The organism is Sulfurimonas hongkongensis (assembly GCF_000445475.1).
GTDB lineage: Bacteria > Campylobacterota > Campylobacteria > Campylobacterales > Sulfurimonadaceae > Sulfurimonas > Sulfurimonas hongkongensis.
On sequence record NZ_AUPZ01000003.1, the window covers coordinates 1 to 57,671 of the forward strand.

Here is a 57,671-nt window from a genome sequence, read left to right on the forward strand (position 1 = left end):
GCTTCATTTTTGCACTGCGTTTTGGTACATTTTTGGATTGCGCTTGACAGTAGGCTATAGATAAATTCATGAGCCACCACAAACATTGCAAACCATATCAAAAGTATAGAGAAGTTGATAACAGAACACCAGAGCAAGAATGATTGTAAAAGCAGTAAGTCCATTTTTTTTCCTCTTTTTAATCTTTGTATACTATAAATAAATTGAACCATCTGATTAATTTATAAACTAGATTCCGTGTCAAGCACGGAATGACGGGACACGCGTCATCCTGAATAAACAAACCGTCATCCTGAACAAACAAAACCGTCATCTTGAACAAACAAACCGTCATCCTGAACTTGATTCAGGATCTATCTTAATAATTGTTCAGAGCACTCAATTATATAAACACTAAATTACGTCGATAGTAATACTTTAATATGCTTAGTTAATTACATTAGTCAATATAACAGTATACTCAAATCATCTATTTTTGACAAAAAACTTCAAAGGGGGTTCCAATAATGGTAATAAATATTATGAATGAAACTGGCGGTTTTAAGTTTATTGGTTCAAGAGGTGCTGGAGAAATAATTACAAAATTACCCTTTGTCTCTTTTAAAATTTCAAACATTGCATATAAGTCATAACCAGCATTTTTTCAGATCCGTACATCTTTTCTGGGGTAGCCGTAACTCCTTTTTCAAGAGCTTTAAATATAGCTTCTTCTTCGGTATAAATATCATTGTATTTTAGTTGAAGATTACTTAAAAATCATACCCCTCTATCTGCTGGTTGCAAATATGTAAAGTTTTGTAGCATTATGGTTGCTAGATGGTCAGAAATCTTTTCTAAACCCCTGCGAGTCTTGATAATCTCTATAGGGCTATATGTTTTATTGTCTCTATACTATAAATTTATCATATTTAGAAGATAGCCATTATCAGTAGAAAGTTTAAATACTTTTCCATATTGGACATATTAAGTTGTTTCATATCAAGCCCTTCACTTATAATAGTATTAGGATTGTATCATAGAAGTAGCGTTGCGGTGGTGGACAGTGTGAGATTCGAACTCACGGTAGGTTACCCTACACTACCTTTCCAAGGTAGCGGATTCGGCCACTCTCCCAACTGTCCATATTTTTAAAGAGTATGATTTTACCTTTATGTTACTAAATCTACTCTAAAGACTCATAAACTCATAACTATCTCTTAATAAAAATAAGCTATAGTATGGTAATTGTAATGTAAAATAACAAAAAGTATATTTTTGGAGTACAGATGCTAGACAATTTCTCAATTCTTGCTGTAGATGATGAACCTTTTAATCTTGACCTGATAGAAGCTGCATTTATGGAGTATACAAATGTCGAAATTATAAATGCTATAAATGCAAAAGAAGCGTTAGAGCACTTAGAGCAAAAAAAGTTTGATGTGGTTCTTTTAGATATCAGTATGCCTATGATGGACGGCATAGAAGCCTTAAAAATTATCAAGCAAAATCCAAAACTAAAACTACTTCCCATCTTAATGGTAACTGCAAACACAGAGAGAGAAAGCGAGGCACTAAAACTAGGTGCTAGTGACTTCATAACTAAGCCCTACGACATAGAAGTACTTTGTGCTAGAACTCTAAATTATGCAAAACTAAACCGCTACCATGAGCAGATAATCAACCAAACTGAGATACTAGAGAGCCAAGTACAACTTAGAACCAAGGAGCTTCAAGAGGCACTAAAGCTCTCAAAAGAGGCTGAGTATGAGATCTCCATCAGACTCGGTCGTGCTAGTGAGTTTAGAGACTTAGAGACAGGCGGACATATAAAGCGGATGAGTCTTTACTCCGAGCTTTTAGCAAGACTTTACGGTTTAGATAAACAAGAGTGCGAACTTGTTCTCTATGCTGCGCCACTTCATGATATTGGTAAGGTTGGGATTCCTGATAAGATCTTGCTAAAGCCCGGTAGATTTGAGCCTCATGAGTTTGAGATTATGAAGCAACACTCTGTTATTGGAGCTAAGATATTAGATGGTACACAGAGATTTCCTGTTTTAAATGCAGGTCGCATCATAGCCTTGCAGCACCATGAAAAATGGGATGGAACAGGTTACCCAAGTGGACTATCTGGCAAAAATATCCACTTATATGCTAGGATAATTACTGTTGCTGATGTCTTTGATGCACTAAGTTCAAAGAGATGTTATAAAGAGGCAATGGAGCTTGATAAAGTTTTAAGCATTATGAAAAAGGATTCAGGCACTCACTTTGATCCACTACTTATAACACTTTTTTTAAACAATCTAGATGAGTTTTTAAAGATAAAAGAGAAATATAAAGATGAAGAGTTTACTGATTGTGATATAAAATCCCTAGAGGAGAGACAGTGAAGATACTTTTTGTAGATGACAATGAGCTAAATAGAGTGGTTTTAAATGATATGATAGAGATGCTCTTTGAAGATGTAAGCATAGAGACCTATGAGAGCGCAAATGATATTTTGGAGCTTGACATCTCTAGTTATGACTTGATTTTAAGTGATATTGATATGCCAGAGATAAATGGTTGTGAGCTTCACGATATCTTAAGAGAAAAGCACAACTTCACAAAACCCATCATTGCTATAACCGCGCTTGCAATCTCTGGAGATAAAGAGAAGATGCTAATGCACGGCTTTGATGACTATATATCTAAGCCTATAGATATGAATGAACTTGAGAGAACTTTGCAAAAATATATTTAAGGCATACCAAATGACACAGACACAAATAGATGAGCTGTTGGCTAATTTTCTAATCTCTAAAGAAGATCTTGAATCAAGAGTTGTTTTTTCTGAGTTTGCTCACTCCATCTCTACTATAGTTGTTGATGATTTTGTTAAAAACTATCTACTAAACAACTCTAAACTCTCCATCTACTTAGCTCATGCGGATACAAATAGACTTGTAAAAAACATAAAAGAGTTTGTTGCTTTTGTGCTAACTGCTCCTATCGATGAGGCTTACATAGATAGAATCCACTTTATAGGCTCCATCCATTTTTCTATAAAACTTGACCCTCCAAAAGTTACTCATGGATTTTTAGCCATAAATGAGGTTTTAAAAAAACTAGCCAAGGTAAACGAGTTCGTAGATCAGCATAAATGTCTCATCAAAAAAATACTTAGACTCGTAGAGCATGTAATGAATGATGGATACTATATACAAAAAACCAAACTCTACACCGACTCCATCCAAAACCTAAAGGGTTTTAATGCGCAAAATGAACTCTATGTAGGCTTTGAGTATCACAAACAAAACATGAAAAAAATAGATGATGCACAAGATGCCATAAGTGCCATAAAAAACACAAACAATATCCAAGAAGACCCAAATAAATGCGCCTTTGGAAAGATTTTAAATGTTCTAAAGAGTGATGAAAAATATGAATATATCTTAGGTGATGAACTACAAAGTGTTGCATCTTTGCATGACAAATGGCATCAAGAATTTGTAGCTTTTAAGCGAGTGGCAAAAGAGGAAAATAGAGAGATGATGCAAAGCTACAAAAAAAATATCTCTAACATCACAAAAGAGTTAAAAACAGTGCTAAACAGATCACTGCATGAGTCCATAGAGGATGGTCATGTGGCTTTAAATGCTGGTATAAAATCTATGAAAAATATTACTGAGCTTTTTCATAAAAAAGAGTATTTTGATGATTTTGATGAGATGTTTAAAAGTATTTTAAAAAAGACTTTCAATGAGTTTCAATGGGCCATAGATGATATCTACGTAGACCATCACACACAAGCGGATGATAGTTACAATATACAAAAGATGCTAAGACACTCTGCTAAAAACATCTACTTGGGGATAAGACTAAAGCTTGACTTCACAAATGACTATGTTTATGAGATGCTAAGCATCCTTATAGAGGTTTTAGACCTTAATATCTTAGCAAAGGAGAGGGAATCTTCACTTATAACTTTTGCCGATAAAGCTGAAAATGCCAACAAATCAAAAGATATATTTTTAGCAAATATGTCGCACGAGCTTAGGACTCCGCTAAATGCCATAACAGGTTTTTCTCAAATCATTATGATGAAAAAAGATACGCCTGAGACCATCAGGAACTATGTAGGCAAGATAAATATAGCTGGTAAAAATTTGCTAGACCTTGTAAACACTATCTTAGACTTTGCAAAACTAGAAGCTGGAAAAATGCAGTTTAATCCTAAACTTAGCAATATCCCAAACATCATAAGCGAAGTATCGATTCTTGTACAGCCCCTAGCACAAGAGAAAAATATCACTCTTAAGATGCCAAGCATCGTTTCGCTAAACCTATATATAGATGCAAAGCTTTTCAAGCAAGTCCTTATAAACTTACTAACAAATGCTATAAAATTTACTAACAATAACGGAAATGTTAGTCTTAATATTACCTACGATGCAACTAAACAGATGTATGAGTTTGAAGTAAAAGACAACGGTATTGGCTTATCTAAAGAGTCCATATCTAAACTTTTTCAAGCTTTTTCTCAGATAGATAACGACTACCAAAAGCTCCAGCAAGGAACAGGACTTGGGCTTATGATAAGTAAAAAAATAATTGAAGAGTTACACAAGGGCACTCTAAGAGTCCAAAGCAAGCTAGGAGAGGGAAGCAGTTTCTTTATAAATATGCCAACATCGATGGTAGAGTCACACACATTTAGTATAAATGAAGCTCCAAAAGATGCAAGAAATGTACTTATAGTGGAGAACTCAGCAAGTTACCAAAAGATACTAGCAGAGCATCTTAGAAAAAATGTAAATCTCACCTTTACAGATAGCATAAACAAAGCAAAAAACCTCCTTTTAAAGAACAAATATGACTATTTGATTTTAGACTTTTTTCTTACAGATGGCATTAGTGCAGAGATCTTAGAGTTTATGGAAGAAGAGAGCATCAAGATACCAACCATAGTTATCTCAGCCGAAGAGGAGATAGCTATCTCATCATCTCTAACAGGCTCTACAAACCTAGAGGGCATCGTAAACAAACACAATATAGATCATATCTGTGCATCTATAAAAGGCGAGGTCTTTAGTGAATAGTTTTTTAAAAAAAATATTTAAAAATATCATAATAATTCCCATAAGTATTATAACTATCGTAATGATTTTAGAGCTTTTATATCTAGCTTCAGATATATCAAAAGAACAAAGCAGTCCAGATATTTCTACTTTAAATATCATCTTATTTATCTTGCTAAACTTTATACTCTTAACCATCTACTACTTTTTAGTTAGCTTCTTTAAAAACAAAAAACTCCAAAACACACACACAAGCTTACAAGAGAAGTACACCTACAAAAACAAGCTACTCTCAGAGTATAAAAGAGCTGTTGATTTGGGTGCTATTGTTAGCAAGGCAGATAAAAAAGGAATGATTACTTATGTTAATGATGCCTTTATCAAGATATCTGGCTATAGTGAGGGTGAGTTGCTTGGAAAGTCACACTCTATTGTAAAACATGAAGATACTCCAAAAGAGACTTTTAAAGACTTGTGGAAAACTATCCTTAGCAAAAAAGTTTGGCAAGGAGATATAAAAAATAGAGCAAAGGATGGAAGTGTTTACTATGTTTTTGCGACTATTGTACCTATACTAAATGACAAAGAAGAGATAGAGGAGTTTTTGTCTATACGCTATGACACTACAAACCTACACAAAGCACTAGATGAAGCCAACAAAGCAGAAAGATCAAAGAGTCGCTTTTTAGCAAACATGTCGCATGAACTTAGAACCCCACTAAATGCCATCATAGGTTTTTCTCAAATACTTCTAAGACGAGATAAGTTAGATGCCAAAGATAAAGAGTATATAAAAAAGATAAATCTATCTGGAGATAACCTTTTACGCCTTGTAAATTCCATACTAGATTTTTCAAAGATGGATGAGAATGAGATGCTAGCTCATCCTAATGATATAGCGATAAAAGAGCTCTTTGATGAAGCTATTGTGATGTGTGAAGCGCAGATGCTAGAGAAGTCTATAACTCTAAATATGTTTGAAATAGATGAAGATATAACTATCTATGCAGACAAACAACTACTAAAACAGGCACTCATAAATATCATCTCAAACGCTGTAAAGTTTTCTAAAGAGAGTAGTGCTATAGATATATCTCACAAGAGGCAAGGGACTAAACATATTTTTGGTATTTGCGATTATGGAGATGGCATGGACACAGAAGATGTAGATGCACTATTTACACCCTTTAAACAGGGCAAAAATGCTCATACAAATGTTATAAAAGGAACAGGATTAGGACTTGCCATCACGCACAAAATCATAACAGAACTGCACAGAGGTGAGATTTGGGTTGAGAGCGAACTTGGAGTTGGAACCTGCTTTTATATTTCACTTTAACTTTAATATTTTTGAACCAAACTTCGTCATCTTTCGTGCGTAACAACCCCACAAAGTAAGAGTAGGGATCTAACTAAAAAGGTCACTATAGTCATATTTTGAAGTGTCTAGGTAGTGTTTTTTGCCAATCTTTTGGAATCTCTCATCATCTTCTTTAGCTGCTTTTTTAAACTTTTCTTTTAATTTTTTGAGTTTTTTAGCACTATATGAGCTCTGTTTAAAGTACTTTTTTAAAGAGATAAGAGTTGATTTTTCTTCATCAACTTCTATCTCTGCTTCTACAAGATCTTGGCTATCTATGATTAGTTCCTCTTTTAGAGTGTGTTGTAAAAACTTAGATGATATTGCGTTTAACATATTTTTTAACTGCTCATCTTTGTCTTTGTAGATCTTCTCTATCCTGATCCTCTCTTCTATGAGCATCTGTTCTTTTTGCTCTCTTAGAGATTTAGTCTCACCTTCGAGTCTATCTACTTTTTGTCTAAGTCTTTCATTTTGATCCTCTAAAAGTTTGTAGTATTTATCATCATTTTGTTGCGTTGCTCTTTTGTTAGTTTGTTTTATAGTTTGTTTGTTAGTCACATCAGAGTCTAGCAGGACAAGTTTTACGCCATCTTCTACTACACTCTCTAGCGAGCCTCTTCTTATGCGGTTATGTATCGCCTCTTTTGAGACCCCTAGTTTAGTGGCGGCATCTGCTATGCTCATCTTTGACATAAACTCTTCCTTATCTCATATTTTCAAACACTAGCGGAGCTTCCCACTCCTGTGATCGAATCTCGCTTATAACCTTTTGCAAATCATCAAGACTTTTACCTTTAACCCTGATGGCATCGCCCTCTATCTGAGCATTTACTTTGAGTTTTAATTTTTTTATCTCAGCAGTTATTTTTTTTGCTTCTTTAGACTCTATATAGTCAACTACTTTAAAGGTTACTTTCTTGTTCCCACCTGAAGAGTCTTCGACCCTTAACTCTTCTAAAACCTTAGAAGAGAGATCTTGTCTTAAAAGTTTAGCTATAACTATGTCTTTTAGAGCGTCGAGTTTGTTATCACTAGATGCTATTAAAACAAGTAGTTTATCTCCCTCTTTGTAGTTAACTTCGTAAGCTGTACCTTTGAAGTCATAACGGTTAGCGACCTCTTTTTCTGCCATATTTATAGCATTTTTAAAGTTTTGCATATCTATCTTTGCACTAATATCAAATGAGTGTTCTTTTGCCATCTTTTGCCCTTTTAAAATAATAACATTTATTATAACATAACAAAACTATGTTATAAAGATTTTTCTTTGCTTATAAGAAAAAACTATGTCTATGTGGTATAATTAAGACATGTATTTAAACTACTCAAACAAGCTAAAAAATAGATATCTGTTAGTTGTTGGGTTTATCTTTTTTTTAGCACTCATCTTTAGAGGTTATTATGATGTGAAGCATCAACGTTCAATGATTGAGCTGCAGATGCAAGAACTTCACAAAAATGCTGTCTTACAATACCGCAATCTTATTTCAAACCTAGAAGAAAAGTATACCTCTATAGGCTTTGTATTTACAAATATGCAAGATATTTATGAACCTATAAAGCATAGATATAGAGAACTCATCTATTACAAACTTGAAAAAAACTACTTAAGATTACAAGAGTTCAATCCTGATCTTTATGTCATGCATCTACATGACACTTCAAACACTACCATACTTAGAATGCACAAACCTACAAGTTATGATGATGACTTAACAGATATTCGCCCCATAATTAAACAAACAAATATAGACAAAAAAGTTCATTTTGGATTTGAGACTGGTAAAAATGGTATAAACTATCGCATCTCTATCCCTTTTATAACTAGAGATGATGAGCATTTAGGAGTTTTAGAGTTTGGTATAAAACCTCAGTATTTTGCATCTCATATGAGCTCTTTACTTGGTGCCCAGTCGCAAGTTTTAGTAAAAACCTCTAGCCTAAAGCATCTTCAAAAACAGATAGATTCTGAGGACTTGGGAGAATTCTCCATACTCTTTAAAAACTACTTTTTTAACAAGATAAAAGAAAAGGTTGATTTTGATAAAAAAACACAAATAGTGGAGATAGGAGAGAGAACTTATCTCCTCTTTAATGACCTGTCACTTGATGATTATGAAGGCAATATGGTAGCCAAAATCTTAATTGCAAAAGACATTACAAAAAAAGTACTGGAAAATAAAAACTCCATCATTCTAACAAATTTTTTAAACTTTCTTATACTTTTAGTCTGTTTTATTTTAATATATATCATCTTTACAAAATACTCAAACAGTCTCGAAAATGCCTACAAAAACATTGGTAAACTAGAAGTAGAAGTAGAGACAGATACACTAACAGGCATAAACAACAGAGCCTCACTAAATAATTTCTTGCAAAAAAAAGTCAAAGTTCCAAATGAATATGCCATCATCTTTTTTGATATAGATCACTTCAAAGAGATAAATGACACTCACGGTCACGACGCTGGAGATGTTATACTAAAAGAGTTAACAAGTATTGTAAAGCAAAGCATAAGAGTTGATGACTTTTTTGCAAGATGGGGAGGAGAAGAGTTTGCTATAGTCTTAAGAGCAAACTCCCTTGAAGATGTAGTCTCACTAACACAAAAGATAAAAGAGAACACTTGTTCACATCTCTTTTATAACGACATTGTGCTAACATGTAGTTTTGGTGTAACTATGATAGATAGGCCTCACAGAATGGACGAAGTCTTTAAACGAGCAGATGAGCTTCTTTATGAGGCTAAAAATGCAGGAAGAAACTGCATAAAGTACCGCTAAAAACTAGGGCTTCCATCAAACGAAGCTCCTTGAAAAGATGTTGCAAAACTAGGATCGCTATGTCCTGATGCCATACTTCTCATGCGGAGTTTTTCTATATCTGCTTTACTTGATATCCCTTGTGGACAAACAAGCGTACACTCATTACAAAGTGTACAGTCCCAAACACCGTTAGTTTGAATAGTATCAATCTTACTTTGTGGCTCATTCTCTCTTTTATCACTAACATATCTCCAAACACGAGTTAGTGCAAAAGGTCCTAAAAACTCATCATTTACAGCATAAACTGGACAAACACTATAGCAGGAACCACATAGGATGCAGTCACTTTGAAGCTCGTTTATTGTCTGGTTTTCTTCGCTTAAATTTAGTCCTTTTTTTATAGAATTTTGCCACGCTTTTGCTTTTGCGTTAAACTCATAAGCTCTGTCCATATCTACAACTAAGTCACGAATAACAGCAGAATTTTTCATAGGCTCAATGAAGTCGCCATCTTGTACTTTGTACGCACAAGCCAAAACTTCTCTATCATTTACTCTCATAGAGCAACTCCCGCAGATGCTACTTCTACAGCCACTTGAGTATGAAAGCGTTGCATCTTGCTTTGTTTTTATCTCATTTAAAACCTCTAAGAGCGTAACATCACTCAAATCCACTTCATACTCCAAGGCAGTTTCTTTTGTTTTGCTCATATATCTTGCTATTTTAATCTTCATCTCTTACTCCACAAAGTTTACACAAAGCACACCATCTTCTCTATATGTGATGGTGTGAGCCTTGTAGGCAATGTCATTTTGTTTTGGTATATCACTTCTGTAGTGTGCACCCCTACTTTCACATCTACTGATGGCACAGACTAAAACATTTTCGCAAAGTTCAAGCATATTTACAAACTCTATAAACTCCACTAAGTTAGTGTTATATGTTTTAGACCTGTCTTTTACTCCCATAAATGGTAGCTCTTTTTGGATTTTGTAAATTGCATCAAGAGCCTCTTTTAAACCCATCTCATCTCTTGAAATCCCAACATTATTATAAAAAATATTTCCAATTAATGTCCGTTTTTCGTAAAAGTCTATCTGGTTTGTAGACTCTTTTACTTCCGCTACAAAGTTTTTATCTCTTTGTGTTTGCTCACTTGCATCTATGACTTTGTCAAATGTTTTTGCGTACTTTGCAGCATTTATACCAACCTGCCCTCCAAAGACAACAAGCTCTAAAAGAGAGTTTCCGCCTAGTCTGTTTGCACCGTGTATTTTGTGATTTGCACACTCTCCAACGGCAAATAGTCCTTTTATCTTAGTACTTGAGTTTTCATCTACCTCTATACCGCCCATAGTGTAGTGTGCCACTGGTTTTATAGGAACAAGTTCATAAACTGGGTCTACATTTTCATAAAGTTTTGCTAGTTTTCTCTCTTGTGGGAGCTCTCTATCTATAAACTCCTCGCCTAGGTGGCGAATATCTAAAAAAACGTCCTCACCCTTTTGAATCTCTTCATTTATCGCACGAGCCACTTCATCACGAGGTGCTAGCTCGTTAGTAAATCTCTCGCCCTTAGAGTTTAAAAGATAGCCTCCAGCTCCCCTTGCACTCTCTGAGATAAGGATAGATGAGTTTTTTAGTGCAGTTGGATGAAACTGGATAAACTCCATATCACTTAGTCTCGCTCCAGCTCTTATGGCTGTGGCTAAACCATCTCCTGTTGAACTTGTAGAGTTTGTAGAGTGGCTATCATAGACACGAGAATATCCACCTGTTGCGACTATCACAGATGCGGCTTCGTAAGTCTCCACTTCCCCACTTCTTATGTTTAAAAAAGTAGCACCTCCGATATATACATCTGAGCTTATCGATTTTTGAGTCACAAGATTTAGAAGATATCTCTCGCTTAGTATCTCGATGCCAAGGGCGTTACATCTATCATAAAGAGTATGCAAAATCTTTAAGCCTGTATAGTCTTTGGCATAACAAGCTCTTGGTGCTGATGCACCGCCTAGAGTTCTTTGAGCTATCTTCGCATCTTTAGTTCTTGAAAAACAGACTCCTATGCTATCTAGCCACTCAACTGCCTCGGGTGCTCTCTGGCACAAAAGCCTAACTGCTTCTTCATTTGCAATGCCGTGAGCTGACTTTAAAGTATTTTGAATATGTGCCTCCACGCTATCTTCGCTTGCATTGCCCAGAGCCGCATTTATGCCGCCTTGAGCCATACAAGTTTGACTCCTTGTTGGATACTCTTTTGTTATAACTCTTACTTTAGCACCCTGACTGTGGGCATTTATAGCAGCTACTAAACCTGCTCCACCTGCTCCTATTATCAACACATCACTTCGCATCGTTATCCTCTATTTCTAACTTTATTGTAAATATAGCGCCATCTCTGCCATTTTTCACGCTAATACTACCATCATGATACTCTTCTATGATTTGCTTTGACATATAAAGCCCCAAGCCTGTACCATTTTTTTCTAACTTTGTAGAGAAATATGGATCAAAAACATTGTCTATAATGCTCTTATCAATTCCCAAAGCATTATCGCTAATCTCTAAAATAACATCTCCCTTCTCATCATAGCTTTTTATCTTAATCTGCGCATCTTTAATAGCTTTTTCTATTAGTTGATCTTTTGCATTGTTTAAGAGATTTAGTATAACTTGCATAAACTCATTTTCATGAAGCTTTACTACTGAATCTGAGTGCAGACTCATACTTATACTTATATTGCTTGCGTCCATGTTGTCTTCTATAAGACTACAGGCTTTCATAACCACTTTATCAAGTTTTCGTATCTCTGCTTTTTTGTTTGGTTTGTAAAAATCGCTAAAGTTTGAGATAGTTTGACTTAGATTTTGAGTGTTTGCTGCTATTTTGTCTAGCTTCTGATGTACAAATTCTAAAAATTCTTCTCTTTGTTTTTCATCACTAAGATCAAATCTCTCAAGCTCTATAGCCATCCGAATAGCTATCTGCATCGAAGAGATGGAGCTAAGAGGTTGTTTCCACTGATGGGCTATCATGCTTAGCATCTCTCCCATCTGAGCCAAACGAGACTGATGGAGAAGATAGGCATCTTTTTTGAGCACATCATTAACCGCATCAGCTACTTTTGTCTCTAATGATTTGTTGAGCCTAACAAGTTGATTTTGAAGTATTTGGAGTTGTTTGTTTTTCTTCTTGAGTATATAGTGCCTATATCCAAATATCAAAGTTAAACCAAAAACAATAAGCAAGACATTTTTGAGATAACCATAGTCTGAACTTGTTGTGTAGTTTATGGATACCCACTCATTTAAAACCCTTTGTATATCTTTTGGTTCTAGTTCATTTGCTATCTTTTGAAATATACTAAGGAGTATCTCATCATCCTTTTTGACTCCAAAACTAATCTTTATATCATCTTCAAGTTGTCCAGATATTTTAAGGTTTAACTTTGAGTTATTTTGCATGTAGTAAGCTGCTGCCATCATAGCATCTATATGACCATAATATTTCCCTTTTTGCACACCCATAAAACCCTCTTTTCTTGTAGAAACTATGTGAAGTTTTAACTCTGGATATTTTTCTCTTATGGTCTCTACAAAAGAGTAGCCCTCCGTTACACTAAACTCTTTATCGGAGACACTTCTAATATCTAAGATATAATTTTTTTTATCATTTGTTACAATTGCTATGGAGTCTTTAAAGTAGGAAGTTGTAAAATCAAGATACTCTCTTCTTGACTTTGTATCTTCTGCTATTGGCAAAAAGTCACACTTGCCCTCTCTTGCCAAAGAGAGTGTCTCTTGCCATGAGTTAGTCTTTATAAGTCTAAAGTTTATCGGCACACTTTGAGAGATAATGTCAAGAATCCCAGCTCCAATGCCCTCTATTTCACCATCTTTTATAGTGCTGTATGGCAAAAAAGAGGGTATCATGCAGAGTCTTATCTCTTTTTTATCTCTTAAATATGCATACTCTTTTGCACTTAAGACATTTGAGCTCTTACTAAAAATAAACTCATCCATATCTATCTTATCTTTAGCAAATCCTAGGATTTTATATATATCAAGTATCCTATGAACTCTCTCCTCTTTTATCTCGCCAAACTTCGTATTATCCTCAAAGGCTAGTTTTTTCAGCTCCTTTGCTTCATATCTTAGAGCTTCTAAGCTTTTGTTTGCAGGGTTATACTTCTCATGAATTAACTCTATGCTCTCTTCTATGTTTTCAAATGCATATCTCCATCCTCGTAGAGAAGCATCTCTAAATCTTTCCACTCTTTGTGGATGTTTCTCTAACTCTTTTTGAGATGTAAATAGTATGTCACTATAAAAATCAAAACCCTCATCTTTTGGAGAAAAAACTCTATAAGGGATGTTTTTTTCTTGCAAAATAAATGTCTCATTTGTTGTATATCCAGCGTACAAATCGACCTTACCATCTAAAAGATCGTCAAAATTAAAACTATGGCTTAGTATCTCTAGCTCCGACTCTTTAACTCCGCTTGACATTATCATAGCTCTAATAGATGCAGCATCAGATGCATCTTTAGTTAGCATAATTTTTTTACCTCTAAAGTCTTTGATGCTTTTTATCTTTGTTATATCTTTAGTTATTAAAACAAAAGGAGAAGATTGAAAAATAGCTGAGAGCAAAACTACCTTCTCTCCCTCAGAACGAGTCCTTATCAAACTTGAGCGGCCGACACCATAAGTCGCCCTAGAGCTCATCACTTCCTCTACAGTGTTTGTCTCTTTTGCAAACTTTTTTATCTCAACTTCAAGTCCAGCTTCCTCATAAAAACCCTTCTCTTTTGCCATATAATAACCCGCAAACTGAAACTGATCAACCCACATAAGTTGAAGTGATACTTTCTCTTTTGCAGAGGCAAATAAAAAGGTGCTAAAAAATACTAGAAGAATTAGTGGAATTTTCATAGTTTTCATTATACCACAAGAGTTAAGAGGTAGTATCTTAAAACCCTCAAACCTCCAGCGACTATAACAAACCAAACAAATCTAAGCCTTAAAACACCAGCTACAAGTGTTAGCGGATCACCGATGATGGGAAGCCATGAAAAGAGGAGTATAAAGTAACCATATTTATGTCCATACTCTAGACTTTTAGTTCCTGTTTTTGAGGAGTTTAGCTTTGTTTTTGTTTTATCATATAACCAGTAACCAAACCAGTAGTTCAAAGTGATAGCTAGTACATTTCCACAAGACGCAAAAAAAATTGCACTTAGTGGATTCATCTCAGATGTAAGGGCTGCAACAAATGTAACTTCTGATGAAAAGGGAAGAATGGTAGCTGCTAGAAAGGCAGATAAAAAGAGCGCTAACTCATTCATAAAAAATCACTAACACCTCTGCACTAAAGAGTAGAGTCTGTTATATTTTTAACTACTAACTCTATAAGCTTTTCTCTTGCCTCACTAGACGCCCAAGCGATATGCGGAGTTATATAGAGTCTATCCCTGTTTTTCACACTTAAAAATGGATGATTTTGCTTCATCGGTTCTTGCTCTAAAACATCAAGTCCAAAGTATAGTTCTCTCTCATCAACTACTCTAGCGACAGCATCTTCATCTATAATACCACCTCTTCCAAGGTTTAAAATTACTGCCTTGTCTTTACATAGACTAAGCTCATTATATGAAAGTAAGTTTTTAGTCTGCTCATTTAACGGTGCATGTATAGATATAACATCGCAAGTCTCAAGAAGTGTTTTTAGCTCTACATGCAAGTAGTCTCTTGTGATATTCTTGCCACTTGTTGAGTGATAACACATCTTCGCACCAAAGGCAGATGCAATATTTGCAACGCCGCGACCAATTGTTCCAAGGCCTATAATGCCCCACTTCTTACCCTTTAACTCAAAAAATGGTTTAGGTAGATGCGTAAAGATAGCAGATTTTGTGTATGAGCCATCTTTTACATACTCATCATAATATCTTGAGTGTCCTAAGAGATAAAAAAGCATAGAAAAGGTGTGTTGCACCACTGAGTCAGTTGAGTATCCAGCCACATTTTTAACCTCTATGTTTCTTGAAGCCGCAGCTTCTAGGTCTATGTTGTTCATCCCAGTAGCTGCGATGCAGATAAGTTTTAAGTCTGTTGCTTTGCTCATAAGCTCATCATCTATAACAACTTTGTTAGTAACTATAACAGTAGCGTTTGTTATGCGTGAGTTAGTTTGCTCACGATTTGTTGTTTCATAAACTTCAACTTCGCCTAAGCTCTTAAATTTGCTCAAATCGGAATCACCAAAAGTCAGTGCATCTAAGATAACTATCTTCATCTAAACATCCTTTATTAGCTCTATAAGCTCTCTTGATTTTTTAAGAGCTACTTCTGCCTTGTCGTAAACTAGGGCGACTGCAAGTCTTCGACCTTTATGTGTATCTGGTTTTGAAAATATTCTTATAAATGAGTTATCGCTAAAGAGCCTATCATCTATCTCTAAGGTTGGCTTGAAGTTTTCTGCTTTTGATTTATAAGCTGCTGATGCACCCTCCCCATAAAAAGTAAACCCAAGAGGAAGTCCAAGAACAGCTCTTAGATGCAAAGCAAACTCACTTTGGCTCTGTGTGATGAGCGTGACCATTCCAGTATCGTGTGGGCGAGGGCTAACTTCACTAAAGTAAACTTCATCACCTTTTATAAAAAGCTCAACACCAAAAAGTCCACGACCACCAAGCCCATCTGTTATAGCCTTAGCCATCTCTTGTGACCTCTTTTTTGCAATTTCACTCATCTGCATCGGCTGCCATGAAAAGACATAGTCTCCATCTCTTTGCTCATGACCTATTGGCTCACAAAAAAGAGTCTCTTTGCCATTTCTTGCAGTTAACATCGTAATCTCATAGTCAAAATCAACAAAAGCCTCAACTATAAGTTCGCTTGCATCTCCACGTGCCTCTTTTGCAATCTCCCACGATTTTGAAACATCTTCTTTGCACTTAAGTACGCTTTGACCATGCCCTGAGGAGCTCATAACAGGCTTTACTACACAAGGGTAACCCATACGTTCAGAGGCATCTCTTAGTCCTGCTTCTGTTGTTACAAACTCATAAGCTCCAGTGTTTAAACCTAAAGTCTCTGCTGCGAATGTACGAATATTTTTACGGTTCATAGTCTTTTGTACAGCTGATGCGTTTGGGATAACATTGTAGCCCTTCGCCTCTGCCCCAATAAGTGCATCTATAGAGAGAGCTTCTATTTCAGGCAGTATGAAGTCTGGTTTTTCACGCTCTATAATCTCTAAAAGAGCATCTCTATTTTGCATATTTACAACATATGAGCGGTGTGCTACTTGATGGGCTGGTGCGTTTGGATATCTATCTACTGCGATAACTTCAAGACCTAGCCTCTGAGCTTCAATAGCCACTTCACGACCAAGTTCGCCAGAACCTAACAACATTACTTTTTTTGAGTTTGATTTTAGAGGAGATGAGAATTGCATCTGACATAGTTCCTTGTTTTTTTAGTTCAGTCACTTTAGTTCCCACACTCTCGGAGTGTGTGAGTCAGAGAGAACTGAACTTTTATAAACGAAATTATATCAAAAGAGAATTAAAACTTATTGTTTATGATTTTACACTCAAACCTAATGCTTTTGCCACACCTGCTCCATAAGCAGGATCTGCCTTTGAACAGTTATCTATATGTCTTAGCTTAATATTCTGTGGAGCATCACCCATAGCTCTTGCTGTATTTTCAAAAAGAACTTGCTGCTCTTCTTTACTCATAAGCTGAAATAGCATTCTAGGCTGTGTAAAGTTATCATCATCATGCTCATATCTGTTAGCTCCACCATCTAAATCTAGCTCTGGCTCAGCATACTCTTTTTGCTCTTGCCACTCCTCATAAGAGTTTGGCTCATAGCCTATCGTAGCTCCCGCATTTCCATCAACTCTCATAGCACCATCTCTATGATAGCTGTGAACTTCACATTTTGGGGCATTAACCGGGATTAAGTTATGGTTAACTCCTAGTCTGTATCTTTGGGCATCTCCGTATGAAAAGAGTCTTCCTTGAAGCATCTTATCAGGTGAAAAACCAATGCCTGGCACTACGCTTGCAGGGTTAAATGCAGCTTGTTCTACATCTGCAAAATAGTTCTCTGGATTGCGGTTTAACTCAAACTCTCCAACTTCTATGAGTGGATAATCTTTTTTTAGCCAAACTCTTGTTAAATCAAAAGGGTTAAACTTATAGTGCTTCGCATCTTCTTCGCTCATTATCTGTACAAACATTTTCCACTTTGGAAAATTACCTTTTTCGATGTTCTCAAACAAATCCCGCTGATGGCTTTCTCTATTTTGACCCACCAATATTTGAGCCTCTTCATCTGTTAGGTTTTTGATGCCTTGTTGGGTGACAAAATGAAATTTGACCCAGTTTCTCTCATTTTTATCATTTATAAAGCTAAAAGTGTGGCTACCAAAACCATGCATATGACGGTACGAATATGGAATACCTCTATCGCTCATCGTGATGGTGACTTGATGCAGAGCTTCTGGCAAGCTAGACCAAAAATCCCAGTTATTTTTGGCACTTCGCATATTTGTTTTTGGGTCTCGTTTGATGGCATGGTTTAAGTCTGGAAACTTGAGTGGATCTCTTAGAAAAAACACAGGTGTATTGTTACCCACTAGATCCCAGTTTCCTTCCTCTGTGTAAAATTTTAGTGCAAAACCACGAATATCCCTCTCAGCATCTGCCGCACCTCTCTCACCTGCAACAGTGGAAAACCGAGCAATTATCTCTGTTTTTTTTCCAACTTTAGAGAAGATTTTTGCTTTGGTGTATTTTGTTATATCGTTTGTGACTGTAAACGTTCCAAACGCACCAGAACCTTTTGCATGCATGCGTCTCTCAGGAATGACTTCTCTATCAAAATGTGCCATTTTTTCCAAATACCATACATCTTGAAGTAGCATAGGACCTCTTGGTCCCGCAGTAAGTGAATTGTTATTGTCAGCGACAGGTGCACCCACAACAGTTGTAAATTTTTTCTTCATTTTACTCTCCTTGCTCGTTTTTTTATGAGTAATACGTAACTTTTTAAAGAACACAACTTACTCTTTGATACTATGTTAACTTAACTATACTTAGCGAAGTGTTATTATTGTTTTTTAGATTGTAATATTTAATTGGGTGCTCTGAACAATTATTAAGGTAGATCCTGAATCAAGTTCAGGATGACGGTTTGTTTGTTCAGGGTGACGGTTTGTTTGTTCAGGGTGACGCGTGTCCCGTCATTCCGTGCTTGACACGGAATCTAGTTTATAAATTAATCAGAGGGTTCAATTTATTAAAGACGAGGTAGCAAAGAATTGAAGCAGGATTAAAACTTATTGTTTTAATCCTATAAGAGTTTGTAGAAGTTGGTCAGAGGTTGTGATGGTTTTACCATTTGCTTGGAACCCTCTTTGTATGATAATAAGCTGGGTTAGGGCACGTGAGAGGTCAACATTTGACGCTTCAAGTGCGGCTGCTTGGATAAACCCACGCCCAGCAGTTGCGGCAGTTCCGATAATAGGATCACCAGAGTTTGCAGTTTGAATGAAAATATTTCCACCCTCAGTTGACAAACCCTCGTTGTTTGTAAACTTCGCCATACCAATTTGAGCAAGACCAAAAGAACGACCATTTGAAAATGATCCAACTAAAGTACCACTCTGATCGATTCTGATACCGACTAAATCTCCACCCGTATAACCATCTTGACTTATCCCTGATGTAGCAGATCTACTATCAAAACTCGTCATTCCATCAAAAGCATTTGCAGTACCAAAACTAAGGTTTATCTGCTGATCTGGAGCTGAACCATTGTTACCACTAAAAGAGATATTTGGTGGATTGTAAGTAGCCAATGAACCATCATTGTTAAAACGGACAGAGCCCCTTTTTTCATCAAGAGGTGCTGTTGTATCTATAGTCGCTGGAGGCGGAACAGTTACAAGCATATCCCAGGTACTTCCTGTTGATGTATCAAGCTCTGTTTTTCTAAACTCCATTCTAAGAGTATGTTTAGAGCCTAATGAGTCAAAAACATCTATGGAGCTTGAGTGTGTAGCTACATTAAAACTTTGTGAGTATGCTGTTCCACCACTCGCTTGTGGTAGTACTGAGTTTAGTGCTTCCATATTTCTAGTAAATCGAGTGTTTTCAGTAACTACAGTACCCGTTCTTTTATCTGTATATGCTGTAATTTTAAGATTCATATCATAATCATCTACACCACTATTTGGATTTTGGATTTCAAACTTTCCTTGCTCATTTACTGCAACAGTTATGCCATTTGTTGCACCACCTTGATTTCTAGCTTCATCTTCAAGCCATTTTCTCAAATCTGCCGTAGTAGTAAAGGTTTTATCCCCACCAAGTGTGTTAGCTGCAGAGGTTTTATTGTACTGATATCTATGTGCTGTTACACTAGAAGCAGTTGCTATTCCAGAACCGGTATTTACTACAAAGTCAATATTGTGAGATGCTGAGGCATCAGCATTTGTATTTGTTAAAGTAATAACTTGAGCTGCATCAACAGAAGCTGTTACACCAGTGGTAGAACTCTTAGCATTGATAGCAGCTACATAGTTGTTAGCTGTCTCAGCTGGCGTTGCTCCAGCAGCTGCTGTTACATTTACAGTATTACCTGCAATGCCAAGCTCTGGATCAACATTAAAATCCATATCTAAAGCGGTATTTGCAACAACTGCACCCGCAACTACTTCTGAGTTTCTAAATGATGCCCATACTCCTTGATTTTCTTGAATAGAAAAAGCTTCGCCAACTTCATTAAACATTACACCTATATTACCAGCCTCTATTGCATTTCCATTTGCATCAACTGCTGCTGGTTGAATATTTGTACTACCTGACTTTACCTCATAAGCTGGAGACATACTCTCAACTATAGGTCCTGAGTTAAGATTTGCTTTTACTACCACTTCTTGTGAAGCAAAGGCTGGAGTTGTAAGTCCTGGTGGTATATTTATATCTGTAATAGGTGCAGTTGAGTCAACTTTACCAGTTACAGGATCTCTAAGCCATCCTTGAGTTATAAAACCGTTGTTATCAACAAAGTTTCCAGCAGCATCAAACTTAAAGTCACCTGCACGAGTATACTTATAAGTGTTACCACCATCTGGAGAAACTATATAAAAACCATCCCCTTGAATAGCGACATCGGTGTTTTTATCAGAGTTTTGAACTGAACCTTGTGAGAAGATTCGTGTCATAGAGCTTACAGTAGAACCAAGTCCAACTTGAACAGGATTTTTACCACCGAGTTGTCCTTGAGGTGCTGTAGCTATAGCTTTTGTTTGAGCCAACAGATCTGAAAAGTTTGCACGAGAATATTTAAAACCTACTGTGTTTACATTTGCGATATTGTTTGACTCAACATCCATTGCAACTTGGTGTGATTGTAGTCCTGATACACCTGAAAATAGTGATTTTAACATCTTATGTCCTTTAATTTATTTCATAAATTTAAGGGAACCTAATCCCATTTTATTTGTCACGCCAAAGGGAGTAATCCCTTTGGCTACGCTAACGCTGAGTTTCCTTCGGCAGGAGGCCCTCGGCACTTGTGCCTCTTTGTTGCATTTCATAAATTTAAGGGAGGTTAATCCCATTTTATTTATTATGCCAAAGGGAGTAATCCCTTTGGCTACGCTAACGCTGAGTTTCCTTCGGCAGGAGGCCCTCGGCACTTGTGCCTCTTTGTTGCATTTCATAAATTTAAGGGAGGTTAATCCCATTTTATTTATTATGCCAAAGGGAGTAATCCCTTTAGATATTTTGTTTTTTGCACTTAAAAATAAGTAGCATTTAGTGTTCCAACTCTTTAGATATTTTATGCATCCATTTGCAGAGCTTTTTGCATCATCTGATCTGCTGTAGTTATAGACTTAGAGTTTGCGTCGTATGATCTTTGAAGTATAATAAGATCTGTAAGCGCTGCATCCATCCTAACATTTGAATTCTCTAAGTTAAAGTTTACAACATCTGTACCTATAATATTTTCTCCATCTGCATCTGTATAAAAAAGTGCCTCTCCGCTATTGTCGCTCTTTGTAAAGTTTGCCCCACCAGCTCTTTGAAGTCCTTGTTCATTCGCAAAGTGATAGACTGCGATTTTGCCTACACTACTTTGCATACCATTTGTAAAAGTAGCAATAACTTCAGCATTTTTATTGATACTATAACCTTTTAGATCTCCGCCTATTGTTCCATCAGAGACACTAGATGCGCTTGGTGGAATATTGCTAATAGCTACAACACCATCAAAACCACTTCCCATATCTATGGCTACTTCTGCACCGTTGTTGTCTATAGTAGTTAAGGTAGTTGAGATAAGTCCGCCACTCGCATCAAATTCAGCACTTCCTGTTTGCGTATCATAAATAGTTTCGCCATCAAGTGATTGCGTAGTAGCTACTACTTCCCACTGACTGCCAGGTAAAACTTGTGGTTCTATTTTTGAAAAAGATAGTTGTAGGTGGTTTTTATTGTTTTGTGGATCAACTACACCTGCACCTATGGTTTGAACTGCATCATCAGTTCCTATGTTTCCGATAAATTTTGCCTCAGTGGTCGGCTCTGGCGGATATGTAAGGGTTTTTGGAAAACGCAACTTCTCTTGAGAACCAATATCTCCTAGTTTTACTTCCCCTAAAATATCTGTTAGTTCATTGTTAGCACCTATGTTTTTTCCCATAGTTCCTAAAACATAGTGCCCATCTTTTGTAACAAGGTCATTGTCTACATCAAAAGTAAAATCTCCAGCTCTTGTATACATAGTCTCATCACTTCCAGATATACCAAACCATCCATTTCCAACTATGGCTAAGTCTGTAGATCTATCTGAGAGCAAGATGCTCCCTTGTGTCTTATCCATGGCAGATGTACCTAAAGTTACACCATAGCCTGTAGTGTCATTAGTCGGTTTCGCAGATGTAGAGTTCAGTGTCTCTTCAAAGATAGAAGAGAACTCTGGTCTATAGCCACGAAAACCTATAGTTGAGATATTTGCAATATTGTCAGATACTATATCTATGGCAGTTTGGTTAGTTTTTAAACCAGATATACCTGTATAAAAAGCTTGAGTCATCATGATATTTAATAAACCTCTTTAATGCTGTCAAGTGAGACATAGTTTGAACCTACTTTTACAAGTGCTTTTCCTTCCTCAAATCTAACTGCTTCTATAGGATAAGTCCCAAGTCTTGTAGCTTGTGTCTCTCCTGCTTCATTTTTATAGCTAGCAGTTACATAGTAGATACCACTATCTGCACTACTGCCATCACTAAGTACTCCATCCCAGTCAAATTGATATACACCTGCTTCTTTTTTATCTAAAGTGTTTCCATTTTCATCTTCCATATCAATACCTATTGTACTAACAACGTTACCTTCGCTATCTAAGATCTCTAAGGTTCCATCTTTTATATCTTGTGGAAAATAGACTTCAAAAGAGCTCTCTGAGCCTTTATCGTGTTGTATAGCATTGCTTCCTAAGTCAGCTGTTTTACCAATAGCTGCAATCGTTGAGAAATCTTGTGATGCAGCCATAGAAAGAGCTAGGTCTGAGAGTGCTTTATTAGTGTTCTCAGATGCCTCAAGAGTAGCTAGTTGAGAAGTTTGAGATAAAATCTTCTCACTATCCATAGGCTCTGTTGGATCTTGATGTTGAAGCTCCACCAAGAGAAGCTTCATAAAGTCATCTTTGCCTAAGACAGTTTTATCTTTTACTGCCTCTGTTGTATCTACTCTGCCATGAGTTGCCAGGTTTTCACCTACTGAATTGATAGCCATAATATACTCCTTAATTTTATTTCATAAAATGAAGGGGGGCCTTCATCTTATTTGTCCGTAAAAGGAACAAGTCCCTTTTACTTCGCTTAGGCCGCTGTGGCCACTGAAGCTAGCCTTTTTACAAAAGGCAGAGTTTATTTGTCCGTAAAAGGAACAAGTCCCTTTTACTTCGCTTAGGCCGCTGTGGCCACTGAAGCTAGCCTTTTTACAAAAGGCAGAGTTTATTTGTCCGTAAAAGGAACAAGTCCCTTTTACTTCGCTTAGGCCGCTGTGGCCACTGAAGCTAGCCTTTTTACAAAAGGCAGAGTTTATTTGTCCGTAAAAGGAACAAGTCCCTTTTACTTCGCTTAGGCCGCTGTGGCCACTGAAGCTAGCCTTTTTACAAAAGGCAGAGTTTATTTGTCCATAAAAGGAACAAGTCCCTTACTTATGCGTAGTTTGGAACTATAATCTCTAAAGAGCTTAAAATCTCTTCATTCTTATCTTCGTTTTCAAAATAAGCATACTCTTCATTAGCTCTTTTTTCATTTTGGCGATTTTGTTGCTGGTTTGCAGCTTGTTGTTCGCCTCCAGAAGAGTTATTAAAGTTTAATGAAGCATTATTTATTCCATTATTGTTTAACTGTGCTCTTAACTCATTTGCATTCATTGAGAGTGTGTTGATTGCAGTATTGTTTGAGCTGATATTTACATGTAGATTTTTACCTCTTTGGATTATCGTCAAGTCAACTTCTCCAAGTTTTTGCGGATTTAGTTGAAGCTTTACTCTTGTAAATGGAGACTTATAGTCCTCTATAGCCGTCTTTACATCTTGAGATAGGTACTTTATCATCTGCTTTGCTTCGTTTAGTTTTACTTCTAAACTATCAGACTTTAGCGATAATCCATCTAGTTTTGAGTTAGTTTGTCCATCGTTAGCTGATGATTCGCCATGCAAAAGCTTCTCTAAGTTTTTAGTTACATCTGTCGTTGCTGTTGGAGCAAGAACTCTAGCCGTAGCTACAGAAAAATCTGCTGTTAATTTTGCAGAGTCTTTAGATTTTTCACCTCGTAATAATAACTTTAGTGTCTCATCTGCTTTTTCTTTTGGTGTTTTTTGCTCTATTTTAAATTGTTTAGCCACTACTATTTGCTCCGTAGTAAGCTCCTTTGCTTCAAGAGATTTAAACAGGGGTGTTTTTTTTGCTATGTCGTTAGTAGGCTTTATATTTAGTTTTTTATCTTCTACTGCATTTTGCTCTTGGACCTTTTGCTCACCGCTCGAAGCAGAAGTGTTTTGTGCTGTTGCCTTGTTTAGCGGAGTCTTTGTTTTAAGTAAGCCATCACTCTTAGCATCTTTTGCAATTGGTTTAGCTCTTACTTCTTCTAAACTTAACTTAGAGACATCAATACCAAAGTTTTTTGCCATAGTGGCTAAACCCCTTAGTGTCTTTGGTAACTCTTTTGTTTGTGACTTTTTATATTCATCACTTTGTAAGATTTTAGACTTTAAGTACTCTTTCGCATCCGAGATTAAGCTTTTTAACTCTTTAGCACTCATGCCTTGAGTGAGTTTTGGATTTAACTCTAGGGCATCTTTTTGCTCACCTGCAAGCTTTATCGGCTTTTCATTATCTTTAGCTTTTTCACCTTTTAAAAGCGAGAGAAGTGACTCTTTTTTAGAGCTTGTTTTTGAAATAGTATTTGATGCTTTTTCGTCTTCTAGCGAGAGAACAATTGCACCATTTGCTGGTTTATCTTTTGTTACAACACCTTTTAAGAGCTGTGAAAAAGATAGATTAGACTCTTTATCTGGAGCTCCAAGAGGAGATGACGCCTTAGCATCACTTTTTGCACTTACAACAATCATCTTTTACTCCTTGGCAATTTTTAGTTATCTAGCATTAATTATTCCAAATAGATATATTGATTTAAAAGATATATGGTTTTGTCGATGTTAGGTTTATGAAAAATATACTTTTTTTAATCATGCCAGCTCTTCTTTTCTCACAAAGCCCATTTGATACTCCTAAAAATAGGCAATTTAATTTTTTGGCTTTTGAGAAGAAGCAGAGTATAGAGACGCAGGAAGCTGCAAAAAACCCTAAGATAAAGTGTAGATTGGTTTGTGATAAGAAGATTTATAAAGAGCAAAAAATATCAGAGGCTATAGAATTTTACAAAAACTCCAAGATCTATAAGTTTGATTACTCAAGTATGTCTAAGTAGTCTATATTTTTTTTACAAAAGTGTTTAACACTATTTTGCAAAACCGCCACAAGTTCATCAGCATTTTCTCCATCAACAGGATAGCTAATCAAAAAAGAGTTTAAAAAAACTCCATATTTTTCATCTAGTTGTTTTTTCACTATCTCTGCACCATATTTATCTGTATATGGAAGAACAAAAAAGTAGTCTTTTTTATAGTTTGCTATAGTATCAGATGTTCTAAGTGTATTTGATAGTGTGTCTGAAATATTAACTTTTTGAACTTTAGAAAAGTCACAATAGAGTATAGTAAAACTCTCTGCCCTGTTTTCATCTAACCTGTCGGCTATACCGATATTTAAGCGAAGCAGTTGTTTAAAGTCTGCAAATTGAAAGTGAATACCAGCCATAATAAACTCCTAAATAGACTCAAAACTTCTTATATATTTTAATTTCTTTATAGTATAGCCAAATCTACAAAATTGTAAAAGCTTCTATATCTTGTCTTGAGCTGTATGGCGAGCTTTTCAACTCTTCTTTATCAAAAAGGAGTCTATAAGTAGCCCCTTCATCCGCCTTAGTATATGTCAAGATTACTTTTGCAGCTAACTCCTTATCACTATCACTTGCATTTTTACTCAGTAGTGAGTGAGGTCCGGGAATCCCAAGAGTTCTTATGTGATAAAATTTATCGTTATCTATCTCTTGTAAGTAAGCATTTTCTTCTTTGTTTCTTCCCACAACAAGCTTCGCACCATCTGGTAAGCGAAGGTGTCTTCCAAACTTCATTACTGGGATATCTTTTACCTCAAACTTATCATACTTTATAAAGTCTCGCATCTTCTTTCCAAAGTTCTCATCTGTAAGTAAACAACCTCCACCCGGGCTTTCAAAGTCAGCAAGCCCTATCTCACTTGCAAGTTGGAGTTGTCTATCACGACTTCTCCCACTGATGGACTCAAGCCTTTCTCTATCTACCCAACCACTCTTCTCAGCAATAGTTGGTTCTAATAATTTTGCAGACATTGGACGCAAAAGAAGTCCATCACAGTTACTCTCATTTAAAACAGTTTGAAGAGCATCTCTGTTTTGGCTCATTGGACGTTGACCTAAAACTTCTCCGCTTATCAAAAAGCTAGCACCCTCAACTTCCATGATTCTTTTTGCAACTGCAAACATCTTTGCATGGCAGTCGATGCAAGGGTTGAAGTTTTTTCCATAACCATGTTTTGGATCAAAGAGCACATCTTGCAAAAATTCACTCTGTATATCTATAACCATAAGTTCAGCACCAACTTGATCACACATACTTTGCATATGCTCTTGTCTATCTTTTGTACTTCCAAAACCTGTAGAGATATTTAGAGCTAAAACTTCTATCCCTTGGTCTAAGATAAGTTTCATCGCTAGTGTTGAGTCAAGTCCACCGCTAAAGAGTGCTATTGCTTTCATTTGCTACCTTTTGCTTTTTATAATTTTACCATTATAATAACTTTTTATGATTTAAAAGCGACTAATTCGCCTTTTTTGAGCTTTGCAATTTTATCACGGATTTTGCGAATATTAAAAGCTTTTTTCTCAAAAGGTATTGAGCTTTGATTGTTTATAGTTCTTAATTCTCTTTCATAATACTTACTTAAGAAAGCTATAAGTTCATTTTTTAGGGCATCTTCATCTTTTAGAGCTTGTATCTTGTCATCAACTATTATCGCCATCAAAGCTGGTTCATCAACTCTTCCTTGAAGTGCTAAGACAAACTCTCTTGAGTGAAACTGCAAAAGTGAAGCATCAAGCACATCTAGGATTTGATCTATAAACTCTGGATGCTCTAAAATGGTTTTGATAAGTGTTAGTTCCCACATATCTTTATGAGTGTTTTTTTGCATAAGGGGGGAGTTGTTTTGATTCGTATCTTGTGAGAACTTAAGCAGAGATGGGCTAACACCCAAACCGCCTAGTCTTGATGCAAGAAAAGTTTTATACTCCTCTTGGAGGATTGGTGAGAGTGTTTTTAAGTAAGCCACTCCCTCTTGCATACACTCCTCCTTAGCTTTTGGATCTCTTAAATCATAAAGCGATAACAACTCTTCTAGAACAAACTCTATAAAAGGCTTTGGCTTTCTTATCATAGTAGCTAACTCATCTATGGCACCTTTTTGCACCATATCCGCAGGGTCCTCTCCATCACTAAAAATAATAACTCCGCCTCTAAAACCACCAACACTAAGAAGCTTTGATGCCTTTAGTGCAGCGGCTCGACCTGCACTGTCTCCATCGTAAGCCATCACAACTCTTGGTTCACCCTTTCTTAAAAGTGGTAGATGTTGTGGAGTTAGTGCAGTTCCAAGAGTTGCAACTGCATTTGTAAATCCAGCTTGATGGAGCATTATAACATCTAGGTAACCCTCTGTTATAATTATCTCTTTTGTTTTATATAGTGTTTGTTTGGCGTGATGATAAGCATAGAGCAGACGAGACTTGTTGTAGTAGGCTGTCTCTGGAGAGTTTACATACTTTGCTTGATGCCCAGTTATGGTTCTTCCACCAAAACCTACGATAGAGCCATTTGCAGAGTGGATTGGAAAGGTTATTCTCTCTATAAACCTAGCAAAACTTCTACCACCATCATAACCCACAACCCCCATATCTATAGCCTCACTAAGTAAAAATCCTTGTGAGTTTATGTAGTTTAGTGTAGAGTTAGAATCAGGTGCATAGCCTATGCCAAACTTCTCGATACTACTCTCATAGATGCCTCGCTCTTTTATATACTCTAGTGCTTCTTGCTTTGTAGTTAGAAGATTTTGGTACCACTCATTTAGTTTATCCATAACTTGTGAGCGAGGTTTGTTATGTTTGTTATCTGTGTGTGTTAGTGTGAAGTTATAACTATCTGCTAGTTTTTCTAATGCTTCTGGGTAGTTTAGTTTTTCATACTCCATAACAAACTTGATGCTATCGCCACCAGCTCCACATCCAAAACAGTGATATATCCCCTTTGCTGGGCTTACAACAAAAGAGGGAGAATTTTCATCATGAAAAGGGCAAGGTGCTTTGAAATTTGCACCTGCTTTTTTTAGCTCAATATATGAACCAACCACATCAACAATATCAAGTCTGGATTTTAGTGTATCTATGGAGTCTTGTGTAATCATAAAGAGATTATATCAAGTATAAGTTTACTTTTTTGGTATAAATTTTCCACAGCCTTTTTTTTCTGTACCTTTAAAGGTTTTAAAATTTTTAGAACCCTTTAACCACGCCTCATGACGAGCACATTTTGAACTATCTATACATTTTTTGTTATCACAAGCTTTATCGCTCATTTTGATTTCCTGTAGTTTATTATACGATTTATATGCAAAATTTTATCATATTATTTATTTATATATTTTATACTTTGAAGTTATTTTTATTGTTTGAGAAGAGTTTTATATTAAACAGATTCAAAAGAATCTGTTTAACTGGAGGAAGAATAAGATCAGATTAGTAAATATCTGTACTTGGGTGGTTAGGTTTACTTATTGGCTCTTTAGTATCTACTGTATCGTAGTGTACTATGTTGTCTGCTTGAAGAGCACCTAATGTTAACGCTATAAGTAAAATGAACTTTTTCATTTTGTATCCTTTGTTAAGAGCGCATTACGCTCTAGTATTTTTAAATCAGACAAAGTTTATCCTATTTAGAGATAACAGGCATTGACTTATATCAAGAAAGGGCTAAAAAGTTCAATAAATTACTCAAAATACAGTTTTTAGTGATTTTTATGTCTTAAAAATCTAGTTTAGATAAAGATTATGGTATACTCCAAATCTCGAAAATTTAAAAGAAAGTAGGTGATGTGATATGCCAGGTATCGTACTACGCAGTGATGATAACTTTGATGCAGCTTACCGCCGTTTCAAGAAGCAGACTGACCGTAACTTAATCGTTACAGAAGCTCGTGCTCGCCGTTTCCATGAAACTGAAACAGAAAAGCGTAAGAAGTTCAAAATTGCATCTCGTAAGAAAATGCTTAAGCGTCTTTATATGATGAGACGCTACGAATCACGCCTCTAGCAAGCTAAAGCCCTTCGGGGCTTTACTTATCTTCTTCAAGCACTCCAAAATTCTGCTTCTATCCCATCTATAACCACTCATCAAAAAATTTGCTAAATAACTTCATATGCCTATCTTTATACTATTTATCTAAATAAATGTATCTTTGATTAAACATTTATGATACAACATTGCTTAATCAAATATACAAAAGAGATAGTATGCTAGAAAAATTATTTAAAAAATCCTATCAAATATTTATTTTTTACGCTTCTACTTATAGTTTTCCATACATCTCATTATATAGACTAAGAGCGCGTCTGTCACTCATATGTGCGATATAATCAGCCACAACCCTATGTTTTTGTTTTTTATCTAGTAACTCATAAAAAAACTTTGGTAACATCTTCTCTTCTTGCATTAGAGCCCCATAGAGTCCCCTGATGGCTTGTTTGCCTGCAAACATCTTTATAACAATATCTTGATGTTGATAGAGTTTGTTAAAGAGAAGTTTTTTGAGTTTTTTTATCTTTGTCTCTAACTCTGGAGCAAAACCTACTGGAATCTCATCTTTTGAGCTAATAGTTGCACTCATTACTTCACTACTCTTTATCTTACCTTTTGAATACTCTAATAAAGAGTAGATCAGATGGTTTATAAGATGCGAGCTAAAACGATAACGAAACATCTCATCCTCATCTTCTAAGATTCCCTCAGATTTCACTTTTTGAAGTATCTCTACTATAAGCTTACTCTCTCTTAAGTCATCAAAATCTATAAGCCCGGAGTTAATCCCATCATCTATATCATGGCTCATATAGGCAATCTCATCGGCACGGTCAACTATCATAGCCTCTATAGAGGGATGAGTTTCTAGGTTAAACTTCTCATCAATCCACTCTGGCAAAAAGTTTTTTTTATAAGGATATGAGTGTTTTAAGATTCCCTCTAAGGTTGCAAAAGTAAGATTTAACCCATCAAAGCCTTTATAGCGTTTCTCTAAAGATGAGACTACTCTAAAACTTTGAAAGTTATGTTCAAACCCATTTTTAAAGCCATCTTTTCTCAAACACTCATCCAAAGTATCACCCCCGATGTGTCCAAAAGGAGTATGCCCTAAGTCATGAGCTAGAGCAATGGCTTCTGCTAAAGACTCGTTTAGCCCAAAATGTGAAGTAATAGAGCGAGCGATTTGCGAGACTTCTATGGAGTGAGTTAGGCGTGTGCGAAAAAAATCTCCCTCTTGGTTTAAAAAGACTTGAGTCTTATACTCTAACTTTCTAAAACTCCCAGAGTGGATGATTCTATCTCTATCTCTTGCGTAAGGATTTCTAAAATCCTTATCTATCTTATAAAATCGCTCGTTGGCTTGCATTAAGATTTTTTCAAAAATTTTGTTAGTATTTGAATCTTTACACCATTTACACGACCCTCTATAAGCTCGCTATTGTTGTGAACAAGTGCTATGTTTCTAACTGCTGTTCCTCTTTTTGCAGTAAAAGTAGTACCTTTTACATCTAAATCTTTTGTGATTACAACAGTATCTCCAGTTTGTAAAACTACACCATTTGCATCTTTATGCACAGGTACATCATCCGCCAAACTAACATCTGTCAAACCTGCATCAGCATAAGCTTTTAACGCATCGTCCATATAGATCATATCTATTAAGTCTTGGCGACCTAGTGCAGTTAGGAGTCTATAAGAGACCGCTTGAACTACTGGTATCTCACTCCACATGCTATCGTTTAAACAGTTTAAGTGTGTCTCATCTAAAAGATTTGTATCTTGGATTTGTGGTGCACATTTGCTACAAACATAGATAGCTGTGTTTGCACTGGCATCTGATGGTGCGATTTCTAAAACGCTCAAGCCCTCGCTACTTCCACACAACTCACAAACTCCGCCGCTTCTTTTTTGTAACTCTTCTTCTATACTCATTTTCTTGCCTTTTTAAATTAATATTGCAATTATAGCCCAAATATCTTTTAACCTTTAATAACTTGGTTTCTTCCCGCTTTTTTAGCCTTATAGAGCGCATTATCTGCTCTTTTCATAACCGCAAAAGGGTCTTTGTCTTTTTGTGAGTTTTGAGTAACTCCAGCTGAAATATTTATATATATCTTTTTGACACTCTTTCTATTTCTCACACTAAAAGGAGTAGTTGCTATCTGCTGTCTTAAATTATCCACATGAACAAGAGACTCACTTGTCTCCTTTGATGGAAAAAGTATCACAAACTCTTCTCCACCATATCTGTAAGCTTTTCCTCCGCCACTAACCTCTCTAAACTTAGATGCGACCATCTTTAAAACTTCATCACCAGTGTCGTGTCCATAAGTATCGTTAAACTTTTTGAAAAAATCTATATCGCACATCGCCAAAGAGTACTTTCTTCCAAGCTTTGCCATATCTTCAATCATAGCCCTACGACCTGGTAAAGATGTAAGCTCATCATAAAAAGCAAGTCTATAAGACTCGCGAATCAAAAGCACAAAAATTATAGTAGTAAATGCTAAAAAAGCCACCTCAGTTGCATTTGGAGTCTTTAAAAAATAAAGTCCCCCATAAAAAGTCAAAAGAAGAATAAAAAAAGAAGTAGCGTACATCAGATATCTGCCAAACAAGACCAAAGCGAGCATTACAAACAAAACAAAGATGCCAATGGCAATACTAAGGTCTTTTAGTGGGTAAAAGTTTGCAGTAAAGAGTTTTATACTTAAGTAGGTCTCTATGCTCTCTTTTGGATAGTAGAGCAGATAAAACACTAGAGATATCTCTAGCAAAACAAAAACAATTTTTAAGATACCCCAAAAAGAGAATAGTCCCCTCTCTTTAAAAATCAAAAAAAACATTAGATGCAGAGGGTAAAGCATAGATGCATACATAAACAGAAGTGTTGCTTTTTTGGCATCAAAGTATTCAAATCCTAGATAAATCAAGATAAGGGGAATGATTACAAATATAAATCTGTTACGATTAAAGTGCCACGAAACCCAGATAACTAGGAGACTAAACCCATAAAAAAGATAAACAACTATATCAAAAAGAATCTCAGGCATCTTTTGTGCATTGTAGAGAATAACTGCAAAAACAGAGGCTATAAAGAGCGGTATTAGTAAGTTTAAAGAGATAGCTTTGATCTGGTTCACGGCTACTCTTTGTTAAACTCTACTATATCTTCTTTACTTTGCACTTTATTGCGTTTTGTGTTATCAAAGGCTTTTTGTGCCTCTTGTTCATCGTAGTTTCTACACTCTTGGGGCATAATGCTGTTTGGGTCTTTTGCTATTTGATCACACATGCTTGCATTAAACTTCATGTTTGAGCATCCACTAAAAATAAGTGCCATTAAAATTAAATATTTATGCATTTTTACTTCTTTTTTACTATAAGATTTAGATATTTTGTAGGTGTTGCTCTCATCATCTCTTGTGCTAACCAACGAATCTGAAAAAAAGCTGCACCGCTATCTCTAAGAGTGAAGTAGTTTTTTAGACTTCTAAGATTAAAAGTCACTACCATATCTACTTTTACATTGTCAGTGATGATATGTTTAAAAGCATCACCAACATTTCGCTTCTTTTTACCACTCTCTAACGCTTTAAACATAGCTTCTTGGTCATCTTTGAACTCTTCTAAAAACCCCAAAGAACTTTTTGCTATGGCTATCTCAAAAAAGTTTGACACTTTTGTTTGTTGATATGATAATTTATCAAACATAGCTGAGATTTCAAGTCTATTATAACTCTCATCACTAGTTACAAACATATCAAAAGTTAAAATCTTCGCTATAAAAAACTCTCTATCTCCGCTAGATGCCACAAAAGCGTTGATGATAGAGCTCATAGTATAGCGAGTGCTTCTAACACTTATGGCTTGGATGCGATGACGAGCGTGTTCTTGCAAAACCCCTCTTGAGGTCCCACGAACTAAAAAACTAAGATTTGCATGCTCTAAAATGCTATGATGAAAATATGTCCAAGCTAAATCATCAAGAAGACTTGAGTCCTCTATATCATTTATCTCTTTGCACATAAGAGCATCTGGCATAGCATCTTCGATAAACTTTACAGCCCCATTTTCACTATTTGAAAAAGAGTCATAACAAGTCCTTGCAGCAGTCTCAGCCACTCCAATGCCAGTCTCTTGAAGTAAAACAACCTCTGGTTTTGAGTATTTGATGCCGTACATATTTTCCATAGTCTTTTACCCTAAGTTAAGTTGGTGTTATTTTACAATAATTAACTTTTAAATAGTTAAGAGCCTTTTAAACCTCGATTTCTATTGCATGGATGCCGCTTTGTTCAGAGCGAGATAGCGCCTCATTAAGTTTTTCTATAATTGTTTCTGTAGTATCAGTCTCATCTGCTTGAGTTACACCAAAGTTATACTCTAGAGCTATGTGAATCATCTCTGTAGATGCAAACTCTTTAGAGATCTTTTCTGCAAGTGTTACAGCCTCTCCTAGGGAGGTATTTAAAGTGACTATAACGTACTCATCATCTGTTAACTTTCCAAAATAATCAGTTGTGCGTATCTGCTCTTTTATAACTCTTCCAACAGCACTAAGCACTTCTTGATTTAAAGCTTTTTCTTTTGTTGAAAGCTTTAAAATCAAAAGAGATAAATCAAGATTATAACGACTAGCTCGTGCTAGTTCATCTGTTATAATGTCTTCTATAAAAGCTCTACTGTAGGCTTGTGTACTTGCATCTTTTTTAAGTGCTTCTATAACATTTTTTGTATATTGCTTTATGTTGTTCTTAGAACTTTGCTTATCTACTTGCATATCTTGTGCATAAGCTTTTTTATTAAAATATATATGAAGCATCAACAAAAAAGTATATAAAAATGTGCTTATTAAGACATTACCTATAACGATGGCTTCAAACATATCCTTGTATATAAAATTATCTGGGATAGAGTGTGCCATAATTATCGCCAAAGCACCTTTAGTTCCCGAGAGTGTTAATGTTTTTGCCCACCTAAACGGAAGCCTCATTACCAAAACCAAAGATGAGACGCTTATAAACCGAATAACTGTAGTAAGTGCAAATACAATCAAAATCTCTTTATAATATTTAAATAAAATATCTAATTCAATAATATTAGCAATAATTACAAAGACAATAGCATTGGCAAATATACCTATAAATATTGCTTCTTTTTTATACTCTCTAAACTCTCTTTTAGTTATTGCAGGCACGCTCTTTATAAGCTCCATAACTGACTCTTTATCTTTTACATCACCTATTTTGGTGCGACGAAATGTTTCACCTTTTATCTCTTTTTGTACAAGATACTTAAATGTTAAAGCAGATACTACTATAGAGAGTATCCCAGCTATGTGAAAATGTTCAGCTACTAAAAAAGAGATATTAACAACGAGATAAATTATAATAAACTGGTCAAAAGGATTTTTTAAAATCTTTATAGACAAAAAACCAATATACGCTACACCAAAGCCAATAATGGTAGATAAGATTAAGACTTTAAATAAAGTAAGATTTATAGATAAAAGACTTAGCTCATCTCCTGATATAAGAGGTAGGGCAATAAAATAAAAAATGATAAGTGCTGTAACATCATTAAAAAGTGATTCTGACTCTGCATATATTTTTAATCTCTCTGGCAGTCTAAACTTTGACATGATAGAGACTACTGTTATAGCATCTGTAGCCATTAACATCGTAAAGAGTGCTATTAACATCCCTACTGTAAAGCTATATTGGGCGAGTATATAGGGAGTCACATATGTAGCAATAGCGATAGATACAACAACTGCAACAACAGCAAGATAAAATATCTCTTTGGCATGGTTTTTTAACTCTTTGATGGAGATATTTAAAATATCTGGGAGTAAAATCATGGGCAACATTAAGTATAAAATTTCATTAAACTCTTTAGAACTTATCTCAAAGAGTTCAGGAAAAAATATTGAAATTGCAAATGAGTACACTATGACTGATAGTGTTGATGGAACCTTGGTTATCTCTTGGGTTATGCGAGATAACAAGATTATCAATAGTAAAAATATAACAAGCATTAACATAGAACTATTTTAGCACAATAGAGATTAGAATTTTTGTTTTTAGTCATTTAAAGACTTACTTTTGAACTCCATCAAGCACAGGTACAAAGTCACATATTTCGAGCTCTTTTGCTTGAATGGATGTGCCATTTTTTTTATAACTTGTTATGATTTGTTTGTTAGCTACTTCCATCGGAGCTATTAAAATTCCACCATCAGCTAACTGGTCAAAGAGTTTTTGAGGAATTTTTTTTGTAGATGCAGAAAAAAGAATCCTGTCAAATGGAGCGTATTGCGTCCAGCCGTTTTGTCCATCATCTAGTCTTGTATGAATATTGTTTATCTTTAGCTCTCTAAATCTTACTCTTGCTTCAAGCATCAAAGATTCTATGCGTTCTATCGTAAAGACACCTCGAAAGAGATGTGATAAAACTGCGGCTTGATAACCACTTCCACAGCCTATTTCTAAGACTCTATCTGCACCTTGTGGCTCTAAATATTGTGTCATTTTTGCAACTGTTAGCGGCGAGCTTATCCACTGAGCTGAACCCATTGGAAGTGCATCAAGTTTATAAGCGTTATGCTTAAAACCTACTGGAACAAACTTCTCTCTGTTAGTCTTTGCTATCGCTTCTTTTACCCTCACATCTAGTGGAAACTTTTGATGGCACTCATCTGCTAGTCTTGCTGTTTTTGTTGCTGTTATTCTGTCCAAGTTATTTTATTCCTACATCCATGTATCTTCTCATAACACTTATCTCTTTTTTGTTATATGTTAGCTCTAAGCAAGGCTTATTCCCGTTTCTCTCTACTTTACCATGAGGCGTAATAATTCCGCTCATTTTTGTACACTCTTCATTTAGAGAATCACTCGCCACTACAAAACACTGGTTTATAATAGCTAAAGCTTGTGTTAATACTTCAAAGTGTTCACTTCTTAAAACCCCCCACCAAGAAGGAACTACTATAACATCAGCGCCTTCGAGTTTTTGCCATAACTCTTTAAAGCGAAGTTCAAAACATATAAGAACACCTATCTTAATACCATCAACTTCTACTATCTCTATGGGTTTATCACTTCCCTCGCTCATATACTTATGCTCATCACCAAAACGAAATAGTCTCGCTTTTGCTCTCTCATAGACTACTTCACCATTATGAAAAATCTTAGCAAAATTAAAAATCTCACCATTACGCCTTTGCATCATAGTAAGTATTATTATTTTTTTATGCGAGGCTTTTTTTAGTGTTTTAGTTGCTATCTCTGCAAAGTCTAGGGCAACATCAAAATTATCATAGTCATAGCTTGTCAGACAAACCTCGGGGGCAACTATAAGAGAGTTTTTTGATGTACTGCCTATAAGACTTAAAAGCGTTTGGAGATTAGTCTTGTAGTCAGTGGTAACTGTATCAAAAAGGAGTGAGCAGAGCTTATACTCACTCTTGTTATTTGTGTGGTTCAAAATAGCATTCTCAAAAAGTCTCCGCCTTACTTAAACGTCATAAGAGCATAGCCCTTATTTTGATAGCCTATCGTATCTATAAAGCTGTTAGGCGTGATGTGAACAAACTTAAGTACGTCTTGTTTGTCTATAGCATTTGAAGCCAGACTCATGGCACATGCAATAACCTTAACGCCTCTTTTTTGGGCTAACTCTCTAAGATAATCTTGTGCCTGTTTTGTGCTTGCTACATCACTCTCATCAACTATAAAGTCATAGTTTTTTGAAACCATAGGCACACATGAGCCATGAAGAGTGATGACAAAGTTCGCTTTGTCTCCGCTCTCTTCTATCATGCTCATGGTCTTACCAATGAGCCACATACGAGTTTTTATGTAGTTAGCATCTCCTGAACTACAATCAAATACAGCTTTATACTCACCCGCATGAAGAGTGCCAAACAACATAAAAATTGCTAAAAATAAGTACTTCATTATTGACCCAACCCAAAAACATTTGAAAGAGTGTTTATGTAGTTAAAGTAACCCGTAATTGCCACGGCTTCGATTATCTGTACATCACTATAACCCATGTCTTTTAACACATCTATCTCTTCTTTTAATACCTTATAACTGTCTTTTCTAGAAGCTCTAATACAAAAATTTAAAAGTTCTTTTTCGGCATCACTCGTATCAATTGCATCTACACCATTAAGAACCTCTTCTATTCTTTGTTCTGAGAGTCCTAGCATCCTAGCTATACCCTTATGTACATCAACACACATCTTACAGCCATTTTCTACCGAAATCAGAAGTGCTATGGACTCTTTTATATCATAAGATAAATGTGTCTCATCTAAAAGATACTTTTGAATCATTGTATCAGTTGCAAAATATACTTTCTCATCAATCGCTAAAAGTTTAAATATCTCGCCAAGTTGTCCTGTTTTTTCAAGTATAGGCTTAGCTTTATCTTGAATTGCAGGAGTCATATCTTCAAACTCTGGTAAATTGATATGTGCCATTTTTTTTCCTTTATATCTTTTTATGTACTATGAAGTATTTAAAAATCGTCATCAAAATTAAGACTACCTTTTGAGTAGTTCGTTACAGTTCCCTCAAAAAAGTTAGTTTTTTGGTCATTAAACTTTGCAAAGTCATCTACCCATTTTATAGGGTTACTTACATTATAAAGTTTATCAAAACCTACAGATGCAAGTCTATCATCTGCTAAGAACTGGATATACTGCTCAACTATGTCGTTTGTTAGTCCTAAAATCTGACCTTGAGTTATGTATTTTCCCCAGTCACTCTCTAGTTTAACTGCTTCTTTGAACATCTCTATAACTTCTGCTTTTAGCTGAGGAGTAAAGAGATCTGCTCTCTCTTTTCTAAGAGTATTTATAAGGTTTTTAAAAAGAGCTAAGTGAGTCACTTCATCTCTTTGGATAAATCTTATCATCTGTGCACTTCCTAGCATCTTGCCTGAGCGCGCTAGTGTATAGATATATGTAAAACCACTATAAAAGTAGATGCCCTCTAAGATTTGGTTAGCAAAACACGCTTTTACAAAGTTGTGTTCAGTTGGATTTGCAGCGAGTTCAAGATAAACTTTTGCAATAGCGTCATTTTTACTCTTTAGCATCATATCACGACGCCATAGTTCATAAATCTCAGCAGAATTAGTTGAGATGCTATCAACCATAACCGCATAAGATTGTGAGTGAAGAGCCTCTTCAAAAGATTGGCGGACAAGTATAAGATTTATCTCTGGGGATGTAATATAAGGGTTAACATTGTCTATAAGATTGTTAGTTTGAAGTGAATCCATAAATATAAGTTGCGAGAGTGCTTTATCATAAGCTGTCTTTTCACTTTCTGTTAGATTTTTATAGTCATTTACATCGCGAGTCATATCTACTTCTTTTGGAAACCAAGTGTTGTTTAACATCACTTCCCAAAGATTATATGCCCACTGATATTTAATGTTGTTTAGCTCAAAAATACCCGTTGGATCTCCACCAAATACTCTTCTATCGTTTACATTTTCGTTCGAATCTGGATTATAAATATTTTTTCTTTTCATGTCATCCTACTTATTTTGAATAAAGTTTATGATTATACCATTTCAAGATTTTGTTTTGATAAATTTCAAAATTAGAAACTAAATAGAATCTTCAAACATATACAATAGCTTTTTTTCATATCAGAGTTTAATGTTAAGTTTTTATAATGAGAGCTGAAAATAGTCTTTAGATAAAAACATTTAGGAATCTAGGCCTTAATGTCTCAAAAAAATTCCAAGAGGTGCTAATGCTGAGGGCCTCCTATCACAAGGAAACCAAGCGCGCACAACGGAGTACCCTTGGGGTATTAGCGTAGTCAAAGGGACTTGTCCCTTTGGCGTGATAAATAAATAAAAAGGAGATGCGTATGAAGTTTTTTATATATTTCATACTGCTAATGTTAACCATGAATGCAATGAATTTAGAACCCTATCAAAAGAGAATAGAGCAACTTAGTGATGAAGAGAAAAGAGTGCTGATTCATAAAGGCACAGAAAGACCATTTAGCGGTAAATATACAAATGAAAAATCAAGTGGTACATACACTTGTAAGATTTGCGATACACCACTTTACAAATCAAATGATAAGTTTGACTCAAACTGTGGCTGGCCTAGTTTTGATGATGCCATAGAAGGTGCGGTAAAGAGAATTCCTGATGCTGATGGAAGGCGTGTTGAGATAGTTTGTGCAACTTGTGGTGCTCATCTTGGACATGTTTTTGAAGGCGAAGGTTTAACTCCTAAAAACACTAGACACTGTGTAAACTCAATCTCTATAAAACTAGATAAAACTCCTGATGCAAAAGATAGCAGTATGAGTTATGCTTACTTTGCAGGTGGATGTTTTTGGGGAGTAGAGTACTACTTAGAAAAACTCGATGGTGTAAAAGAGGTTCACTCTGGTTTTATGGGTGGACATGTTAAAAACCCTGGTTATTATGAAGTTGTAGCAGGAAATACAGGGCATCTAGAAGCTGTTGAAGTTGTTTATGATAAAAGTAAAATTTCATATGAACAAATTGCAAAAACCTTTTTTGAGATTCACGACCCAACTCAAGTAGATGGACAAGGTCCAGATATAGGTTCACAATATTTATCGGCTGTTTTTGTAAATAACGAAGATGAAAAAAACACCATACGCAAACTTATAGCTCAGTTAAAAGCAAATGGTTTTGATGTAGCAACAAAGATATTAAACAAACAAGAGTTTTACAAAGCAGATGAGTCTCATCAAAACTACTACAAGAAAAAGGGTTCACTTCCATATTGTCATGGTTATAAAAAAAGATTTAAAATGTAGTTGTGTTTTATACGAAGTTGGTGCTAAAGGTGACATTTGTGTCGCCTTTAGCTTATAGTTCTAGAGGCTATTTGGAACCTCTAGAGTGTCTTTTTCTTTCACTCTCAGTTAAGTACTTTTTACGGATACGAATGTTTTTAGGAGTTATCTCTAAAAGCTCATCATCTTCTATCCACTCTAGGGCACGCTCTAATGACATAATTCTAGGTGGAACAAGCTTAATAGCTTCATCTGCTCCAGAAGAACGGACATTTGACTGTGCCTTTCCTTTAATAGGATTTACTGATAAATCATTTGAACGAGAGTGTTCACCAATAATCATTCCCTCATAAACCTTTGTTTGAGGTCCTATAAAAAGAACCCCACGGTCTTGAATATTAAAGAGTGAAAAAGATAGTGTTTCGCCATTTTCCATAGAGACTAAAGCACCATAACTTCTTGATTCAACTCCTCCTGAAAATGGACGAAATTCTAAGAAAGAGTGGTTCATTACACCCTCGCCTTTTGTGTCTGTTAAAAACTGTCCACGAAAACCAATAAGTGCACGAGCTGGAATTTCAAACTCGATTCTTTGAAAACCTTGTCCCATCGGTAGCATTGATTTCATCTCAGCTTTTCTCTTTCCAAGTCTCTCTATAACTGAACCACTTAAATCTTCAGGCACATCAATAACTAGATGCTCAAATGGTTCACACTTAACACCCTCTATCTCTTTTACGATAACCTCAGGACGACTTACACCAAACTCATAATCTTCACGACGCATATTTTCAGCTAAAACTGTGATTTGTAATTCTCCACGACCTGAAACTTTAAACTTGCCCTCACCAACAACCTCTAACTTCATCGCAACATTAGTTTGCATCTCAGCTTCTAGACGGTCCTTTAATTTGTTAGATGTTACATGTTTTCCCTCTTGTCCCGCAAGTGGCGAATCATTTACAGAAAATACAACTGTTAGAGTTGGCTCTTCGATATGCATTGGATCTAGTGGCACTGGATTTGTAGGATCACAAACAGTATCACCGACATCTACTGTCTCTAGTCCTGCAAATGCAACAATATCTCCTGCTTCAGCTTGTTCTATCTCCATACGATTTAGTCCATGAAAACCTATGAGCTTAGAAATTTTCCCTTTTACAAGTGAACCATCAGCTTTAGCAAGCATAACTTGATCACCTTTGTTTATAATACCGTTAAATATACGAGAAATTCCTATCTTACCAACATAGTTATCATAATCAAGCGTAAACACTTGTGCTTGTGTATGGTTTTCTCTATCACCTTCTGGTTCTGGAACATGTTCTAAAATAGTTTCAAATACACATTGAAAGTCTCCGCCTTCTTGTTCAAGATCTAGTTTTGCTACGCCATCTCGAGCTGCTGCATATATAACTGGAAAATCTTGCTGTTCATCTGTTGCACCCATATCTGCAAAAAGATCAAACATCTCATCAACAACACGGTCTGGATCAGCTGATGGCTTATCAATCTTGTTAATGACTACGATAGGTTTTTTACCTAACGATAACATCTTTTTTACTACAAACTTTGTTTGTGGCATAACACCTTCGTAAGCATCAACTAAAACTAAAACACCATCAACCATCTTAAGAACACGTTCAACTTCTCCACCAAAATCAGCATGCCCCGGAGTATCTATAATATTAATCTTATAATCTTTATAACGAATAGCTGTGTTTTTTGAGAGAATAGTGATTCCTCTCTCTTTTTCTATATCGTTTGAATCCATAGCTCTAACATCATGATGTTCATGAGTTCCAAATGTTCCTGACTGCTCTAATAATCCATCAACAAGTGTAGTTTTACCATGGTCAACGTGTGCAATAACTGCAATATTTCTAATCTTTTGCATCAATTTTTCTCCATTGATATTTCCAAATTTTAGTATTAAAGAAGCAGTAGAGAACTCCTCTATTTGAGATGGAAAAATTTTTCGCGATTATATCAAAATAAGCTTTAGTTCTTGCCAAATAATAATCCAAATTTTAGAATATTTAAAAATTATACTGATTTTGTTGTTATAATATCTCAAAATATACTCTTAAAAAAAGATATTTACTATCATAATATTAGTTTTTGAGAAAATAGATAAAATCAAACTATAAGAGAAAAAATGATTGATTATCCAAACTTTTTAGAAAAAATCTTTGATAAATTAAAAGAAAAAGATGCAAAAGCCATTATAGTTGGCGGATATATTAGAGATACTCTGCTCAATTTTAACTCAAACGATATAGATATTGAAGTTTATAATGTAGAAAGCTTTGAGAAGTTGCAAAATATCTTAAAAGAGTTTGGAAATTTAAACATAGTTGGAAAGAGTTTTGGAGTTTGTAAGTTAAAGATGCAAAGCTATGATTTAGACTTTACTCTTCCAAGACTTGACTCTAAAGTAGCCTCTGGACACTTGGGCTTTGATATAAAGATAGATAAAAATCTCGACTTTAGTGAAGCTGCAAGAAGAAGAGACTTTAGTATTAACGCTATTGGATTTGATGTTCATACCAAAACTCTACTTGATCCCTATAATGGTCTTGAAGATTTAAAAAACAGAACTCTTAAGATGGTTGATGCGAAAACTTTTATAGATGATCCTCTAAGAGTTTTAAGGGCTGTGGGCTTTTGTTCAAGATATAATTTTGTGATGCACAAAGAGCTATTTAACTTATGTTTTAAGATGATTAAAGAAGATGCACTACAAGAGCTTCCTAAAGAGAGAATTTATGAAGAGATTAAGAAGACTTTACTCAGATCTACTAAACCATCTATTGGCTTTTGGCTCTTAAGAGAGTTAGATGCATTAAAATATTTTAAAAACCTAGATTTGCTAAATAAAAAAGACTGGCAACTTATTATGGATGCACTAGATAGATTTGGATCCAATAAAACAACTAACACTAAAACTAACGAAATTTTAATGTTAGCTATACTTTGTTATAGATTTGATGAAGTTAAAGCTAAAGAGTTTATCACATTTATGACTGATGATAAATTTCTCCTAAAAGAAGTTTTAACTCTTCTTTATTCTCTGTCTAAATTTTTAGAACTATCTTTTGCAAAAAAAATAAGCAACTACGATATTTATAAGCTTGCCACTTTAGTAAATATTAAAAATCTTTGCATTTTAGGTGAAGTTTTATTTGGTGTTGATAAAACTATAGCAGCAAAAGCAAAAGAGTTGGGTGTATTAGAGAAAAAATTAAAAGCTATTTTAATGGGAAGAGATTTAGTCTTACTAGGACTAAAACCATCAGCTGACTTTTCTAAAATATTAGATGCAAGCTATGAAGCTCAAATGAGAGAAGAATTTTATAGTAAAGATGAAGCACTTAAATGGCTAAAAGGATATTTATTTAACTACCAATAACACTCATTTTTCTTTGGATTTCACTCTTTTTGTTCATATCTTCAATGGCTTTATTTAGAGATTCTCTTATTTTAGAGTAGTATATCTGTTTGTTATCTATATCATACTTTATTATCATCTCTTTTGAAACTTCAAACAGTTCTATTGCAACTTCTATAGCTTCTATAGAGAGTTTTTTATTTGCTAATATACTCAATATTAGATCAAGTCCTTTTCGTATCTTACTATCCATATCTTCTATATCTATATATCTTTTTTGACTCTTTTCATCTACCTCAAGAAGCCTTTTTAAAACCTCTTGTAAACCATCTGCACTTACAGGTAAATCAGGGATTCTATTGTTAATATATGATCTCATATCTGTTAAATTCATCCTTGAGATTCTCTCAACTAATTCATTGTGCATTTTTTCTTTATCATTTGTAGAGATTCCCATTTTACCTAGCATATTTGAAAACATATCTACCTTCTGTTTATTTAATTTTTGAACTATCTATTTCTATAACTGTATGAACATTCCCACGAGGGTTATAATCAGCTACGATCTTCATATATTTTGGTTTTATTTTATTTTCTAGTGCTTCATATATCTCATTTGCACTATTTTCATGTGAAATATGTCTATCTCTAAAAGAGTTTATATAGAGCTTCATAGCTTTTAATTCTATTACAAACTCATCTGGAGTGTATTCTAAATATATAGTCGCATAGTCTGGATATCCACTTCTAGGACACAAACAAGAAAATTCTGGAAGTGTCATTTTTATAAGATAATCTCTTTTATATTGATTTGGCCATATTTCTAAATCTTTTTCTATATCAAACTCATTTACAATTTTTTCACCATACTTCATATATCTTTTTCCTCATTTTTTATCTCAGAGAGATATTTTCCCTGAATAAAGTCTATCTCCAACTCTTTTAACTCTTCTAAAATCTCATTAGATTCTACCATTTTTATCCAAGTTTTTAAACCCTTTTTTTGTGCCATAAGGTTAAAACCTCTTATAATGTCTATATATTTTCTATCTTTTTTATAAAAGGAGTCATATCTTATTATATCAATATCCAAATCTCTTAAATATAAAAAACTAGTATGAATAGCTCCAAGTCTATCTATGGCAATAAGTACGCCCATTTCTCTTAAGAGTTGTAGAGTATCATTATACTTATTTATTTGAGAATAATAATCTAGTTCATTAAGTATAAAAATTATTTTTTTGTTTTTATTTAAAAATTTTTTAGCATTATATATAAAACTAGGGTTTCTTATGGATGTAGGCGATATATTTATAGCATATATACTATTTTCTTTTTTACTACATCTAAGTACAATCTCTTCTAAAATTTTTAGATCAAATTCAAGTCTCAATCCAAGTTTATCCAATATCTTTATATATGTTTTTTGATGAATAATTTTTCCATCTGATGTTTTTAACTTTACAAAACACTCTTTTATAACAGGTTTTTGTTTTTCATAAACATCTTGAATCATAATATCAAAAAGTCTATTTTTTACAGCATTTAGTACAAAATACTCTTGTATTTGTGGGTTTATTTCTTTATTATTTTTAGATATATTTTTTCTATCTTTGATTTCAAAAAGATTATCTACAAGATATTCTACCTCGTTTGAAAAATTTATATCTGTTATAGCACCACTTAATTTTACTTCTATATTATCTACCATCAGATCATCACTCTTTAAAAAAAGCATATCTACTAGAGATATATGATCTTTTTTTAAACCTCTTAAACCTATAACAAAATCGCCGGCTTTTATATGTCCCATAGGAAAATTGACTATATCATTACATTTTAGATACTCTTCTACCCATGAGATTACTTCTCTTATTACTTTATCTCCATTTTTAATACTATATCGATTATTTATATTGTCTAAATTATCTATACTAATTAAAATAAGAGTGTAATTTTTATATGTATTGATATCTTTTTGTAAATATTTAAAAAGATATTCTCTTGTAAAAGTTTTTGATATAGGATCTGTTATCTTTATATCAAAACTTTTATATATAATATAAAAAATAAAATATATACTAAATAGAAAAAGTAAAAGTATCTCTACATAAAATGTAGTATCTACTGTTTCATAATTAATTATAAGTCTATGAGAAATAAATAAAAGTATAAGAGAAAAGATAGGAAATCCCATTCTAAGTGCTAACTTAAAACGATATTCTCTCTCTTTTATCTCTGGAAGTAACATCTATAATTTTTAGACATCTAAATGTTTTACATCTTTAGCATGTGTTTCTATATAGTTACGACGTGGTTCAACTTCATCACCCATAAAGAGGACAAATGCCTCAGATGCTATCTCTGCATCTTCTATAGTTACTTGAAGTAAAACACGGTTTTCAGGAGTCATAGTAGTGTCCCAAAGTTGTTCAGGATTCATCTCACCCAGACCTTTATAGCGTTGGATATATGCACCTTTTTTGGCATAATCATTAATACTCTCCAAAACATCTATTATATCTTCTTCAAATTCTAAATCCCAATCTTTAATCTTTTTAAAGACATAACTAGCTTCATTAAAGTGTGGAGCCCCAAAGAGGTCATCATTTATAAGTAACTCTTCCATTCCACCTTTTGTTTGAACATAAAGATGTATAGAATCTTCATTTATACTCTTAGTTAATATATTATTTCCATTTGAGAGTAAAAACTTCTCAATCTCTTCATACATATCTTTTATATCCAAACCTATAATATCAGGATTTTCTATAAAATGACGAATCAAGCTTATAAGTGAATATCTTCTCTCAAGTGCTTGTAGCGAACTTCTATAGTGATCAACCATTTTAAAAAATTCTATAAGATCATTTTGTCCAACACCCTGCATCTCTAAGGATTCAACGCCATTTTCAATTAAAAAATTATTCATCTCTCTATCATCTTTAAAATAAATCTCTTTTTTACCTTTTTTGTAACGATATAGAGGTGGTTGGGCTAAGTAAAGGTAACCTTTTTCAACTACATCACGAAAGTGACGGAAGAAAAATGTTAGAAGCAGAGTTTGAATATGTGAACCATCAACATCAGCATCGGTCATTATAATAATTTTGTGATAACGAAGTTTATCTTCATTGTACTCATCACCAATCCCACAACCCATAGCTGTTATCATGTTTGTTATCTCTTCTGATTTTAAAATCTTCTCTAATCTTGCTTTTTCAACATTTAAAATCTTACCTTTAAGTGGTAAAATCGCTTGAAAAACACGGTCTCTTCCCATCTTTGCACTTCCACCAGCAGAGTCCCCTTCGACTAAGTAGAGTTCACAAACAGTTGCATCTTTACTTTGACAATCAGCAAGTTTTCCAGGAAGAGTTCCAACACTCATAACATCTTTTCTACGCGTTAGTTCTCTTGCTTTTTTAGCAGCCTCACGCCCGCGAGCAGCCATAAGTGCTTTACTAACAATTGCTTTTGCTTCAATAGGATTTTCTTCAAAATATTTTGATAAAAGTTCATAAGTGGATTTTTGTATAAGAGGTCTAACATAAGTGTTACCTAGTTTTCCTTTTGTTTGTCCTTCAAACTGAGGTTCTGGAACACGAACAGAGACTATAGCAATAAGCCCCTCTTTTACATCATCTCCAGAAATTTTTACATCTTTTTCTTTTGCAGCTCCATTTTTAGCGTTATAGTTTGATATAACACGAGTTAATCCTGCACGAAAACCAGCTTCGTGCGTACCACCATTTGGAGTTCGTATATTGTTTACAAAAGATGCAAATTTTTCTTCATAAGTATCGTTATACATTAAAGCTATATCAAACTCTATATCTTCTATCTTTGAGCTAAAAGAGTAAACTGAAGCTACTACGTTTTTTTTGTTTATATCTTCTACATATTGAGCTATACCACCTTCAAAGTGGTAAGATTCATTGATATTTGATCTCTCATCTTTAAAATTGATAGTAATAAATGGATTTAGATATGCAAGCTCTTTAAATCTTTTTGCTAAATATTCAAAGTCAAAAGTAACAGTCTCAGTAAATATACTAGGATCTGCGCTAAATTCTATAGTAGTTCCAGATTTTTTACTCTTTCCTGTAACAGCAAGAGTTTCTTGAGGTATACCTTTTTTAAAATTTTGCTCAAATTTTTCACCATTTTTATTGATAATCATCTTAAGTTCAGAAGAGAGTGCATTTACAACAGAAACACCAACACCGTGAAGTCCACCTGAAACTTTGTAAGTATCTTTATCAAACTTTCCACCAGCATGCAAAATAGTTAGAGCAACTGTTGCTGCACTTATACCCTCAGTAGGATGAATATCTGTTGGAATACCACGACCATTATCACTAACTATACAACTATTATTTTTGGTAAGTGTTATATTTATAGTATCACAATGTCCAGCCATCGCTTCATCTATTGAGTTATCTATAACTTCATAAACTAAATGATGCAGACCACGATGACCTGTATCACCGATATACATACCAGGACGTTTACGAACAGCCTCTAAGCCCTTTAAGACTTTAATATTATTAGCACCGTAATTTTGATCCATTTATACTTCCTACTATAAAAATCTAATATATAGTCACAAGAAAATTATCTTTAATGAAAAAGTAATCATGACATAATTAGAGACATTTTATCCAATCTTTATTAAAATAAAGTTTTATGGTGTGTTTTTATGAGTATGAAGAGTTTTTACTTCACTTTTTGTGAAGTAAAAAGATAGAAGTTTATATAACTATTGGCATTACAACTGTTTTAAAGTTAGCATCTATTAAAACAAAAGGTAGATTTCCTTCATTTAGTCCTATAGTAAATTCTGATGAGTTTATACTATTTAAAAAATCTAATAAATATTTTGAATTTATAGCTATAACAAAATCTTCACTAAAGTTTGTAATAAAGTTTATCTCTGTTTTTGCTTCTATATTATCATCACTTAATGACTCAAATACAATCAAATCACTTAAAAAACTAATCTTTACATCTGATGATATAGTAGTTATTTGTTTGATGGACTCTATCATTTTAGCTTTTGGTAGAATTAAAGAGTTTTTTATCTCTTTTGGGATGATTCTTGTATATTCTGGAAATTTACCATTTATGAGTTTTGTAAAAAAAGTATATTGTTTTGAGTGAATTATAAGATTTGTATCATCATAATACATCTCTATATCATCAAAGAAGAGTTTTTGAATCTCTACTATGGCTTTTTTTGGGATAATAATAGAGAGTTCATTATCACTAGTATTTGTGATGGTTACAATGGCTAGTCTTCTTGTATCAGTAGAAGCAAAGTTTATACTATCTTTTTTTATATCTATAAGTGCACCATTTAACTCAAATTTAGGATTGTTAGTATCAATCGCTGGAGTTATTTTTTTGAGTGACTCTATAAGAGAGTGAGAGTTTATAGAGATGCGAGGTTTTCCTTCATAAGTTGGAAATGATGGAAAGTCATTATATGAAAAAGTTGGTAGTTTAAACTTTGAGTGTGATTGTGAGATAAATAGTATCTCATTTTTTACTTCTAGGTTTATCTCTGTATCTTTAAGTATTCTTATAATATCTAAGAGTTTTTTACCATTAGCAGTAATGCTTCCAGTTGATATGATATTTAGTAAGTCTGTAGAGACTTCAAATCCTATCTCTTGATCAGTAGCTCTTAGAGTTAATTTTTCTTCATTAACATTTATAAAAACGTGAGAAGTTATTTGAGAAGTATCTTTTTTTTCTAAAAATGGTTGAGCATTTATTAGTATGTTTTCTATGATTGATTTAGAGATTGTTATCTTCATATGAATTCCTATTATTATATAATATTTAGTAAGTAGTAGTAGGAGATGGTGATTATGTGAATATCACTTTTTGCTTCCCACTAACAGAGCTTTTTGGATGTGATGAACCAAAGTAACTCTACTCACATCTATTCACTTTTATGATTATATCTTTTTTTAAACAAAAATATAACATTTAAGATACAGAAGTTATTTTATTGGTCAATTCTTCTATTTTAACTCTAAAATCTTCATCATTTTTCATAAGTTCATTTATTTTTTTTATAGTATGGCTGATGGCAGTATGGTCTTTCATTCCAAAATATTGAGCGAGTTGAGGCATAGTATTGTGAGTTAATTCACGACATAGATATATACTAACTCTTCTAGCATATACTAAGTTTCTACTTCTACCTTTTGAACGAATTTCAGTTGGTTTTATGTTTAAATCTTTTGCAACACTATTTGTAATAGTGTCTAGTGTTAGGTTAGCTCTATTTTCTTGGAGTTGATCTCTAAGTACATTTTTTGTAAAGGCCAAATCTATCTCTATGTGCATAAGCTGTGAGTAAGCATGAAGTTTAGATAAGATTCCCTCAATTTCACGAACATTACTCTCTATAACAGTAGCTATATAGTTTATGATATCGTTAGATAGTTTAACTTTGTTAATTTCACACTTTTTTTTGATGATGGCGATTTTTGTCTCAAGCTCTGGTGGCTGGATATCTGCAACTAAGCCCCACTCAAATCTACTTTGAAGTCTTTTTTCTAGTCCACCTATTTTTTTAGGATGTTTATCTGCTGTTAGTATTATCTGTTTGCCCGCACCTTTTAGTGCTTCAAAAGTGTGAAAAAATTCTTCTTGGATTCCTTCTTTATTACTTAAAAATTGAACATCATCTATAAGAAGAACATCACATTTTCTATATTTTTCTTGAAATGATGGCATCGTTTTGTTTCTAACATGCCTTATAAAGTCATTTAAAAACTGCTCAACTGAGGTATAAATAACACTTTTACCGTGGTTTAAAAAAACATTTCCAGCTGATTGCATAAGGTGAGTCTTTCCTAAACCAACTCCACCATAGATAAAAAGAGGGTTATAAACCTCTCCAGCTGCTTCACTTACACTCTTTACTGCAGCATAAGCAAACTGATTTGAGCCACCAACCATAAAGTTATCAAAAGTATGGGAGGGATTTAGCAGAGAGTGTTGTGGTTTTTGATCACTCTTTTGTTTTTTACCCTTTTGAGCTACTAGATTTTTTAGAGTAATCTTTACATTAACTTTATTTCCACTTTTTATTTCAAAGAGGTGAGTTATCTTTTCGGTATATTTATTTTTTATCCAGTTAAGTACAAGAGCATTTGGGGCATAAAAAATTGCCATATCGCTTGTAGATTTTTTAACATCATAGACGAGTTGCTTTATATATCTGTTATATTGTAACTCTGTTATCTCTTCTCTTAATAGTTCTAAAACTTCTTGACCTATATTCACATAAAGCCTTATTTAAATTATTTAGATGTGAATAGTAACTCTTTAATCCATAAATATCCATTAAAAACAAGTGAATAACTAAAATTTAACAACGTGAATAACTATAAGTTTTAAACTCTTTTGTATATAATGACTTAAAAATTAAAAGATTAATAAACATGATAATACTAGGACTAGACCCAGGAACTAGAAATATGGGTTATGCACTTATAAGGTTAGAAAATTTTAAAATCTCTTTGCTTGAGGCTGGACTTATAAAGATGAAAGCTGAGAATTTACAATTTCAAATACCTCAGATGGTAGAGGCTCTTGATAATATCTTTAAAAATCACACTATAGATGAAGTAGCTCTAGAAGATATTTTTTATGCTCACAACCCTGCAACAACTATAAAATTAGCACAATTTCGCGGAGCAATTATGTTAAAGATTTTACAAGTTCATGGCACATTTAGCGAATATACTGCACTTCAAGTAAAAAAAGCACTAACGGGAAAAGCAAAAGCTTCAAAAGAGCAAGTCTCTTTCATGGTTAAAAGACTGTTAAATATAAAAAAAGAGATAAAACCACTAGATATATCAGATGCAATGGCTGTAGCAATAACACATTCGCAAAGAGTTAAATTAAGAAAATAATTTAAAAAGAAACTCTTGCTATATATCAAAAAATAAAAGATATAAAGAGGATACAATCAAAAATAAAAGTGTAGTTAAAGGAAATAATAAAAATGAATCAATTTACAAACCTCCCAGAGGGACATCCAGTTAGAGTTTATTTAGAAGAAAATCAACTCATTCGTGGTCTGATGGCAAGTATCAATAGCATAGATATAGATAAAAACCCAGATGAGTTTAAAGAGAAGTTTAAAAGACTTTGTTTAGTTGAAAAACACTTTGCAAGAAAAGAGAATCAACTCTTCCCGTATTTAGAACAGTATGGATGGACATCTCCATCTCAAAATATGTGGGCTTTTCATGATGATATTAGAGCCATCGTAAAGCAGGCTAGAAATCTCGTAGAGAGTGATGAAAAAGAGTCACTTATGATGGTTTTACAAAATCTTTTTCGCAATCTAGAACATATTATGCAAGTTGAAGAGGGTAGACTTCTCCCACGTGCATTAGAGATGCTACAAGTTGATGATTGGAAAGAGATGAGAGATGGAGATGAAGAGATAGGTTGGATGTTTGATGAAGCTCCAACTGCATATCCAGCACATGTAAAAGATGAATATATTCATCCATCACAAGATACTAAAAAGAGAAAACTCCCTTTTTCACTTGATGGTAGAATAGATTTAGAACAGGGTCATATGTTACCAGAGCAGATAAATTGGCTCTTAAAATTTATGCCTGTTGATATTACTTATGTTGATGAGAATGATGTTGTTATTTTTTATAATCGCGGAGAAGATAGAGTTTTTCCAAGAAGTGCGGGAATTATTGGTCGTGAAGTAAAGTTTTGTCACCCTCCAAAGTCAGTTGATCAAGTTTTGATGATACTAAGAGAGTTTAAAGCTGGACGAAGAGATGAAGCTGAGTTTTGGATAACATTTAAAGGCAAGTTTATACACATTCGTTACTTTGCTATTCGTGATGATGAGGGTAACTACAAAGGTGTTATAGAAGTTAGTCAAGATGTTACTCACATCAGAGAGCTTGAGGGTCAACAAAGACTACTTGATTGGGAATAAAGTTTAGCTAATCTTGCTATAATTAAAGTTCAAATAAAATTAAGGAACAAATTATGAGCAAATTTACAAACGCAACAATTACAAAAGAGGCAAATATTTATTATGACGGAAGTGTAACTAGTCGTAGTGTTGAGTTAGAAGATGGCTCACAGATATCACTAGGCGTTATGCTACCGGGTGAATACACTTTTAATACAAACAAAGCTGAAATAATGGAGATACTAAGTGGTAATTTAGAAGTTAAGTTACCAGATGAAGAGTGGAAAACTCTAAGTACACCAGAATCTTTTAATGTAGCAGCAAACTCATCTTTTGATGTTAGAGTTAAAACAGTTACAGACTATTGTTGTAGATATATTGATTAGTCTTTTAAAGAGTTCTTTTATAATAATCTAAATCAAGTTTAGGATGATGATTAGTGTATAGGAGTTCTATCATCTGGTCCTAAGTAGAGTTGGCGTGGGCGGGCTATTTTTATGGTCTCTTGTTCTTTTAGCTCTATCCACTGAGATATCCAACCTGGCGTTCTTCCTATTACAAAAATAACAGCAAACATATCTTTTGGAATTTTTAGAGCTTGGAGTATAAGACCTGAGTAGAAGTCTATGTTTGGATATAAATTTCTACTAATAAAGTACTCATCATTTAAAGCGATATTTTCTATCTTGTTAGCCACAGCCACAAGTTCACTATCTATCCCTAACTCTTCTATAAGTTCATCTCTGATTTTTTTGAGAATCTTTGCACGAGGATCAAAGTTTTTATATACACGATGTCCAAATCCCATCAGCCTAAAAGGATCATCTTTATCTTTTGCACGAGCTATAAACTCATCAACTCTATCAACTGTACCAATCATCTCTAACTGACGAATAACTGACTCATTTGCTCCACCATGAGCACGACCCCATAAAGCACCTATGCCAGCACTAATAGCTGCATATGGATGTGCATGAGTTGAGCCGAGATTACGCACAGCAGTTGTAGACGCATTTTGCTCATGGTCAGCATGAAGAGTAAAGATAGTATCTAGTGCTTTTATCTCAATAGCAGTTAGATCTACATGTTTGTGAGGATAAGCTCTCATCATATAGAGAAAATTTTCTGTAAAACCTTTTTGTAGATCTGGATAGATGATAGGAAGACCATTTGAGTATCTATATGAAAAAGCAGCTATAGTAGGGATTTTGGCGATAATCCTGTTTGCCATCTCCATATACTCTTCTGGCGAGTCTATATCTAAGTGATCAAAGTAAAAAGTAGAGAGTGCTGAGACGCCAGCAGATAAAATGGCCATAGGATGAGCTTGATCTACAAATGAGTCAAAGAGCTTTTTCATTCCCTCATGAATAAACGAGCGTTTTGCCATCTCTTCTTTAAAACTATCAAGTTCTTCTTTAGTCGGAAGTTCTTTGTTTAAAAGCAAATATGCAGTATCAAGGAATGTTTTTTTAGTTGCAAGATATGAGATATCATATCCTCTATACATCAACTTACCCTTATCTCCATCTATGTAAGTTATCTTAGAGCGACAAGATGCAGTAGATGTATAACCTCTATCAAAGGTAAACATTCCCGTCTCTTTATAAAAGGTTGAAATATCGACAACAGAAGGACCAACTGTTGCTTCTAAGATAGGAAGCTCATATGACTTCCCATCTCTGTTGTCTATCAGTGTTACTGTATTGTTACTCATTTGTCTAGCCTTTACATTGATAATTACGAATTATTATATCATATAAATTTTATATGAGTTTATAAAACAGTTGCAAAAACATTTCCTCTTCTAAAGATATAAAATCTTTTCTTCTCTTGACTTTTAGTAGCAGATTTAAAGTCAGCTATATCTTTTATCTCCATTTGCTCTATTTGAATTATAATATCACCTTTTGCTATACCAATACTAAAAGCTTCACTGTTTGCATCTACACTTTCAACTAAAACTCCACCTGAGATATAAGTGTTGTTTTGTAAAACTCTTTGTGCCTCTTTTGGAAGTTCTACTACATTTAGACCTTTATAGTTTATATTTGCATTAGATAATTTTTTGTTTAGTGAGCCTAGCTCTACATTTACTATATCTATCTTTTTGTCTCGTAGAAACTTCATATTTACAACTTTTGATGGTTGATATGAACCTACTATATTTTTTAACATACTAGCATTTTGTATCTTTTTACCATCTATTGAGATGATAAGGTCTCCTCTTTTTAGTCCAGCCTTATGTGCGGGAGAATCTTCTTCAACGCTGATGATTAGGGCTCCATACTCATTGTCATAAAAACTACTCATATCTTCATTAATATCAGCAATGCCAACACCTAGATATGCTCGTGTGTATTTACCACTGTCAATGAGTTGTGAGGCTATTGAGGTAACCATATTTGATGGTATTGCTAGTCCTATGCCATCATTACCGCCACTTCTTGAGATGATAGCAGAGTTGATGCCTATGAGATGTCCAGCAGAGTTTACAAGTGCACCGCCAGAGTTACCAGGATTTATAGAGGCATCAGTCTGTATAAAGTCTTCATACTCAACTATTCCGATGCCATTTCTTCCAGTAGCTGAGACTATTCCTTGCGTTATAGTCTCACCAACTCCAAAAGGATTTCCAAGAGCAAAGACTACATCTCCAACCCTAACATTATCAGAGTTATAAAAAGTAACTGCATTTAAGCCATCTGCATCTATCTTTATAATGGCTATATCACTCTTTGCATCACTGCCAATTAGTTTTGCTTTATAACTTTTTTTCTTATCAACTAGACTCACTTTTATCTCATCAGCACCATCAACTACATGGTTGTTAGTAACAATATAACCATCCTTTGAGATGATAACACCACTTCCTGATGTTCCTTGTGGAATCCTTGGTCGTTCAAAAAAGAATGGATTTTGATATCCTCTTTGAGCAGTTATAGTCTTTTTAGTAGATATATTTACAACACTTGTTCTAATACCTTTTAAAACATTGTTATAAGAGAGGATAAAATTTTGGCTTGTGGGATTTTTTCGCTGAGTGTTTTCATCAGCATATTTGAAGTTCACCCCATCTTTAGCATTTAGTAAAGATAGAGAGACTAAACATATTAGAAGTATCTTTTTCATCTGTTTTTCCTTAATAATGAAATAACAAAGTTTATAAGTATTAAGTTTACAAAGTACTAACGAATATATAACGATTGGTTAACAAGCTATTTTACATAAAAGTTTTTATGCTCTCAGCCATTCCAAAATCTGGATGTTTTTTTGGGTCAAGGACTGCTTGGGCTATAGTCATATTATCGTTGTTTATAACTATAGGTGCTAGAAAGTTTACAGTAGAGTTTTCAAGAGGTTTTTGAATAACTACAATGTTGTAAGCACTAAGACTAGAATCCTCTTTTATATCTAAGAGAATTTTTATATCTGATTTTATATCAAAAGAGTACTCTCTTAATTCATAAGGGTTTACCACAGTAAAAGAGATATTTTTATTATCTATATCCCTTATCGTTGAAAATAGGTTATCAATCTGAACTATTTCTACATTCATTGTCTCTTCAAAACCTAATATACTACCCTTTACTTTATACTTTTGCATCAGCTTCTCCTTAAAATTGCCCCTCTTTGTACTTGATACTAGAAGATATTATGTAGCATAAAGCATTTTTTATGCCAAATTCATCATCATAATTTCCAACACCAAATACAAATATGCCATCACTGCTTAAAAGAGTAAGCCCATTACTCATGTCTACAAAAGATAGTTTATCATTTTTAATAAGTCCTGCATCGCTAACATCATTAAACTCTAAAGTTATAGTTACCCAGTCAAAGTCCCTAGAACTATCTTGAGTAGTTATAACAACTCTTATAACACTTTTTGATAGAATTTCAATAGAACGAAACTCTGCATCTATAAAATTATCAAATCTTGAGCAAAAATTTTCAAGATTTTTTGCAAGTAGAGGTTTCATCTTATTGACAACCTACACACTCCATACTTCTATCTTCAACATCATTTGATACCTCAGGAGATTGTGAGCGAAGATAGTAAGTTGATTTTAAACCCAGCTTCCAAGCTAACATATAGATCTCATTTAAGTATCGTCCACTCGCTTTATCAAGCGTTATAAAAATATTTAGACTCTGACCTTGGTCTAGCCACTTTTGTCTGATGGCTGCTGCTTTTATAAGTGCAGTTTGGTTCAAATCATATGCAGGTGTATAGTAAGCCCAAGTCTCTGGTGAGAGGTTTGGAACGACTACTGGGATAAGTCCGCTAAGATTCTCTTCAAACCACTTTCTCTTAAAAACAGGCTCTATGGCTTGAGTGGTTCCAGTAAGGATGGAGATAGAACTCGTTGGTGCTATTGCCATCAGATAACCATTTCTCATACCTTGCTTTTTAACTCTCTCTCTTAGTTCGTCCCACTCATAAGTAGATGCAAACAAGCCTCCACGATCAACTAGGTTTCTAACTTCTGCATTTGCATGATCCATCGGCATAATTCCCCTGCTCCATTGTGAACCCTCAAAGTCAGCATAACTTCCTTTTTCTAAAGCTAAATTAGATGATGCAGAGATAGCATTATAACTAATAGCTTCCATAACTTCATCTATCTTGTCAAAGTGTTCTTGCGTTCCCCATGATATACCTTGTTCAGCTAACATTTGAGCCTCACCCATAACACCTAAACCAATAGAACGACTCTTCATGTTAGTTCGTTTTACTTTTTCTATAGGATAGAAGTTAAGGTCTATAACATTATCCAAACAACGAATAGCAATAGGCACAACTCTATCTATATCCTCTTTAGTGTTTACGCGAGAGAGATTAACAGATGCTAAGTTACAAACAGCAGTATCGCCGTTTATTTTCTCTTTTTCAACTACATAAACTGGCAGTCCGCCAAGTGAATCAAGTGCAGTTATCTTCTTAGCAGGCTTACGAGCGCCACTATCAACAGTTACTATTTCATCTTCTTCATAAGAAACAAAGTCTCCATTTTCAAAGATAAGCTTTATCTTATAGTGGTTTGGTTTGGTGTTTTGAAATATCTCTGTGCAAAGGTTTGAACTTCTTATAACACCAACATGGTTGTTAGGGTTAGCTCTATTTGCATTATCTTTAAAACATAAAAAAGGTGAACCAGTTTCAAAGTAAGATGTTAGTATCTTTTTCCAAAGATTTTTAGCCTTTATCTTCTCTTTTATAATGCTCTCATCTTCTTCAAGTTCCATATAACGT

The 57,671-nt window shown here is 34.5% G+C and carries 55 protein-coding genes and 1 tRNA gene (1 of these 56 running past the window's edge); 13 read left to right on the forward strand and 43 right to left on the reverse strand.

What is annotated here, in order from left to right; genetic code table 11:
• Nucleotides 1-212, reverse strand: a 212-nt coding sequence (locus M947_RS23835) for a DUF6868 family protein (RefSeq protein ID WP_425425629.1), incomplete at its 3' end; no start/stop codon positions are given.
• A gap of 294 nt (nucleotides 213-506) precedes the next feature.
• Between M947_RS23835 and M947_RS23745 the strand changes: the two genes are divergently transcribed.
• Complete coding sequence (locus M947_RS23745; RefSeq protein WP_021286749.1) at nucleotides 507-632, forward strand: hypothetical protein; 126 nt, start codon at nucleotides 507-509, stop codon at nucleotides 630-632.
• Between the two features lie 401 nt (nucleotides 633-1,033).
• On the opposite strand, the gene M947_RS14410 is transcribed toward M947_RS23745, so the two are convergent.
• Nucleotides 1,034-1,121: transfer RNA gene (locus tag M947_RS14410), tRNA-Ser, on the reverse strand.
• Between the two features lie 144 nt (nucleotides 1,122-1,265).
• Between M947_RS14410 and M947_RS14415 the strand changes: the two genes are divergently transcribed.
• From M947_RS14415 to M947_RS14425, 4 genes are read left to right on the forward strand one after another with little or no spacing between them, the layout of a single operon-like run.
• The gene (locus tag M947_RS14415) at nucleotides 1,266-2,372 is read left to right on the forward strand and encodes an HD domain-containing phosphohydrolase (protein ID WP_021286750.1); all 1,107 of its coding nucleotides are present in this window, start codon (nucleotides 1,266-1,268) and stop codon (nucleotides 2,370-2,372) included.
• A complete protein-coding gene (locus tag M947_RS14420) occupies nucleotides 2,369-2,725 on the forward strand; it encodes a response regulator (RefSeq protein ID WP_021286751.1) in 357 nt (118 codons plus the stop codon). The genes M947_RS14415 and M947_RS14420 overlap by 4 nt, the downstream gene beginning before the upstream one ends.
• A gap of 10 nt (nucleotides 2,726-2,735) precedes the next feature.
• Nucleotides 2,736-5,063, forward strand: a complete 2,328-nt coding sequence (locus M947_RS23215) for an ATP-binding protein (protein ID WP_021286752.1) — start codon at nucleotides 2,736-2,738, stop codon at nucleotides 5,061-5,063.
• Complete coding sequence (locus tag M947_RS14425) at nucleotides 5,056-6,381, forward strand: PAS domain-containing sensor histidine kinase (protein ID WP_021286753.1); 1,326 nt, start codon at nucleotides 5,056-5,058, stop codon at nucleotides 6,379-6,381. The genes M947_RS23215 and M947_RS14425 overlap by 8 nt, the downstream gene beginning before the upstream one ends.
• Nucleotides 6,382-6,450: 69 nt before the next feature.
• Here M947_RS14425 and M947_RS14430 read toward each other — a convergent pair whose 3' ends face one another.
• Entirely contained in the window at nucleotides 6,451-7,098 is a 648-nt protein-coding gene (locus M947_RS14430) for a hypothetical protein (protein ID WP_021286754.1), read from the reverse strand.
• Nucleotides 7,099-7,108: 10 nt separating this feature from the next.
• Nucleotides 7,109-7,606 carry a YajQ family cyclic di-GMP-binding protein gene (locus tag M947_RS14435; RefSeq protein WP_021286755.1) on the reverse strand — a complete coding sequence of 166 codons (498 nt, stop codon included), beginning with the start codon at nucleotides 7,604-7,606 and terminating at the stop codon, nucleotides 7,109-7,111.
• 109 nt (nucleotides 7,607-7,715) lie between these two features.
• On the opposite strand from M947_RS14435, the gene M947_RS14440 reads away from it, so the two are divergent.
• Nucleotides 7,716-9,188 (forward strand): diguanylate cyclase, encoded by a 1,473-nt coding sequence (locus M947_RS14440; RefSeq protein ID WP_021286756.1) that lies wholly within the window; start codon nucleotides 7,716-7,718, stop codon nucleotides 9,186-9,188.
• Here M947_RS14440 and M947_RS14445 read toward each other — a convergent pair.
• From M947_RS14445 to fliK, 11 genes are all read right to left on the reverse strand, one after another.
• Entirely contained in the window at nucleotides 9,185-9,904 is a 720-nt protein-coding gene (locus tag M947_RS14445; RefSeq protein ID WP_021286757.1) for a succinate dehydrogenase/fumarate reductase iron-sulfur subunit, read from the reverse strand. The genes M947_RS14440 and M947_RS14445 overlap by 4 nt on opposite strands.
• Nucleotides 9,905-9,907: 3 nt before the next feature.
• The gene (locus tag M947_RS14450; RefSeq protein WP_021286758.1) at nucleotides 9,908-11,527 is read right to left on the reverse strand and encodes an FAD-binding protein; all 1,620 of its coding nucleotides are present in this window, start codon (nucleotides 11,525-11,527) and stop codon (nucleotides 9,908-9,910) included.
• Nucleotides 11,517-14,108, reverse strand: a complete 2,592-nt coding sequence (locus tag M947_RS14455) for an ABC transporter substrate-binding protein (RefSeq protein ID WP_031347831.1) — start codon at nucleotides 14,106-14,108, stop codon at nucleotides 11,517-11,519. The genes M947_RS14450 and M947_RS14455 overlap by 11 nt, the downstream gene beginning before the upstream one ends.
• An 8-nt stretch (nucleotides 14,109-14,116) precedes the next feature.
• Complete coding sequence (locus M947_RS14460; RefSeq protein ID WP_021286760.1) at nucleotides 14,117-14,521, reverse strand: YqaA family protein; 405 nt, start codon at nucleotides 14,519-14,521, stop codon at nucleotides 14,117-14,119.
• Between the two features lie 23 nt (nucleotides 14,522-14,544).
• Nucleotides 14,545-15,471: a D-2-hydroxyacid dehydrogenase gene (locus tag M947_RS14465; RefSeq protein ID WP_021286761.1), complete on the reverse strand. Its 927-nt coding sequence runs from the start codon at nucleotides 15,469-15,471 to the stop codon at nucleotides 14,545-14,547.
• Nucleotides 15,472-16,635 carry a formate-dependent phosphoribosylglycinamide formyltransferase gene (gene purT / locus M947_RS14470; protein ID WP_021286762.1) on the reverse strand — a complete coding sequence of 388 codons (1,164 nt, stop codon included), beginning with the start codon at nucleotides 16,633-16,635 and terminating at the stop codon, nucleotides 15,472-15,474.
• Between the two features lie 124 nt (nucleotides 16,636-16,759).
• A complete protein-coding gene (locus tag M947_RS14475; protein ID WP_021286763.1) occupies nucleotides 16,760-18,196 on the reverse strand; it encodes a catalase in 1,437 nt (478 codons plus the stop codon).
• Nucleotides 18,197-18,529: 333 nt separating this feature from the next.
• Entirely contained in the window at nucleotides 18,530-20,644 is a 2,115-nt protein-coding gene (flgE, locus tag M947_RS14480; RefSeq protein ID WP_021286764.1) for a flagellar hook protein FlgE, read from the reverse strand.
• Nucleotides 20,645-21,039: 395 nt separating this feature from the next.
• Nucleotides 21,040-22,299: a flagellar hook protein FlgE gene (locus M947_RS14490; RefSeq protein ID WP_021286766.1), complete on the reverse strand. Its 1,260-nt coding sequence runs from the start codon at nucleotides 22,297-22,299 to the stop codon at nucleotides 21,040-21,042.
• A gap of 5 nt (nucleotides 22,300-22,304) precedes the next feature.
• Nucleotides 22,305-23,000, reverse strand: a complete 696-nt coding sequence (locus tag M947_RS14495) for a flagellar hook capping FlgD N-terminal domain-containing protein (protein ID WP_021286767.1) — start codon at nucleotides 22,998-23,000, stop codon at nucleotides 22,305-22,307.
• 427 nt (nucleotides 23,001-23,427) lie between these two features.
• Nucleotides 23,428-24,849, reverse strand: a complete 1,422-nt coding sequence (gene fliK / locus M947_RS14500; RefSeq protein WP_021286768.1) for a flagellar hook-length control protein FliK — start codon at nucleotides 24,847-24,849, stop codon at nucleotides 23,428-23,430.
• A 95-nt stretch (nucleotides 24,850-24,944) separates the two neighbouring features.
• Here fliK and M947_RS14505 point away from each other — a divergent pair, with 95 nt between their 5' ends.
• Nucleotides 24,945-25,208 carry a hypothetical protein gene (locus M947_RS14505; protein WP_021286769.1) on the forward strand — a complete coding sequence of 88 codons (264 nt, stop codon included), beginning with the start codon at nucleotides 24,945-24,947 and terminating at the stop codon, nucleotides 25,206-25,208.
• Here M947_RS14505 and M947_RS14510 read toward each other — a convergent pair.
• The 5 genes from M947_RS14510 to M947_RS23750 form a co-directional block, all read right to left on the reverse strand.
• Nucleotides 25,187-25,597: a hypothetical protein gene (locus tag M947_RS14510; RefSeq protein WP_021286770.1), complete on the reverse strand. Its 411-nt coding sequence runs from the start codon at nucleotides 25,595-25,597 to the stop codon at nucleotides 25,187-25,189. The two genes, M947_RS14505 and M947_RS14510, sit on opposite strands and share 22 nt — an antisense overlap.
• Before the next feature lie 64 nt (nucleotides 25,598-25,661).
• Nucleotides 25,662-26,639 (reverse strand): argininosuccinate synthase domain-containing protein, encoded by a 978-nt coding sequence (locus tag M947_RS14515; RefSeq protein WP_021286771.1) that lies wholly within the window; start codon nucleotides 26,637-26,639, stop codon nucleotides 25,662-25,664.
• Between the two features lie 44 nt (nucleotides 26,640-26,683).
• Nucleotides 26,684-28,342, reverse strand: coding sequence for a DNA primase (gene dnaG / locus M947_RS14520; RefSeq protein WP_021286772.1), 1,659 nt, complete (start codon nucleotides 28,340-28,342; stop codon nucleotides 26,684-26,686).
• Nucleotides 28,343-28,366: 24 nt separating this feature from the next.
• On the reverse strand, nucleotides 28,367-28,513 hold the full coding sequence (locus M947_RS23475; RefSeq protein ID WP_021286773.1) for a hypothetical protein: 147 nt from the start codon (nucleotides 28,511-28,513) through the stop codon (nucleotides 28,367-28,369).
• A 160-nt stretch (nucleotides 28,514-28,673) separates the two neighbouring features.
• The gene (locus M947_RS23750; RefSeq protein ID WP_021286774.1) at nucleotides 28,674-28,805 is read right to left on the reverse strand and encodes a hypothetical protein; all 132 of its coding nucleotides are present in this window, start codon (nucleotides 28,803-28,805) and stop codon (nucleotides 28,674-28,676) included.
• A 229-nt stretch (nucleotides 28,806-29,034) separates the two neighbouring features.
• Between M947_RS23750 and rpsU the strand changes: the two genes are divergently transcribed.
• Nucleotides 29,035-29,247 (forward strand): 30S ribosomal protein S21, encoded by a 213-nt coding sequence (gene rpsU / locus M947_RS14525; protein ID WP_021286775.1) that lies wholly within the window; start codon nucleotides 29,035-29,037, stop codon nucleotides 29,245-29,247.
• Nucleotides 29,248-29,503: 256 nt separating this feature from the next.
• Here rpsU and M947_RS14530 read toward each other — a convergent pair whose 3' ends face one another.
• From M947_RS14530 to M947_RS14580, 11 genes are all read right to left on the reverse strand, one after another.
• Complete coding sequence (locus M947_RS14530) at nucleotides 29,504-30,601, reverse strand: deoxyguanosinetriphosphate triphosphohydrolase family protein (protein WP_021286776.1); 1,098 nt, start codon at nucleotides 30,599-30,601, stop codon at nucleotides 29,504-29,506.
• The gene (locus tag M947_RS14535; RefSeq protein WP_021286777.1) at nucleotides 30,601-31,167 is read right to left on the reverse strand and encodes a PhnA domain-containing protein; all 567 of its coding nucleotides are present in this window, start codon (nucleotides 31,165-31,167) and stop codon (nucleotides 30,601-30,603) included. The genes M947_RS14530 and M947_RS14535 overlap by 1 nt, the downstream gene beginning before the upstream one ends.
• 47 nt (nucleotides 31,168-31,214) lie before the next feature.
• Nucleotides 31,215-32,378, reverse strand: coding sequence for a GGDEF domain-containing protein (locus M947_RS14540; protein ID WP_021286778.1), 1,164 nt, complete (start codon nucleotides 32,376-32,378; stop codon nucleotides 31,215-31,217).
• Nucleotides 32,379-32,380: 2 nt separating this feature from the next.
• Nucleotides 32,381-32,599, reverse strand: a complete 219-nt coding sequence (locus tag M947_RS14545) for a hypothetical protein (RefSeq protein ID WP_021286779.1) — start codon at nucleotides 32,597-32,599, stop codon at nucleotides 32,381-32,383.
• A 2-nt stretch (nucleotides 32,600-32,601) separates the two neighbouring features.
• Entirely contained in the window at nucleotides 32,602-33,429 is an 828-nt protein-coding gene (locus M947_RS14550; RefSeq protein WP_021286780.1) for an FAD-dependent thymidylate synthase, read from the reverse strand.
• 67 nt (nucleotides 33,430-33,496) lie between these two features.
• Nucleotides 33,497-35,281 (reverse strand): cation:proton antiporter domain-containing protein, encoded by a 1,785-nt coding sequence (locus M947_RS14555; protein WP_031347832.1) that lies wholly within the window; start codon nucleotides 35,279-35,281, stop codon nucleotides 33,497-33,499.
• Between the two features lie 55 nt (nucleotides 35,282-35,336).
• Nucleotides 35,337-35,975, reverse strand: a complete 639-nt coding sequence (locus M947_RS14560; RefSeq protein WP_021286783.1) for a protein-L-isoaspartate(D-aspartate) O-methyltransferase — start codon at nucleotides 35,973-35,975, stop codon at nucleotides 35,337-35,339.
• Between the two features lies 1 nt (nucleotide 35,976).
• Nucleotides 35,977-36,723 (reverse strand): carbon-nitrogen hydrolase family protein, encoded by a 747-nt coding sequence (locus tag M947_RS14565; RefSeq protein WP_021286784.1) that lies wholly within the window; start codon nucleotides 36,721-36,723, stop codon nucleotides 35,977-35,979.
• A gap of 26 nt (nucleotides 36,724-36,749) precedes the next feature.
• A complete protein-coding gene (locus M947_RS14570) occupies nucleotides 36,750-37,196 on the reverse strand; it encodes a DsrE family protein (RefSeq protein WP_021286785.1) in 447 nt (148 codons plus the stop codon).
• Entirely contained in the window at nucleotides 37,196-37,726 is a 531-nt protein-coding gene (locus tag M947_RS14575; RefSeq protein ID WP_021286786.1) for a carboxymuconolactone decarboxylase family protein, read from the reverse strand. Before M947_RS14575 ends, M947_RS14570 begins: the two co-directional genes overlap by 1 nt.
• 38 nt (nucleotides 37,727-37,764) lie before the next feature.
• Nucleotides 37,765-38,787 carry a ribonucleotide-diphosphate reductase subunit beta gene (locus tag M947_RS14580; RefSeq protein WP_021286787.1) on the reverse strand — a complete coding sequence of 341 codons (1,023 nt, stop codon included), beginning with the start codon at nucleotides 38,785-38,787 and terminating at the stop codon, nucleotides 37,765-37,767.
• A 422-nt stretch (nucleotides 38,788-39,209) separates the two neighbouring features.
• On the opposite strand from M947_RS14580, the gene M947_RS14585 reads away from it, so the two are divergent.
• Entirely contained in the window at nucleotides 39,210-40,067 is an 858-nt protein-coding gene (locus tag M947_RS14585; protein ID WP_040765883.1) for a bifunctional methionine sulfoxide reductase B/A protein, read from the forward strand.
• 67 nt (nucleotides 40,068-40,134) lie between these two features.
• On the opposite strand, the gene typA is transcribed toward M947_RS14585, so the two are convergent.
• Complete coding sequence (gene typA, locus M947_RS14590) at nucleotides 40,135-41,943, reverse strand: translational GTPase TypA (protein WP_021286789.1); 1,809 nt, start codon at nucleotides 41,941-41,943, stop codon at nucleotides 40,135-40,137.
• Nucleotides 41,944-42,204: 261 nt separating this feature from the next.
• Between typA and M947_RS14595 the strand changes: the two genes are divergently transcribed.
• Nucleotides 42,205-43,458, forward strand: coding sequence for a tRNA nucleotidyltransferase/poly(A) polymerase-related protein (locus tag M947_RS14595; protein ID WP_021286790.1), 1,254 nt, complete (start codon nucleotides 42,205-42,207; stop codon nucleotides 43,456-43,458).
• On the opposite strand, the gene M947_RS14600 is transcribed toward M947_RS14595, so the two are convergent.
• The 6 genes from M947_RS14600 to dnaA all read right to left on the reverse strand — a co-directional run bounded on the left by M947_RS14600 (nucleotide 43,445) and on the right by dnaA (nucleotide 50,742).
• Nucleotides 43,445-43,918, reverse strand: coding sequence for a hypothetical protein (locus M947_RS14600; protein ID WP_021286791.1), 474 nt, complete (start codon nucleotides 43,916-43,918; stop codon nucleotides 43,445-43,447). The genes M947_RS14595 and M947_RS14600 overlap by 14 nt on opposite strands.
• Nucleotides 43,919-43,931: 13 nt before the next feature.
• Entirely contained in the window at nucleotides 43,932-44,312 is a 381-nt protein-coding gene (queF, locus tag M947_RS14605) for a preQ(1) synthase (RefSeq protein ID WP_021286792.1), read from the reverse strand.
• Nucleotides 44,309-45,688, reverse strand: a complete 1,380-nt coding sequence (locus M947_RS14610; RefSeq protein ID WP_021286793.1) for a bifunctional diguanylate cyclase/phosphodiesterase — start codon at nucleotides 45,686-45,688, stop codon at nucleotides 44,309-44,311. Before M947_RS14610 ends, queF begins: the two co-directional genes overlap by 4 nt.
• Before the next feature lie 9 nt (nucleotides 45,689-45,697).
• Complete coding sequence (gene gyrB, locus M947_RS14615; RefSeq protein ID WP_021286794.1) at nucleotides 45,698-48,010, reverse strand: DNA topoisomerase (ATP-hydrolyzing) subunit B; 2,313 nt, start codon at nucleotides 48,008-48,010, stop codon at nucleotides 45,698-45,700.
• Between the two features lie 181 nt (nucleotides 48,011-48,191).
• Nucleotides 48,192-49,259 carry a DNA polymerase III subunit beta gene (dnaN, locus tag M947_RS14620; RefSeq protein ID WP_021286795.1) on the reverse strand — a complete coding sequence of 356 codons (1,068 nt, stop codon included), beginning with the start codon at nucleotides 49,257-49,259 and terminating at the stop codon, nucleotides 48,192-48,194.
• Between the two features lie 175 nt (nucleotides 49,260-49,434).
• On the reverse strand, nucleotides 49,435-50,742 hold the full coding sequence (gene dnaA / locus M947_RS14625; protein ID WP_021286796.1) for a chromosomal replication initiator protein DnaA: 1,308 nt from the start codon (nucleotides 50,740-50,742) through the stop codon (nucleotides 49,435-49,437).
• 158 nt (nucleotides 50,743-50,900) lie between these two features.
• On the opposite strand from dnaA, the gene ruvC reads away from it, so the two are divergent.
• From ruvC to ppnP, 3 genes are all read left to right on the forward strand, one after another.
• Nucleotides 50,901-51,377, forward strand: coding sequence for a crossover junction endodeoxyribonuclease RuvC (gene ruvC / locus M947_RS14630; RefSeq protein WP_021286797.1), 477 nt, complete (start codon nucleotides 50,901-50,903; stop codon nucleotides 51,375-51,377).
• Nucleotides 51,378-51,469: 92 nt separating this feature from the next.
• A complete protein-coding gene (locus M947_RS14635; RefSeq protein WP_021286798.1) occupies nucleotides 51,470-52,435 on the forward strand; it encodes a DUF438 domain-containing protein in 966 nt (321 codons plus the stop codon).
• A 53-nt stretch (nucleotides 52,436-52,488) separates the two neighbouring features.
• On the forward strand, nucleotides 52,489-52,800 hold the full coding sequence (ppnP, locus tag M947_RS14640) for a pyrimidine/purine nucleoside phosphorylase (protein WP_021286799.1): 312 nt from the start codon (nucleotides 52,489-52,491) through the stop codon (nucleotides 52,798-52,800).
• Between the two features lie 50 nt (nucleotides 52,801-52,850).
• Here the strand turns inward: ppnP and M947_RS14645 are convergent, their stop codons facing one another.
• The 5 genes from M947_RS14645 to M947_RS14665 all read right to left on the reverse strand — a co-directional run.
• Entirely contained in the window at nucleotides 52,851-54,131 is a 1,281-nt protein-coding gene (locus tag M947_RS14645) for a citrate synthase (protein WP_021286800.1), read from the reverse strand.
• 59 nt (nucleotides 54,132-54,190) lie between these two features.
• Complete coding sequence (locus M947_RS14650; protein WP_021286801.1) at nucleotides 54,191-55,546, reverse strand: Do family serine endopeptidase; 1,356 nt, start codon at nucleotides 55,544-55,546, stop codon at nucleotides 54,191-54,193.
• 91 nt (nucleotides 55,547-55,637) lie between these two features.
• On the reverse strand, nucleotides 55,638-56,021 hold the full coding sequence (fliW, locus tag M947_RS14655; protein ID WP_021286802.1) for a flagellar assembly protein FliW: 384 nt from the start codon (nucleotides 56,019-56,021) through the stop codon (nucleotides 55,638-55,640).
• Between the two features lie 10 nt (nucleotides 56,022-56,031).
• The gene (locus M947_RS14660; RefSeq protein ID WP_021286803.1) at nucleotides 56,032-56,397 is read right to left on the reverse strand and encodes a hypothetical protein; all 366 of its coding nucleotides are present in this window, start codon (nucleotides 56,395-56,397) and stop codon (nucleotides 56,032-56,034) included.
• A 1-nt stretch (nucleotide 56,398) separates the two neighbouring features.
• Nucleotides 56,399-57,671 carry the 3' portion of a ribonucleoside-diphosphate reductase subunit alpha gene (locus M947_RS14665; protein ID WP_021286804.1) on the reverse strand. 1,094 nt of this gene lie beyond the right edge of the window, so 1,273 of the gene's 2,367 nt are visible here — the last part of the coding sequence; its start codon lies beyond the right edge, outside the window — the gene reads right to left on this strand; the stop codon is at nucleotides 56,399-56,401.

Excerpts from the sequence above, each read along its gene's own strand:
- M947_RS23745 (WP_021286749.1), top strand. The coding sequence starts at position 507 with ATGGTAATAAATATTATGAATGAAACTGGCGGTTTTAAGTTTATTGGT.
- M947_RS14415 (WP_021286750.1), top strand. The coding sequence starts at position 1,266 with ATGCTAGACAATTTCTCAATTCTTGCTGTAGATGATGAACCTTTTAAT.
- M947_RS23215 (WP_021286752.1), top strand. The coding sequence starts at position 2,736 with ATGACACAGACACAAATAGATGAGCTGTTGGCTAATTTTCTAATCTCT.
- M947_RS14430 (WP_021286754.1), bottom strand. The coding sequence starts at position 7,098 with ATGTCAAAGATGAGCATAGCAGATGCCGCCACTAAACTAGGGGTCTCA.
- M947_RS14435 (WP_021286755.1), bottom strand. The coding sequence starts at position 7,606 with ATGGCAAAAGAACACTCATTTGATATTAGTGCAAAGATAGATATGCAA.
- M947_RS14440 (WP_021286756.1), top strand. The coding sequence starts at position 7,716 with ATGTATTTAAACTACTCAAACAAGCTAAAAAATAGATATCTGTTAGTT.
- M947_RS14445 (WP_021286757.1), bottom strand. The coding sequence starts at position 9,904 with ATGAAGATTAAAATAGCAAGATATATGAGCAAAACAAAAGAAACTGCC.
- M947_RS14450 (WP_021286758.1), bottom strand. The coding sequence starts at position 11,527 with ATGCGAAGTGATGTGTTGATAATAGGAGCAGGTGGAGCAGGTTTAGTA.
- M947_RS14455 (WP_031347831.1), bottom strand. The coding sequence starts at position 14,108 with ATGAAAATTCCACTAATTCTTCTAGTATTTTTTAGCACCTTTTTATTT.
- M947_RS14460 (WP_021286760.1), bottom strand. The coding sequence starts at position 14,521 with ATGAATGAGTTAGCGCTCTTTTTATCTGCCTTTCTAGCAGCTACCATT.
- M947_RS14465 (WP_021286761.1), bottom strand. The coding sequence starts at position 15,471 with ATGAAGATAGTTATCTTAGATGCACTGACTTTTGGTGATTCCGATTTG.
- purT (WP_021286762.1), bottom strand. The coding sequence starts at position 16,635 with ATGCAATTCTCATCTCCTCTAAAATCAAACTCAAAAAAAGTAATGTTG.
- M947_RS14475 (WP_021286763.1), bottom strand. The coding sequence starts at position 18,196 with ATGAAGAAAAAATTTACAACTGTTGTGGGTGCACCTGTCGCTGACAAT.
- flgE (WP_021286764.1), bottom strand. The coding sequence starts at position 20,644 with ATGTTAAAATCACTATTTTCAGGTGTATCAGGACTACAATCACACCAA.
- M947_RS14490 (WP_021286766.1), bottom strand. The coding sequence starts at position 22,299 with ATGATGACTCAAGCTTTTTATACAGGTATATCTGGTTTAAAAACTAAC.
- M947_RS14495 (WP_021286767.1), bottom strand. The coding sequence starts at position 23,000 with ATGGCTATCAATTCAGTAGGTGAAAACCTGGCAACTCATGGCAGAGTA.
- fliK (WP_021286768.1), bottom strand. The coding sequence starts at position 24,849 with ATGATTGTTGTAAGTGCAAAAAGTGATGCTAAGGCGTCATCTCCTCTT.
- M947_RS14505 (WP_021286769.1), top strand. The coding sequence starts at position 24,945 with ATGAAAAATATACTTTTTTTAATCATGCCAGCTCTTCTTTTCTCACAA.
- M947_RS14510 (WP_021286770.1), bottom strand. The coding sequence starts at position 25,597 with ATGGCTGGTATTCACTTTCAATTTGCAGACTTTAAACAACTGCTTCGC.
- M947_RS14515 (WP_021286771.1), bottom strand. The coding sequence starts at position 26,639 with ATGAAAGCAATAGCACTCTTTAGCGGTGGACTTGACTCAACACTAGCG.
- dnaG (WP_021286772.1), bottom strand. The coding sequence starts at position 28,342 with ATGATTACACAAGACTCCATAGATACACTAAAATCCAGACTTGATATT.
- M947_RS23475 (WP_021286773.1), bottom strand. The coding sequence starts at position 28,513 with ATGAGCGATAAAGCTTGTGATAACAAAAAATGTATAGATAGTTCAAAA.
- M947_RS23750 (WP_021286774.1), bottom strand. The coding sequence starts at position 28,805 with ATGAAAAAGTTCATTTTACTTATAGCGTTAACATTAGGTGCTCTTCAA.
- rpsU (WP_021286775.1), top strand. The coding sequence starts at position 29,035 with ATGCCAGGTATCGTACTACGCAGTGATGATAACTTTGATGCAGCTTAC.
- M947_RS14530 (WP_021286776.1), bottom strand. The coding sequence starts at position 30,601 with ATGCAAGCCAACGAGCGATTTTATAAGATAGATAAGGATTTTAGAAAT.
- M947_RS14535 (WP_021286777.1), bottom strand. The coding sequence starts at position 31,167 with ATGAGTATAGAAGAAGAGTTACAAAAAAGAAGCGGCGGAGTTTGTGAG.
- M947_RS14545 (WP_021286779.1), bottom strand. The coding sequence starts at position 32,599 with ATGCATAAATATTTAATTTTAATGGCACTTATTTTTAGTGGATGCTCA.
- M947_RS14550 (WP_021286780.1), bottom strand. The coding sequence starts at position 33,429 with ATGGAAAATATGTACGGCATCAAATACTCAAAACCAGAGGTTGTTTTA.
- M947_RS14555 (WP_031347832.1), bottom strand. The coding sequence starts at position 35,281 with ATGTTAATGCTTGTTATATTTTTACTATTGATAATCTTGTTATCTCGC.
- M947_RS14570 (WP_021286785.1), bottom strand. The coding sequence starts at position 37,196 with ATGAAGTACTTATTTTTAGCAATTTTTATGTTGTTTGGCACTCTTCAT.
- M947_RS14575 (WP_021286786.1), bottom strand. The coding sequence starts at position 37,726 with ATGGCACATATCAATTTACCAGAGTTTGAAGATATGACTCCTGCAATT.
- M947_RS14580 (WP_021286787.1), bottom strand. The coding sequence starts at position 38,787 with ATGAAAAGAAAAAATATTTATAATCCAGATTCGAACGAAAATGTAAAC.
- typA (WP_021286789.1), bottom strand. The coding sequence starts at position 41,943 with ATGCAAAAGATTAGAAATATTGCAGTTATTGCACACGTTGACCATGGT.
- M947_RS14595 (WP_021286790.1), top strand. The coding sequence starts at position 42,205 with ATGATTGATTATCCAAACTTTTTAGAAAAAATCTTTGATAAATTAAAA.
- M947_RS14600 (WP_021286791.1), bottom strand. The coding sequence starts at position 43,918 with ATGTTTTCAAATATGCTAGGTAAAATGGGAATCTCTACAAATGATAAA.
- queF (WP_021286792.1), bottom strand. The coding sequence starts at position 44,312 with ATGAAGTATGGTGAAAAAATTGTAAATGAGTTTGATATAGAAAAAGAT.
- M947_RS14610 (WP_021286793.1), bottom strand. The coding sequence starts at position 45,688 with ATGTTACTTCCAGAGATAAAAGAGAGAGAATATCGTTTTAAGTTAGCA.
- gyrB (WP_021286794.1), bottom strand. The coding sequence starts at position 48,010 with ATGGATCAAAATTACGGTGCTAATAATATTAAAGTCTTAAAGGGCTTA.
- dnaN (WP_021286795.1), bottom strand. The coding sequence starts at position 49,259 with ATGAAGATAACAATCTCTAAATCAATCATAGAAAACATACTAATAAAT.
- ruvC (WP_021286797.1), top strand. The coding sequence starts at position 50,901 with ATGATAATACTAGGACTAGACCCAGGAACTAGAAATATGGGTTATGCA.
- M947_RS14635 (WP_021286798.1), top strand. The coding sequence starts at position 51,470 with ATGAATCAATTTACAAACCTCCCAGAGGGACATCCAGTTAGAGTTTAT.
- ppnP (WP_021286799.1), top strand. The coding sequence starts at position 52,489 with ATGAGCAAATTTACAAACGCAACAATTACAAAAGAGGCAAATATTTAT.
- M947_RS14645 (WP_021286800.1), bottom strand. The coding sequence starts at position 54,131 with ATGAGTAACAATACAGTAACACTGATAGACAACAGAGATGGGAAGTCA.
- M947_RS14650 (WP_021286801.1), bottom strand. The coding sequence starts at position 55,546 with ATGAAAAAGATACTTCTAATATGTTTAGTCTCTCTATCTTTACTAAAT.
- fliW (WP_021286802.1), bottom strand. The coding sequence starts at position 56,021 with ATGCAAAAGTATAAAGTAAAGGGTAGTATATTAGGTTTTGAAGAGACA.
- M947_RS14660 (WP_021286803.1), bottom strand. The coding sequence starts at position 56,397 with ATGAAACCTCTACTTGCAAAAAATCTTGAAAATTTTTGCTCAAGATTT.